This is a genomic window from Thiohalophilus sp., assembly GCF_034521165.1.
In the GTDB taxonomy this organism is placed as follows: domain Bacteria; phylum Pseudomonadota; class Gammaproteobacteria; order UBA6429; family Thiohalophilaceae; genus Thiohalophilus.
Genome location: NZ_JAXHMV010000011.1, coordinates 1 through 53073, shown reverse-complemented (window position 1 = coordinate 53073; position 53073 = coordinate 1). Strand labels below are relative to the sequence as shown.

Sequence of the window (53073 nt, the reverse complement as noted above, 5' to 3'; positions counted from 1 at the left end):
GGACTCCCCCTCTCCCGGCCCTCTCCCTGAGGGAGAGGGGAGTTTGGTGAGTAGTTCGATATTATATTCATGCCGGGCGTCTTCCGCATTGACCCAGGGATCATAGACATCGACGCAGGTATTGTAATCGGCCAGTTCACGAACGATGTCGATGACGCGGGTGTTGCGCAGATCGGGACAGTTTTCCTTGAATGTCAGGCCCATCACTAAAATGCGGCTGCCTTCCACCTGGATGCGTTTTTTGAGCATGGCCTTGACCAGTTGCGAGACGATATGGGCGCCCATGTTATCGTTGAGCCGGCGGCCGGCCAGGATCATCTCCGGGTGATAGCCGACGGTCTGGGCCTTGTGGGTCAGGTAGTAGGGATCGACGCCGATGCAGTGACCGCCGACCAGGCCGGGCCGAAATGGCAGGAAGTTCCATTTGGTGCCGGCGGCTTCGAGCACCTGCAGGGTGTCGATATTCAGCTTGTTGAACAGAATCGCCAGCTCGTTGATCAGGGCGATATTGACGTCGCGCTGGGTGTTTTCGATCACCTTGGCCGCTTCGGCGACTTTGATGCTGGCGGCCTTGTGGGTGCCGGCGGTGATGATGCTGGCGTAGAGCTGATCGACAAATTCCGCCACTTCCGGGGTGGAGCCGGAGGTGACTTTTTTAATAGAGGTGACGCGGTGTTGTTTGTCGCCGGGGTTGATGCGTTCGGGGCTATAACCTAGATAAAAGCCATCAGACTGCAGTTGGCAGTTGGCAGCATTTATATAAGTGAGGCCGGAGTGCTTTTCCAGGATCGGGGCGCAGTCTTCTTCGGTGGCGCCGGGGTAGACGGTGGATTCGTAGATGACGATGTCGCCCTCTTTCAGCACCTTGCCGATGGTCTCAGAGGCTTTGAGTAACGGTGTGAGATCGGGGCGTTTGTGGCTGTCAATCGGGGTCGGCACGGTGACGATGTAGACGTTGCAGTCGGCCAGGTCGTCCGGGTTGCTGGTAAAGCTGAGCCGGGTGCACTGTTTGAGTTCGTCGCTATCGACTTCGAGGGTGGCATCGTAACCGTTTCGCAGTTCGCCGATGCGTTTGGGGTTGATATCGAAACCGACGACCGGGCGGTGTTTGCCGAATTCGGCGGCGAGAGGGAGGCCGACGTAACCCAACCCGATGACGGCGAGTTTCGCCTTTTCAAGGTCGAAACTCGAGTTCTGAGTGCTGAGTTCTGAGTTCTGAGTCATTTTAAAAATAGTTCCGAGTGGTGAGTTCTAAGTACTTAGTACTTAGTACTTAGTACTTAGTTCAGAATATTGAGTTCTGAGTTAAAACCAGGCTCTCTTTCAGGTTAATTGCCGTGCAACTGCTCTGGCGTAGTCTTTAAAGTCGGTTATCTGTTGTTTGGCAATGCTGTGCACGATTGCCCAGTGCGATCGCGCGGTAGTTATGAACGGCGATATTACGAAAGCCGACTGCTTTTCTCATCTGCGCGGCGGTTTGCTTATCCAGGATTTCTGACTGTGCGAGTATTGTGAAAGTCTCGCCCATTGTGTCAGGCGGTGTTATTTCCGTATCGGCTATGATGTGCATCCCGATATCGACACAGAGTTGAACCGCACGGCTCAGATTGAGGGTGAGGATATCCTGGGCATCCGGATCCGACTGCAGCTCTTCTACGGTTTGTGGACATTTCTCCTCGACACGCTGAAGGCAACGCCGCAGTGATTCCAGTTTTTGTTCGATTAATGCCCTATCCATTTTTGCCTTCTTTCTGTCAGCAGCCTTGTCTGATAAGGGACAAAATCGGCCTGGTCGAACAGATGTCGAACCATGAGCCTGGCGTAGTCTGATTTGTCGCCCAGTAATAAGCGTCCATGGCGAATTATTTGCCCTAGTAACGGTTCGCCGACCCGGGTTAAATCAATCAGGTCGACAGGCCTGCCGATTCGCTCACCCAATTCAGAAATGAGTGTTCTTTTCTCATCACTGGTTATCGGACGGTTCAATGAGATAGCGAGATCCAGATCGCTGTCACGGCCGGCCCTGGCGATCGCGAGCGATCCAAACAGGATAGCCAGTTTTATTTCCGGATGCTGTGTCAGCACGTCCAGGATGCTGGTTTCTTCGGGACTGTGTTTGGTTTTCAGGGGCATTTATTTGAGTACCGGGTTCATAGTACTTAGTACTTAGTACTTAGTACTTAGTACTTAGTGCTTAGTGCTTAGTACTTAGTACTTAGTTCTGAGTTCCGAGTCGTAGGCCGGACATAGCACCCTTCGGACATAAATTCCGCGGTGTCCGGCACGATTTGCCCGATACCGCGTTGCTTTATCGGGCATTCATCTTTGAGGCATGCCTGTTTATTCCAGCCAGCCGCGTCCGTCGATGGTTTTTGCCATTTCGCAGGCGGTCTGAAGAAGTGTCGACACATAGTCATGCCCGCTTTGCAGTGCGCTCACCAGTATTTGTGGATCTTCGATATATTCGTGAACCATCTGATTTCGGAGCTTACGTATGGTAAGCCAATCGTTCGCCGAAGGTATCAGCCCCCAACGCTCGGCAAGATCAAGGTTATCCGCAGCGAGGCCCGGCATTTCGCCCAGCGCTATCAGCAAGGTGGGCAGCAGTTTATCGCCAAGGGTATCCTGAAGCCGTCCGAATCGGCCTACAAACGCATCAACCCGCTCGGCCTCTTCAGGGTTTTGATCCAGGCTTTACACGTATTGAACCGTGAATGGTTGCGCGAACAATCTTTGATCGGTGCCTTGCAAGTGGTCGCTTTCTCGCTCCACAACCCGGACCAGAAACCCCAGTCGTTCAAGGGTTTGCGAGTCCGGTTTCACAGTGGTATGCCTTCTTCCCTGGCAATTTTGTGGATTGTGTCGTGCCGTAGGTTCGGGGCTTCCAGGACGACATCCACCGAGCGTCCGTCCATGGCGCGGCTGATTAGCGCCTCAAGACGCGCGGCCAGCCAGGCCGGGTTGGAAACGCTGGTATCGACCGAGACCAGTAGATCCAGATCACCGCCGCGAAGCTCGTCATGGAGCCGTGATCCGAACAGGCGAATTTTGGCCTCGGCTCCCGCCTCTTCGGCAACTATCTTTCGGATGGCGGCGATCTGTTTATCTGATAAACGCATGGCGGTCAGACTCTTACCGATTTAATGTTCATGTGTAGTTCCGTCCCACTTATGTGAGTGTAACAGAAAATCCTTAGTTCTTAGTTGTAAAAAAAGTTGGCAGCCGGCAGTTTGCAGTTGGCAGAAAAAATAGTTCTAAGTGCTTAGTTCTTAGTTCTTAGTTCTTAGTTCTTAGTTCTTAGTTCTTAGTTCTTAGTTCTTAGTTCTTAGTTCTTAGTTCTTAGTTCCAAGTCTGGATTCCGGCATCCGCCGGAATGACGGTTGTTTGTGCCGGATATTAAAAAATAGTTCTGAGTTCTAAGTTCTAAGTTCTAAGTTCTGAGTTCTGAGTTCTGAGTTCTTAGTCCTAAGCCTGGATTGCGGCATCGGCTTGGCGCCTGCCGGTGCAGGCTGCTTACTGCTCACTGCTCACTGCTCACTGCTCACTGCTTACTGCCTACTGCTAACTGCCTACTGCTTACTGCCCACTGCCGACTTGATAGTATTCACGGTACCAGTCGACGAAGTTGCGGATGCCTTGCTCGACGCTGGTGTCGGGTTTGTAGCCGGTGTCGTTGACCAGGTCCTGGACGTCGGCGTAGGTGTCGGGGACGTCGCCGGGTTGCAGGGGCAGCAGGTTTTTTTCGGCTTTTTTGCCCAGGCATTCTTCCAGGACTTCGATGTAGTGCATCAGCTCGACGGGGTTGTTGTTGCCGATGTTGTAGACCCGCCAGGGTGCCATGCTGGTACCGGGATCGGGGGCGGCGCCGGACCAGTTTGGGTTCGGCTGCGCGGGGCGATCGAGTACGCGGATGACGCCTTCGACGATGTCGTCGATGTAGGTGAAATCGCGCCGGTGGTTGCCGTAGTTGAAGACGTCGATGGGCTCGCCGGCCAGGATCTTCTTTGTAAACAGGAACAGGGCCATGTCGGGCCGGCCCCAGGGGCCGTAGACGGTGAAAAACCGCAGGCCCGTGGTCGGCAGGTTGTACAGATGGCTGTAGGTATGGGCCATCAGTTCGTTGGCCTTCTTGCTGGCGGCGTACAGGCTTAGCGGATGATCGACATTGTCATGCACGGAGAACGGCATGGTGGTGTTGGCGCCGTAGACCGAGCTGGATGAGGCAAACACCAGGTGCTCCACACCGTTGTGGCGGCAGCCTTCGAGAATATGCCCGAATCCGACCAGGTTACTGTCGATGTAGGACATCGGGTTTTCGATGGAATAGCGCACCCCGGCCTGGGCCGCCAGGTTCACCACCCGGTTGGGTTTGTGGGTGGCGAAGGCGTCCTCGATAGCCGCTCTGTCCCCCAGATCAATGCGCAAATGGGTATAGGCCGGATGATCGGCATGGCGCGCCAGGCGCGCTTCCTTGATGGCGGGATCGTAGTAGTCGTTGTGATTGTCGATGCCGATGACTTCGTCGCCGCGTTCCAGCAAGCGGAGGCTGAGGGCAGATCCTATAAAACCTGCCGATCCTGTTACCAATACTTTCATGAAAGAGTCCTGAGTTCTGAGTTCTGAGTTCTGAGTTCTTAGTTGTAAAAAAAGTTGGCAGCCGGCAGTTTGCAGAAAAAATAGTTCTAAGTGCTTAGTTCTTAGTTCCAAGTCTGGATTCCGGCATACGCCGGAATGACGTTTGTTTGGATTCCGGCCCCGGCCTGGCGTCTGCCGGTACAGCTGCTGAAGATAAAGTTGGCAGCCGGCAGTTTGCAGTTGGCAGAAAAAATAGTTCTAAGTGCTTAGTTCTTAGTTCTTAGTTCTTAGTTCTTAGTTCTTAGTTCTTAGTTCTTAGTTCTTAGTCTTAGTTCTTAGTTCTTAGTTCTTAGTTCCAAGTCTGGATTCCGGCATACGCCGGAATGACGTTTGTTTGGATTCCGGCCCCGGCCTGGCATCTGCCGGTACAGGCTTTGCGCCGCAACGACGGTTTTTTGTGCCGGATACCGCTGCGCTTTATCCGGCCTACTTCTTAAAGATAAAGTTGGCGGACGAAAGATGGCAGATGGCAGATGGCAGCCCATTAAAGCTCAATCAGCATGCGCAGCATTCATGAATTCAAAATTCAACATTCAAAATTCAACATTTAGAATCACCTCTTCCATAAGCGTCGTCAAAGCGCACGATGTCGTCTTCGCCGAGGTAGCTGCCGGACTGGACTTCGATGATCTCCAGCGGGATGCTGCCGCGGTTTTCGAGGCGGTGTTTGACGCCCAGTGGAATAAATGTCGATTCGTTTTCGGTGACCAGAAACTGTTCCTCGCCGCGGGTGACGTAGGCGGTGCCGGTGACGATGACCCAGTGTTCGGCGCGGTGGTGATGCATTTGCAGCGACAGGGCCGCGCCCGGCTTTACCGTAATGCGTTTGACCTGGTAGCGGTTGCCTGTATCGATGGACTCGTAGCTGCCCCAGGGGCGGTAGACCTTGCGATGGGTCAGGTATTCCGCGCGGCTGGTGCTCTTGAGGTAATCGACGACCTGTTTCACATCCTGGGAGCGGTTTCTGTCCGCGACCAGTATCGCATCCGCGGTTTCCACGACGATGGTTTCTTTCAGGCCGACCGTTGCGATGTGGCGCTGATTGCTGAACAGCAGGCAATCCTCGTTATCCAGGGCGTAGACATCGCCTTTGATGACATTTCCCCCGGCGTCCTTGTCGGAGACTTCCCACAGGGTGGACCAGATACCGATATCCGACCAGCCGGCGGACATGGGCACCACCACGGGATAAAATGTCGCGCTGGCCGAATCCCCGCTGAGCTTTTCCATCACCGCGTAGTCTATGGAATCGCTGGGGGAAGCAAGAAAGGCCGTCTTGTCGACGCGAACAAAGTCCCGATCGTCCTCGCGGTTGGCGAAAGCCTGTTGCACTGCGTTGTAAATCGCCGGGGCGCAGATTTCGATCGCGCTGTTCCAGACGCCCGCCTGCATCATGAACATGCCGCTATTCCAGAGATAATCACCACTGGCGACGTAGGATTCGGCCGTAGTCTGATCCGGCTTTTCCACAAAGCGGTCAATCGCGCAAGCGACCGGATCGTTGTCAATCGGCTTGCCTTTGTGAATATACCCATAGCCGGTCTCGGCACGGGTCGGCTCGATCCCGAAAGTCACCAGCTTGCCCTGCCCGGCCTGGGCAATGCCGTGGCGCAGACTCGTCTGGAAGCTGGCCTGGTCCAGAATCACGTGGTCCGCGGGCATCACCAGCATAATGGTATCCGGATCCTGTGCGGCAATGGCCAGCGCGGCCAGGGTCAGGGCCGGGGCAGTGTTGCGGCCCTGGGGTTCGAGAATAATCGCCTCGGGCGGACAGTCGATCTGGCGCAGCTGCTCGGCAATAAAGAAGCGGTGTTCTTCATTGCAGACCACAATCGGCGGCCGCATGGTCAAATCGTCGGCATCACGGTCCAGTCCCTCCAGACGGCTGACCGTATCCTGAATCAGGGTCTGTTCGGAAAACAGGGCCAGCAACTGCTTGGGATAATGCTCCCGCGATACCGGCCACAGGCGCGAACCGGTTCCGCCGGAGAGGATGACGGGCTGCAAGTCCATCAGAATGCAGCCGGCAGATGACAGTTGGCAGTCATATGTTTACTCACTGATTCTTTATTGTTTTTGAAAGACCGACTAGCATAGCAGATATCTCCCGGGTCTCGTTTGCCCAATTTATGCCAATATCTTTCGAAATATAGCCAATTTTCATTCCGATTAAGATCTGTGTTCTCAGCTCGGCGCAAGAACCTTTTGCGTATGATAGGAAGTTCATAGTTTCTTTCGCTGAACTTCTGTCAACACCTTCCGCAATATTACTGGGAACTGAAAGGCCCGAACGCGTTATCTGATCCCGAAAACCATAATCCCTGATTTTTTGCATTTCTATATAAATATCAGCGCTTAAAGTTGAGGCACGTTTCCAGACATCCAAATCTTCAAAAGCCATATAACCTCCATGTTATTAAAGCGAAGTTGGCAGATGGCAGTTTTCAGTTTGCAGATATTTTGAGTCGCGCCGGAGGCGCTCTTACAACTGTTAACTGTTTACTGCCATCTGCCGACTTTGTTTTATGCCAACTTTCATTATTAGTCGCTATTGAACAAATCGCGCGTATAGACTTTTTCCACTACGTCCTTGAGGTTATCGGACAATCGATTGGCGACGATGACGTCGCAACATTGTTTAAATTCGGTCAGATCCTTGATGACGCGGGAGTTGTAGAAAGTTGTCTTCTTCCAGCACCGGTTCGTAGACGACGACTTCGATACCCTTGGCCTTGATGCGCTTCATGACGCCCTGGATGGCGGAGGTGCGGAAGTTGTCGGAGCCGCTTTTCATGACCAGGCGGTAGATGCCGACGGTTTTGCGTTTGTTGATCCCCTCACCCTCTGGCCCTTCGGGCAGGGACGAGTTACGAGTGGCGAGTGACGAGGGTCTATTACTCCCCTCTCCCTGGCCCTCTCCCTGAGGGAGAAGAGGGATGTATCTGTTTAAATTTTCGAATAATCGCCTCGGCGATGAAGTCCTTGCGGGTGGTGTTGGCGTCAACAATTGCCTGCATAATATTGCTGGGAATATCCTGATAATTGGCCAGCAGTTGCTTGGTGTCCTTGGGCAGGCAGTAGCCGCCGTAGCCGAAGGACGGGTTGTTGTAGTGGTTGCCGATACGCGGATCGAGGCCCACGCCGTCGATGATGTGGCGCGTGTCCAGGCCATGGGTTTCGGCGTAGGTATCCAGTTCGTTGAAGAACGCCACGCGCATGGCCAGATAGGTATTGGCGAAGAGTTTCACCGCCTCGGCTTCGGTGCTGTTCATGAACAGCATCGAAATGTCTTCTTTAATTGCCCCCTGTTTGAGCAGGTTAGCAAAAGTCTCGGCCCGTTCGGATTGCTCACCGACGATGATGCGCGAGGGGTAGAGGTTGTCGTAGAGGGCTTTGCCTTCTCTTAAAAACTCGGGAGAAAAAATGATAGTTCTGAGTTCTGAGTTCTTAGTTCTTAGTTTTTCGTTGAGGCTCCGTGTGTAGCCGACCGGGATGGTTGATTTTATGACCATGGTTGCATCGGGGTTGATGGCCAGGACATCTTCGATGACAGACTCGACGGTGCTGGTGTTGAAGTAGTTGGTTTGCGGGTCGTAGTCGGTCGGGGTGGCGATGATGATGAAGTCGGCATCGCGGTAGGCATCTTCCTTGTCCAGGGTCGCGCGCAGATTGAGGTTGTTATTGGCCAGATAGGCCTCGATCTCGGTGTCGATGATCGGGGATTTGCGGGCATTGATCAGCTCGACCTTTTCCGGATCGATATCCAGGGCGACAACTTCGTTGTGTTGCGCGAGCAGGATGGCGTTGGAGAGACCGACGTAGCCGGTGCCGGCGATGGCCACCTTATAGTGCTGAGTTCTGAGTTCTGAGTGCTGAGTCATATTAATAGTTCTTAGTTCCGAGTTCTTAGTACTTAGTTAAGAGATAGTTCTTAGTTCTTAGTTCTTAGTACTCGATCATTCACATTGTTTGGCGACTGAGGTTCGTAGTCCTGAGGTTATTTTTGATACTTCTACAGAAATATCGTACAAACGTTCAAACATACTATTGTTTATATATCCCACGTCGAGGGCGACATATAATTGGGAGCGGACTTCGGCGCAGGAGGCTTTGGCAATAACCAGGAACTGGTGAAATTCTTTTGATCCTTTTCGCTCGAACCCTTCTGCTATATTCGACATCACCGATACTGCCGCCCGTCGAATCTGGTCGCGAAGGGCAAAGTCTTTGGAAAAGTTGCCTTCGCCGGTGATTTTATAAATTGCGGCAGCCATTTCTCTGGACTTTTGCCAGGCTATCAGGTCTTCGAATCGTTCTATTCCAGCCATTTTTACTCCTCCTTGAGTTTAAAAAAATAGTTCTGAGTCCTGAGTACTAAGGACTTAGAACTAAGTACTGTATTCTACATTTCTTTACCTGAACCGGTATTCCTTGCCCTGGCGATGAATTCGGCGAAGAAGGCGGCGAAGACGCCGAGCATGAGGCCGAGGACGATGGACAGGGCCATGACCAGCTTCGGTTTTGGTTTGACAGGGCTCTCTTTTGTCAGCTGTTTGCCAACGATGTGAGTAGCGAAGGAGTCAGACAACATTGACTGCGCATCAACGAGATCCTTCTCCATGGCGACAATTGTATCTCTTACATTGCCCCTGTTTACCATCAACAGTGCAAGATGGCCCGCATCAGCGCCTTTGATATTTTTGATTACAAGGTCGAGTTCATCCAGTTGACTGCGATATCCGCGAATATCATTGAGCAGCGATTGTTCGCGCTTTTCCAAACGGGCAACGGCCTCTCTATATTGTTCATTATGACGGGTCTTCATTTTCTCAATAACTGCGGAAAAGAGACTCTTTGGCTTTGGAGAGTGATCCGGCATGCACGACAATCCTTACTGAATTCTTTGTGCCTTCAGGATTAGTATCCAGGGCGTCTATTTTGAATTCTGCAGTTCCTGAATATGCAGCGAGCAACCTTTGTTTTAAGACATTAACATCTTCGACAACTTTATTACCCGCCCTGCCGATCTCGACTATGGCTCGGCTTTCGTAGACAGGTTTGGCCAGTAAGAGATAGATGATCGCCACCACAATTACCGCTGCGAACGCCGTAATCAGTACTTTTTTGCGCCGCATCAGGGTGTTCCAGAGATCGATGAGACTAATCTCGTCGTCGGGATAGTAGTATTGCTGGGGCGCGGGTTGTTGTGGTGTTTGGTTATTGTTCATTATTATTCCAATTTTTAGTTCTTAGTTCTTAGTTCTTAGTTCTTAGTTAAGATCATACATGCTTTCAGTCTGGTTGCTGAGTAACTGCTCTGGCAAAGTCTTTAAAGTCATGTATCTGTTTCCTGGCAATATTGTGCACGATTGCCCAGTCGACAACCTGGTAGTTATGAACAGCGATATTACGAAAACCGACTGCTTTTCTCATCATTAATGCCCTATCCATTTCTGCCTTCTTTCAGCCAATAGCCTTTGCTGGTACGGCACAAAATCAGCCTGATCTAACAAATGACGAACCTTGAGTTTGGTGTAGTCTGCTTTTTCACCAACTAATAGGCGGCCATGGCGAATGATTTGGCCTAACAATGGTTCACCGACCCGGGTCAGATCAATCAGGTCGACAGGCCTGCCGATACGTTCTCCTAACTCCGAAATAAGCGCCATTTGCTCTTCGCTGGTCATCGGACGGCCCAATGAGATGGCAATATCCAGATCGCTATCCCGGCCCGCTCTGTCCGTTGCCAGGGATCCGAAGAGGATAGCCAGCCGGATATTCGGATGGTGGCCCAGGATTTCCCGGAGCTGGTTGGCGGTTTCTGTTTTTTTACTCATAAAATTTAGTAAAAACAGTTGGCACGAATAAGTTAGCAGCAGGTATTAATTTTGAGTTTTGAATGTTGAATTAATAACAAAGCACACAGTTGGCAGTTATCGCGGCGGAGCCGCTCCTACATGCTGCCGATTTTTATCTATCTCGGCGGAGCTGCTCTCTAGAAAATAGTGCTGAGTGCCGAGTCATTTATTTCGGTTTATTTTCTACTCCCACACCGCTTTGCTGTAGTGAGCGTGGATGGTTTCGTCTTTGGTGATGAGCGGTGCATCGAAGACCGCGGCCTGGGCCACTATCAACCGGTCGAAGGGATCGCGGGTCCAGGTTTGTGCTTCGGCTTCGCGGACGACCGCGGCGAAAGAGGCTTTGCAAACAGTAACGCCCAGTGCTGATTCTATTGCATCCAGTACCGGCAACGGTGGTTGAGTCACCCGTTCAATTTCATAAAGATACTGCAGCTCCAGGCGCACCATGGGCGATAGCCGAATATCATTGCTGGATTCCAGCAAGGTTCGGGCAGAGCCTGGAACGGCACTGGCTCCTTCACTATAGAGCCAGGCCACGACATGGGTATCAAGGTAAATCAGGGACGCCATTCGTCCGACCAATCCATGTGTACGAGATCCTCCTTGTTGCCTTTGAGGTATTGCGGATGCGGTTGAAGCATATCCAGTTTGCCTTTTTGCTCGGCGATAATCCGCAGCCGCCGTCCCTTGCGTTCGATTTCAACCGGTTCTCCTGATTCCAGGACCCGATCCAGGATGCGGTACAAATTGGCCCTTAACCGTGAGGGGGTCAGGTTTTCGATCATGGCGACGCCTCCGTAACGTACGTACTTTCATTGTAGCGTACGTTACCGGTTGGGTACAGGTCCGGGTGAAATAGTGCTGAGTCAAAACAAAGTTAGCAGTTGGCAGTCTTCAGTTTGCAGCAAATTCAGAAGCTAAAAAAGAATAGTGCTGAGTGCTGAGTTGGTGCGTAGGACGCACCCTACTTGGCTGAGTGCTGAGTGCTGAGTGCTGAGTCATTTATTTCGGTTCATTTTTTTCGTCAAGCAAACGAGAGACTGCTTGCATCAAGCCCGGTAGTTTGCCTTCAACAACACCCCAGACAAGTGCATCATCGACGTCGGCATATCCATGAATCAGGATATTTCGAAATGCTATAATCCTTTTGTATTCAGGAATGGAAGCCACCATGTCCGGCGAAACTCTGGCAAGTTGATTTAGTGCCTCACCCATGATTTCAAACTGCCGTTCCACGCCAGCTCGCAAGAGCTCATCCTTGAGATAGTCCGAATAATCTTTTTTATGAACAAATTGCTGCACCCGAGAGCCAGCCACCCAGATATCATGCAGGTATTTTTCCGGTTCACGCCGCATACAGAAGCGACTGATTTAGTTCAACTTCACGCCGTAACCAGGGGTTGCGCAAGCTGGATGCGCTAACCAGGTCTATCGGCCGCTTAAACAGCGATTGTAATTCCTCAAGCAATCCAAAATAGGCATCGGCATATTTTTCAGGCGACATCGATTCAAAATCAACCAGAAAATCCAGATCACTGTGTTCCGGGTCAAATGAATCACCCAGTGCCGAGCCAAAAATGGCTAGCCGTTGCACATGATATTCTTCGCACAATCGATTAATGTCAGCCTGTTTTTCTGTTATATCAGCGTACATATGAAATAGTTCTGAGTGCTAAGTACTAAGTACTGAGAGGTGTGGTGTTGAGTTGCCTGTTACGCAATTTGAGCGACAGTGCACCGGAAAATTCGGTAATCACCCAGTCGCTGATGGTCAGTTGTTCTGGCGGCTGCGCTGCCAGCCATTGTTGCATCTCGGTGGTGCGCGACTCGTTGGTCAGGGCCGAGACCAGCAGACTGGTGTCGAGATACAGCATTAATAGCGGGCGTTATCCCGCATTTGTCGCATGAACTCGCCGGCTTCTTCGCTTTGCGGCGGCATGCTGGCCGTTAATTGTTGCAGCTGCTCCAGGTCCACCGGTTTGCGGGGACTCTCGGGTCGGGTCATGCGAACCACCGGTTTACCGCGTTTGGTGATCACCACGGTCTCCCCCGCCGCCGCCAGCTCGGCCAGCTCGCTAAGCCGCGCCTTGGCATCCGCCAGGCTGACTGTTTTACTGTCCATGTTGGGCTCCGATATGACTCATTAACTGGTCAGATTATAGACCAGATTGGACAAAGTTGGCAGAACTGTCAGTTCTGAGTGCTGAGTGCTGAGTGCTGAGTTTCGTCAGGACTTTACAGACTCAGGTATTCACCCGCTTCCAGGGTTTGTTCGGGAAATCTCGCTCGCATGCGTTGGTCGAACGTGACGACCCGCATGTTGTGTTGTTCGGCGGCGGTGACAAAGAGTGTGTCGTAAACCGGGTGGTCTTGTTCTATCGAGAAGGTCAGGGCTTGTGGCCATAGCGCCTGACTACTGACGACCTGCGTAAAAAGGGCCTCGGCGTCTTCCATGATCTCATAGGCCGTTGCCGCATCGGTGCCGGCGCGTTGCACCCATTGCCAGAGCACATTGGCCAGCTCGGCACGGACGGTGTCGGGTACGACGATCGACTCGGCTTTTTTCAGGACTTCCAGCGCCGTCTCACGGTATTGCTCTACCCCCAGCAGGGCGTAGGCAAATACCATGGTATCGATCACCACTAACGTCGACCTTGATTCCGCCAGTCCGCGACATCCTCCGGGCTCAATGGCGGCATTTGTGTCCAACGCTCACGCACCCGGCTCAGAATCTCTTCCCGGGGGCCATAGTAGCGCTGGAGCAATGCCCTGACTTCCTGTTCCATGGAATGCTGATGCCCTTCGGCCGCCTGTTTGAGCCGTTCAACCACGTTGTCGGGCAAATTCCGCACTGTTACTGTGGCCATCTCACTTCTCCGGTGTAAAGTGACAGCATAATGCTAGCATAAAATAAAGTTGGCAGTTGGCAGCCGTCAGTTTGCAGCAAATACAGAAGTGCTGCCGGATCCGCTTTGCTTGATCCGGCCTACTCTCTTTTTGTTATCGCGGCGGAGCCGCTCCTACATACTGCCGACTGCTAACTGCCATCTGCCAACTTATATCACCGGGACGACGTCGTGGGTTTCGACGGTGACGCGGTTCTGGCGGCCGAGCATGTCGAGCAGGACGATGACGCGTTCGGTGCCGCAGGTTTTTTCGAAGATGCCGTTGAGGCCGGCGAAGGCGCCTTCGACGACCTGGACCTTGTCGCCCGGTTGCCAGGTCGGTTGATCGCCCGGTTCTCCCAGCAGGACCTGTTCCTGCCGGTGGATAGTGTCGATAACCTGCTGGGGAATGGTCGCCGGCTGGTTGCCGAAGCGGACCATGTTCAATACACCCAGAGTCGAACGAATGGGGCCGAAGTCGTCGATGCCCATGGCCAGCTGCACGAACAGGTAACGGGGAAACAGCGGCTCGATGATTTTTTGCCAGCGCTGGCGGCGGCGTTTGGCCTGGGCCATTTTGGGGCAGTAGGCGGTGTAACCCTGGCGTTCCAGGTTCTCGATGGCCTGGTTTTCCTTTTTGGGCTTGGTCTGGACCACGTACCAGTGATGCATCGGTTATCCCTCGCCTTCTTCGATGGCCTTGAGCGCGGCGGCTTCTTCGCGCAGTTCTTGTAGCTCGTCGACCAGTTGTTCGTATTCTTCCTGCTTGCGCTTTAAAAAGCGCAGGGTGACGCGGGCTTTTTCTTCCAGTCCCTTCGGCGTCAATAAATAAGCATAATGCATTTTACGCGGGTTCTGGCGGAAATTGCCCGCCTTGACCCAGCCTTTGTCGATCAGGGCCTTGAGGCAATAGTTGGTCTTGCCCAGGCTGATGCCAAGCTCGGTCGCCAGCTCACGCTGATTCATGCCGGGGTTTTGTTCCAGCAGCTTGAGGAGCTTGTAGCGGGTTTCGTCGGTTAGCATTAAATCGAAGTTGGCAGTCGGCAGATAGCAGTTGGCAGTAAAGGGCAATTTTGAATGATGAATTTTGAGTGTTGAATTCTATTTGGCCAGGGAGCGGCTGGCCTCCTATATCCCGTGGTTTCGATCAAAAACAGCGCCCCAAGGGGCACATCAATTCAAAATTCATCATTAAAAATTCAACATTACCGTAGGAGCCGAGCCCAATCGGCCAGTTGTAGGCCGGACAAAGCGTAGCGGTGTCCGGCATCTATCCGCCTGATATCGCTTCGCTCTATCAGCCTATCCGGGCATTTGGGCACGCTACCGCCCTGCCGTGCAGGGTACAGCATAATCAAAGAGCAAGTTATCAGTTTGCAGATGGCAGCCGGCAGTACAAACAGTACTGAGTTTCGGGTTCTGAGCCGTAGCTCTTCATCCCTACCGATGAAGCCGATACCGCTTTGCGCTATCAGCCTGCACCACCTTTCAAGTCTGCAGACGGCCGATTCCCCGCCAGCGTGTGCCGGGTATCGCTTTTTGCCAGCACCAGAAACAGGGGCATCCCTGTTTCTGAGTCTGTTATCGGCCGGGTTGTTCAAGACTTGAACGCAATACTAAGCAAATGTTGCAGAAGTGTAAAGCGTTGTTTTCATGGAAGATTAGGGTTTTCCCCTACCCCCTTCGGGGAGTAACGAGGGACCAGGAAAACCTGCACCGCCTCGGCCTGTCGGTAGGAGCGGGCTTCGACCGCGACCCCGGCATCGGCGGCAATCGCGCCCGTGGGGCGCTCCTACAGGTCCTTCAGGCGCTGAGGCGTCTGAATGAAGGACAGGGACGAGTGACGGGGAAGGAACAATCTAACCCACATGAGTTGTAGGAGCGGGCTTCGACCGCGACCCCGGCATCGGCGGCAATCGCGCCCGCAGGGCGCTCCTACAGGTCCTTCAGGCGCTGGCGCGTCTGAAGGACAGGGACGAGTGACGAGGAAGGAACAATCTAACCCACCCGATTTGTAGGAGCGGCTGCGCCGCGATGGGCCTTACAAGAGCGAAGTTGGTAGTTTGCAGTCGGCAGTTGGCAGCCGAGGCCTTCGGCCGGGACAGACGAGGACGAGGAAAATCTACACCGTGTTTGGCCTGCTCGGTAGGAGCGGGCTTTGACCGCGATGGGCCTGTCTGTTCCCGTGATCCCTCGCGCCGGAGGCGCTCCTACAAGCTCTGAATGTCGAGTTATAAGGTCTTTCCTCGTACCTCGTCACTCGTACCTCGACACTGCGTCCGGAGGACGCCGGGAGCGGGCTTTGACCGCGATGGGCCTGTCTGTTCCCGTATCTCGCGCCGGAGGCGCTCACAACTCTGAATATCGAGTTATAAGGTCTTTCCTCGTACCTCGACACTGCGTCCGGAGGACGCCGGGAGCGGGCTTTGACCGCGATCCCGGCACCGGCGGGCAATCGCGCCGGAGGCGCTCCTACAACAAATAATCCTAAGTACTCAGAACTCAGAACTCAGAACTTATTCTATCTGCCAGCTGCAAACTGCAAACTTTTTTATAACAACGGATTCTCGATACGCAGGCCTTCGACCACCTGTCCGTGGTTCATGTCCTCTGAGAGGAGGGTATCCGCATTCCCTTGCAGTGCGGCTGCAACGATCATCGCGTCCCAGAACGAGAGTTGGTTTCTTTCCTGTATCTCCGAGGCGGTCAGTACCGTCTGCGCATCGGGGCATTCAACCTGCCACGCGCTATAGGCGCCGATCAGTTCGCGTGCTTTTGCCAATGGCAAGGGGTGGGGGATCTTGCGGGTGATGTTGACATAGAACTCCTGCAAAACCTGAACGCTCAGTACGCCCTCCCCGCTTTCCCATAACCGGCGGATCAGGCCGGCGGCGCGATCATGTTTGTCGCCGGCATCAAGGTCGTGGGCATAGAGCAGGATGTTGGTGTCAACGAATTGCCTAACGCTCATGCAACTCATCCCGTGAGGCGGGCTGACCGCCAAGGTGAAATCCGGTCTCCAGCGCATGCAGCGCGCGGCGCCGGCCCTGCTCGTAGCGATCCGCCTTTTTCGCAATCTGAACCAGTTCGTCGGTCAACAAACGGGTCACAGAGGTGGAACGTCGAGCTGCAAGCACCTTGAGTCGGGTTAAAATTTCCTTGTCAATTGAAAGGGTAATATTCTGCTTCATGGCCGGATACCTCATGATTACACGATAATACGTGTAGCACGTGAATTACGTGTTTTCAAGAGACAGGTCCTTCAGGCGCTGGTGCGTCTGAAGGACAGGGACGAGGAAGGAACAATCCAACCCACCCGATTTGTAGGAGCGGCTGCGCCGCGATGGGCCTTGCAAGAGCGAAGTTGGTAGTTTGCAGTCGGCAGCCCTGGCCTTCGCCCAGGACGAGTGACGAGGAAAATCTACACCATGTTTGGCCTGGTCGGTAGGAGCGGGCTTTGACCGCGATGGGCGTGTCTGTTCCCGTGATCTCTCGCGCCAGAGGCGCTCCTACAAGCTCTGATTATCGAGTTATAAAGTGTTTTCCTCGTACCTCGTCACTCGTACCTCGACACTGCGTCCGGAGGACGCCGGGAGCGGGCTTTGACCGCGATGGGCCTGTCTGTTCCCGTGATCTCTCGCGCCGGAGGCGCTCCTACAAGCTCTGAATATCGAGTTATAAGGTCTTTCCTCGTACCTCGTCACTCGTACCTCGACACTGCGTCCGGAGGACGCCGGGAGCAGCTTTGAAAGCGACCCCGGCATCGGCGCGGCAATCGCGCCCGTGGGGCGCGCCTGCAGGTCCTTCAGGCGCTGGTGCGTCTGAAGGACAGGGACGACGAGGAAGGAGCAATCCAACCCACCCGATTTGTAGGAGCGGCTGCGCCGCGATGGGCCCTCTGTTCCCGTGATCCCTCGCGCCGGAGGCGCTCCTACAACAAACAGCCCTAAGAACTCAGAACTAAAAAATTCTGCCAACTTTTTAGCGATAAACTTCCTTCCGGTGGCCGATCCGGATAACAAGCACGACAAGCGTGTCGTCCTGTATTTCACAAATGATTCGATAATCGCCGACCCTGTAACGCCATAACTCGCGATGTTGCCCTTTGAGAGGTTTTCCGACATGGCGCGGATCATCCAGGTTGGCGATGCGCTTTTCGAGGTAGTCCCGGAGTCGTTGGCGGACCTGAGGGTTAAGCTTTGTGACTGATTTTTGAACTGACAGGGCGTACTTAATCCGCCAGGTCACGCCAGAATTCCTCGCCGTCTACGATCTGCTCTTCGCCACGACGCAGCCGTTCCAGCACCTGTTCGGCCTGATAGATATCTTCCAGATCTTCCAGATGTTCCTCGATCGCTTCGCGAATATAATAAGCGACCGGGCGCCCGGTTCGTTTCGCGAGGGCGACCAGACGCTCGTTCAGCTCATCAGGTAATCTGACCGCGGTTTGTTTGCTCATTGAGTAACCCTGAAAATCATGCGGTTGACATGTATACCATATTAGCAGGCAAATCAGGCATCGTAAATCGTAAGAAATAGTGCTGAGTGAACAAAAGGTTTGCCGTTGTCAGTCGTCAGTTTGCAACAAATTAAAAAGCTCGGTGCGGGTGAAAACAAAGTTAGCAGTTGGCAAAATTCTAAATCGAGCGCATGCCCCGTCAACTAGCGAATTAATGACTTACGATTAACGACTGCAAACTGCCCTCTGATGACTGCCAACTTTCTTCTCTGCAAAAAAATGCCCGCCGCGGCATCCTTGCCGGGCGGGGCTTTTGGGTGTGATATCCCTATCACGTGTAACGTCCTTGTTGAAAAACAGCTTAGTTAACCTGTTTCAAAATTGCTGTAGGACAAAGCTGAATGTGTTGTAGGGACTGGCTGAAAGTGGTGTAGGAGAATACTGACAACAAGTTGGCAGACTTCAGTTTGCAGTTGGCAGCTCTGGCCTTCGGCCGGGACGAGGGACGAGGAAGGAACAATCAACCCACCCGATTTGTAGGAGCGGCTGCGCCGCGATGAGTCGCCGGTAGCATGGGCCTATCGCGCCGGAGGCGCTCCTACAGGTCCTTCAGGCGCTGGCGCGCCTGATGGACAGGGCCAAGGGACGAGTTACGAGGGACGAGGAAAATCTACACCGTATTGGCCTGGTTGGTAGGAGCGGCTACGCCGCGATGGGCCTTGCCGGCTAGCAGGATCGGTCGCCGACGGAGTCGCCTCCTACAACAAACAGTCCTAAGAACTAAGAACTAAGAACTCAGCACTTGTTCCTACCCCACCGCCTTCTTGCGGCCTTTGCCCTTCCCGGCCTGGCGACGTTCTTTGCGCTGGCCGGAGTCGTCGGGCAGGCCCATCTGGGCGTTCTGGATGTGGTGGATCTGGTCGCGCAGGCGGGCGGCGTCTTCGAATTCGAGGTTCTGGGCGTGCTGGAACATCTGCTGTTCCAGGCGCTGGAGTTCTTTGGCCAGCTCTTTGGGTGACAGGCTGGCGTACTGGATCTCTTCCTCGGCGACCTGGGCGTATTTGCGCGCGGAGGCGGCGGCGGGGCCGTAGGCGCCTTCCATGATGTCGGCCACCGCTTTTTGAATGGTGGTCGGGGTGATGCCGTGTTCTTCGTTGAAGGCGATCTGTTTGGCGCGGCGGCGTTCGGTCTCGTCCATGGCGCGTTGCATGGAGCCGGTGATGTTATCGGCATACAGGATCGCCTTGCCGTGGCTGTTGCGCGCGGCGCGGCCGATGGTCTGGATCAGGGAGCGTTCGGAACGCAGGAAGCCTTCCTTGTCGGCATCGAGAATCGACACCAGCGAGACCTCGGGAATGTCCAGCCCCTCGCGCAGCAGGTTGATGCCGACCAGCACGTCGAAGTTGCCCAGGCGCAGATCGCGGATGATCTCGATGCGCTCGACGGTGTCGATGTCCGAGTGCATGTAGCGCACCCGTGTGCCGTGCTCCTGCAGGTAGTCGGTCAGGTCCTCGGCCATGCGCTTGGTCAACGTGGTAACCAGTACCCGCTCGCCCACGTCGGCGCGCAGTTTCACCTCGGAGAGCAGATCGTCCACCTGGGTGGTGGCCGGGCGGATTTCGATCTCGGGATCGACCAGGCCGGTGGGTCGCACCACCTGCTCCAGCACGGCGCCGGAGTGATCCAGCTCGTAGTTCGCCGGGGTGGCGGAGACGTAGATGGTCTGCGGCTGCAGGCGCTCGAACTCCTCGAACTTGAGCGGCCGGTTGTCCATCGCCGAGGGCAGGCGGAAGCCGTATTCGACCAGGTTCTCCTTGCGCGAGCGATCGCCCTTGTACATGGCGCCGATCTGGGGAATGGTCACGTGCGACTCGTCCACCACCAGCAGCGCCTCCTCGGGCAGGTAGTCGATGAAGGTCGGCGGCGGCTCGCCGGGGTTGCGGCCCGACAGGTAGCGCGAATAGTTCTCGATGCCGGAGCAGTAGCCCAGCTCCTGCATCATCTCGATGTCGAAGCGGGTGCGCTCTTCCAGGCGCTGGGCCTCGACCAGCTTGTCGTTGCTGCGCAGGTGCTCCAGGCGTTCCTTGAGCTCCTCGCGGATCAGTTCGATGGCCTTGACGATGGTCTTGCGCGGGGTGACGTAGTGGGTTTTCGGATAGACACTCGCGCGCGGCACCTTGCGCAGCACCTCGCCGGTGAGCGGATCGAAATAGCTCAGGTTCTCAATCTCATCATCGAACAGTTCCACCCGCAGTGCGTCGCGATCTGAGTCGGCCGGGAAGATGTCGATCACCTCACCGCGCACCCGGTAGGTACCGCGCTGCAGCTCGACGTCGTTGCGGCTGTATTGCAGCTCGGTCAGACGCTTGAGGAGATCGCGCTGGTCAATGCGATCGCCGCGCACCAGGTGCAGCAGCATTTTTAAATACGCATCGGGATCGCCCAGGCCGTAAATGGCCGAGACGGTGGCGACGATGACGACGTCCTTGCGCTCCAGCAGTGCCTTGGTGGCGGAGAGGCGCATCTGCTCGATGTGCTCGTTGATCGAGGCATCCTTCTCGATGAAGGTGTCCGAGGACGGCACATACGCCTCGGGCTGGTAGTAATCATAATAGGAGACGAAATACTCCACCGCGTTGTCGGGGAAAAAGTCCTTCATCTCGCCGTAGAGCTGGGCGGCCAGGGTCTTGTTATGGGCGAGGATCAGGGTCGGGCGCTGGATGTCCTGGATCACGTTCGCTATAGAAAAGGTTTTGCCGGAGCCAGTCACCCCGAGCAGGGTCATCCCCGCCTCGCCGGCGCGAATGCCGTCGATCAGGCCCCGGATCGCCGCGGGCTGGTCGCCGGCGGGGTCGAACTGGGATTTGAGTTGAAATTTTTTGCTCATGCGATTCAGTCAGGGGAGTGTTTCCAGTATATTACACGCCTTTGTCAAGCAACGCTGTCGATGAGGCCGCTACATTGGATATCAAGCTCTCCGCCCGGGTACAACGCATCAAGCCCTCCCCCACCCTCGCGGTCACCGCGCTGGCCAACGAACTCAAGGCCCAGGGCAAGGACATTATCGGCCTCGGCGCCGGCGAGCCCGATTTTGACACCCCCGATCACATCAAGGAAGCTGCGATCCAGGCGATCCGCGACGGCTTTACCAAGTACACCGCGGTGGACGGCACGCCCGGCCTCAAGCAGGCGATTATCACCAAGTTCATCCGCGACAACCGGCTCGATTATGTGCCGGACCAGGTGCTGGTCTCCTGCGGCGGCAAGCAGAGCTTCTACAACCTGGCCCAGGCGCTGCTCGATAGCGGCGACGAGGTGCTGATCCCGGCGCCCTACTGGGTCTCGTATCCCGATATGGTGCTGCTGGCCGACGGCAAGCCGGTGATTATGGACACCGGGATCGAGCAGCAGTTCAAGATCACCCCCGAGCAGCTGGAAGCGGCCATCAACCACAACACCCGCCTGCTGGTACTCAACAGCCCCTCCAACCCCACCGGCATGGCCTATACGAAGGCCGAGCTGGAGACGCTGGGCGCGGTGCTGCGCGCCCATCCGCAGGTGCTGATCGCCACCGACGACATGTACGAGCATATCCTCTGGCGCGACGAGCCGTTCTGCAACATCGTCAACGCCTGCCCGGACCTGTACGAGCGGACCATTGTGTTAAATGGCGTTTCCAAGGCCTATTCGATGACCGGCTGGCGCATCGGCTACGCGGCCGGGCCGGAGCCGATTATCAAGGCAATGAAGAAAATCCAGTCCCAGAGCACCTCCAACCCCACCTCCATCTCCCAGGTCGCCGCCCAGGCCGCGCTGGACGGGGACCAGAGCTGCATCGGGGAAATGTGCCAGGCCTTCAAGACCCGCCACGATTACCTGGTCGACGAACTCAACCAGATCGAGGGCATCAGCTGCCTGCCCGGCCAGGGCACCTTCTACGCCTTCCCCGACATGGCCGGCCTGATCGAGCGACTCGAGGGCATCAACGACGACATCGGCCTGGCCGAATTCCTGCTCGACAAAGCCGGCGTCGCCATGGTCCCCGGCTCCGCCTTCGGCAGCCCCGGCAACATGCGGCTCTCCTTTGCGACCAGCCTGGATAATCTTCAGGAAGCGGTGAAGAGGATAAAACAAGTTAGCAATTAACCGAAGTTGGCAGTTTGCAGCTGGCAGTTTTCAGTTGTAGGAGCGCCCCGCGGGCGCGATTGCCCGCCGAATACCGGGGTCTCGGCCAAACCCCGCTCCCGCCGTCCTCCGGACGCAGTGTCGAGGTACGAGTGACGAGGTACGAGGAAAGCATCTTATAACCCGGCATTCAGAGCTTGTAGGAGCGCCTCCGGCGCGACCGATCGTGCCACCCGGCAAGGCCCATCGCGGCGCAGCCGCTCCTACCGACCAGACCAACACGGTGTAGATTTTCCTCGCCCCTCGTAACTCGTCCCTGTCCTTCAGACACACCAGCGCCTGATGGACCTGTAGGAGCGCCCCGCGGGCGCGATTGCCCGCCGATACCGGGGGCTCGGCCAAACCCCGCTCCCGCCGTCCTCCGGACGCAGTGTCAGGGTACAAGTGACGAGGTACGAGGTACGAGGAAAGACCTTATAACTCGATATTCAAAGCTTGTAGGAGCGCCTCTGGCGCGAGAGATCACGGGAACAGACACGCCCATCGCGGTCAAAGCCCGCTCCTACCGACCAGGTAAACCCGGTGTAGATTTTCCTCGTCCCTCGTCCCGACCGAAGGCCAGGGGTGCCAACTGCCGACTGCAAACTGCCAACTTCGCTCTTGCAAGGCCCATCGCGGCGCAGCCGCTCCTACAAATCTGGCGGGCTGGATTGTTCCTTCCTCGTCGCTCGCCCCTGTCCTTCAGGCGCCCAGCGCCTGATGGACCTGTAGGAGCGCCCCGCGGGCGCGATTGCCGTGCCGATACCGGAGTGGCGGCCAAACCCCGCTCCCGCCGTCCTTCGGACGCAGTGTCGAGGTATGAGTCACGAGGTACGAGGAAAGACCTTATAACTCGATATTCAAAGCTTGTAGGAGCGCCTCTGGCGCGAGAGATCACGGGAACAGACACGCCCATCGCGGTCAAAGCCCGCTCCTACCGACCAGGTAAACCCGGTGTAGATTTTCCTCGTCCCTCGTCCCGGCCGAAGGCCAGGGGTGCCAACTGCCGACTGCAAACTGCCAACTTCGCTCTTGCAAGGCCCATCGCGGCGCAGCCGCTCCTACAAATCTGGTGGGCTGGATTGTTCCTTCCTCGGCCCTCGTCCCGGCCGAAGGCCATAGCTGCCAACTGCGACTGCAAACTGCCAACTTCTCTTTTGTAGTCTTTGTCCTACAAAAATTTCAGCCGATTCCTACACAAACTGACTGCGTTATCCTACAGGCTGGCGCTTCCTCTTTCCCGGTCGATGGCGTAAGTTAATTCCCAACAAGGACGTGGGGGGTTGACATGGATGTCATACACACCAAGCCCCGTTGCCGCATGGATCGCGGTGGCGGGCATTCAAATTCTTTTATCGCTTCTCGTGGCTTCACGCTGCTGGAGCTGATTGTCGTCATCGCGATAGCGTCAATTTTGCTCAGTCTCGGCGTGCCGTCCCTGGGGCCGTTTCTCTCCTCGGAACGCGGGGTCGCCCGGATGAACAACCTGGCCGCGAGCCTGGCGCTCTCGCGCTCGGAAGCGATCAAACGCAATCAGCATGTTGTACTCTGCAAAAGCCCGGGTGGAGAATACTGCCAGCGCAAGGGGGCCAGCTGGCACGATGGCTGGATTGTCTTCGTCGATCGGGATCACGACCGCCGACGCAGCGACGATGAACCGATTATCCAGCACAGCGGCCCCGGCAGCGCCGGCCAGACGCTCACCTACGCCGCCTTCGGCTCCCGGCATTACATCACCTACCGGCCCAGCGGCATGACCCGTACCAACGGCACCTTCACCCTCTGCGATCCACATTACCCCGATAATGCCCGTGCCCTGATCCTGATGAAAACCGGTCGCGTGCGCAGCAGCCGGGTCAAGGCCAATGGAGCACCGCTGGAATGTTGAACAAAGTTGGCAGTCGCAGTTTGCAGTCAGCAGCCGTAGGAGCGGCTGCGCCGCGATGATGTCCGATCAGGGATGAGTTCTGAGTGCTTAGTGCTTAGTTGGTAAAATCCTGATTCAGTATCTTTTACTGTCAACTGCCAGCTGATGACCGCCAACTTCGCTTTTCTGCCAACTGAAGGCTGCCTACTTCGCTCTCGTAGACCGGGAATCGTCACATAGGCTTCGCCAATGTGACCTACGGCGACTCTCTTAACGACTTTCGACTGCCAACTGTCATCTGATGACTGCCAACTTTTTTTCAGGACCTGGCAGCTAGCACCTGGAAACTGGACCCGGTCAGCGAAGCCGCAGTAGGTGGAAACAGCAGGAAATCAAAATAAGCGAAAACGGGAGGGGTTAGGAAATGGCTCCCCGGTAAAAATAGGGGCCAGGGGCTAGTTTCTAGATACTAGGACCTAGCAGCTAGAACCTGGAACCAGTCAGCGATGCCATTCCAGCTGGTTTACAGCAGGATATCAATGTCAGGAAAACTGGAGGGGCTAGGAAATGGCTCCCCGGGACGGGCTCGAACCGCCGACCCAGTGATTAACAGACGGCGCAATTAATGTTAATAATCAAATAATTGCGCTATTTTTTGTCTAACATGTGGTTTTATTGAATGTCTTGTAAATCAACCCGTTAGAGTTGTGTTGCCGTAAATATTAGACAGTTCCGCCAGTATCCCCTCCATCGTCACCCGCCCCTGGCAGTGTTTTGTGTAGCCGACGAAGCTGGCGGCGGAGGCGTGGAGTGTTTGCAGGTCGACGCGGCCTGCGGTGTAGCCGGCGGTGAGTTGTCGCAGGCGGCGGCGGGCGCGGCGGGTGTTGCGTTTTCTCGGTTTGATGTGGCTGGCCCAGGTGCGGTAGCCGGCGAAGTCGATGCCCTGGGCGGCCGGGTAGATCGGACCATTTGGATAGCCGCAGCCCCAGTTCGGCACGGAGCCAGTCTGTTCGTTGCCCAGCAACGCCTTGAGCTGTTGTTTGTCCGGGCCGAGGATGATCCAGTCGTCCATGTAGCGCACATAGCTGCCGTGGCCGAGGTGGTCGGTGACGTGGTGGTCTAGTTCGTCCAGGTACAGGTTGGCGCCCAGTTGCGAGGTGAGTGCGCCGATGGGCAGGCCGACGCCGTCGGCACCGTTGGCGGTGATGATTTGTGCCCACAGGTCGACCGCGCGCGGGTCGCTGATGGTCTGGCGAATCTGTTGCAGCAGCCGGTCGTGGCGGATGTGCGGGAAGTAGCGGCGGATATCCGCCTGCAGTACAAACACTTTGCCCCACCGGCGCTGGCCACGACGCAGCAGGCGCTGCACGGCGTGGCAGGCGGCGTGCGTGCCTTTGCCCTTGCGGCAGGCGTAGCTGTGGTGGATGAAGCGGCGCTCGAAGTGTGGCTCCACGATGCGATGCAGGGCGTGGTGCACCACGCGGTCGGCAAAGGCCGGCGCCTCGATGAGCCGCTCCTTGGGTTCGTACACCGGGAAGGCGCTGAACGGTTGCGGTTGCCAGCTGCCCCAGACCAGGTGGTTGTGGATGTTCAGCAGCCGCTCTTCCCAGTGACGATGGAACCGCAGCACGTCGGGCTTGTAGCGTTTGCCCCGGCGCGCGTCCTGGTAGGCCTGCACCAGGTTGTCCCAGCTGATCAGCTCATCCCACAGTCCGTTTGCAGTAACCGGCATTGCATCCCTTTATAATTAGAATAAGTGGCGGCGTCACGTTGGGCTTGCGCCTACTGGCCACGCCGCCGGTTTATCTTTCGCCGTCCCTGACGCGGAACGAAGCCCCGATTCCATTACATCGCATGCAGCGGCGACCTTGGTCGACCGCTGTCGGTTGCGACCGCTGGGGTCGCAGGCGGCGCGCAACCCATTGTTCGTGTTCACATTCCACGGATTGTTGTTCAGGTTAACGCTGCGGGACCCGGCCTCGGCCGCGTTATCCCAGTTGCCGCCTACGGCTTCGTCCCTTTGAATCGCTTGATCAGGCCGCCAATGATGCGGCCGACTTCGGCGATCTACTCGGTGGCCACTTTGAGCCGCCGGGCACTCAGGTAACGCCGGCTGAAGGCATGGCGGATGAAGTGCCGCAGCACCTCCAGCTCCACGTCTACCTCGAACAGCCAGCGCAATTTGTCGCGGGATTTTTGCGCGCGGATAGTATGGCGCACCATGCTGTGCACGCTGTTTTTAATCTGCGTGCACAGGGCGAACTTCTCCGTGCGCGGGAAGCGATCGACCACCGGAAACAACCAGGCCGACAGATCGTTCAGCTTCTCGTATAACGCAAAGTCCCGCATATTACTCATAAAACAGACCCTCAGATCACCGATTACAGAGCATCGCAGGCGGCGCGCAACCCATCGTACGCGCCCACACCCCACGGACCGTTGACCAGGGTAACGCTGCGGGACCCGGCCTCGGCCGCGGCATCCCAGGCGCCGCCAAACAGCGCGTGACGCATCTCGCCGCCGTACCATTGGCCGTGCTGCTCCGCGCTATCCTTGCCGGTGTTCAGGTCGTCTTTCCAGCCGGTGCCGGTGCTGCGATCGTAGATATCGATCAGTGACTGATAGACGTTACCTGACGGCTGGTCGATGTTGAGGCAGCTGACCGCTTCAAACCCGTAGCCGCTGTGGTCGCCGGTATTCTGGCGCGCGGTGTTGCCGGTGGCGCCTTCGGGAATGCCATACGCCGCCGCAATCATTTCCGGGTAATTCGGCAGCCGCTTGTCGACGTTGCGCGCCAGGCGGATGTAATCGTAATAGCGGTTATAGCCCTCGGTACCGGTTAGCGGCACGGCGTTGTGCACGCTACCGATGATGTTATTCGGCCACGTACCGCTGACCTCGCTGGCCAGGTAGATATCCATCCACAGCTTGCCGGCGATGATCTCGACCATGCCGGCCGGGTCACAGGTTGGGCGTTTTAGCAGGTCCCAGACGCTGTTGGGGATGATGCCGGTGCTCAGCACGGCGGCGGCGTTGTAGGCATCGGCAATCGGGCGGACCTTGCCGACATGGAAGCCGCCCACTTTGCGCGACTCGCTGGCGCTGGAGCCGGACGGGAACGTGCTGTTGGCGCTGGCCACAAAGGTGGCCTGGCCGCTGGCGTCGCGCACCAGGTAGATGTAGCCGTTGTCGCCAATATTAAGCGCAGCCAGCGTACCATCCTCATTGGCCGTCGGGTCCCAGTCGGTTTGTGCCGTGGCAATATATCCGTAGCCATTGCCGCCGATGTTGCTCATCGCTTCGGGCAGGTTCAGTGTGTCGCCGGCGCCTTTTTCGATATTGCCCAGCTGCGAATGAAAACCGGCGGCCATCGCCGGCACTGCAATTTTGTCACCTGATGACATTACATTGCCTCCTCAAGTTGTGTGATCCAGTCCTGCACCTCGGTGGCGGTCAGGCCCATGCGGTGCAGTGGTGCGCGCGGGTTCTCGGCCAGCACAAACTGATGCCGCTCGTTTTCATCCGGCCCCTGGTTGTCCATCACCTTGTAATCCGGTTCAGTGCCGTCCGCGCTCTCGCCGTCTGCCAGCACGCGATCGAACGCGTAATGCTGCGTGTTCAGCAGACCGGTTCAGTACGCATGGCCCTGCTGCAGATTCTGCGGCGTGGCCAGCGGCGTGCCCATGAACGAGATCAGGTGCTCGATATCCTGCCGGGTGTTGATGTGTTTGGGGTAGCCTTTCATGTTGTTATACCTCCTCCATATACATGACGCCGTCGACCACGACTTGCTTGTAGACCGTGCCGGTCGAAGTGTCTTTGTTCATGCGCACGGCGCGGTTGAGCTGGTCCAGGTCGTCGTCGGACGGTGTCATGCCAACGGCGACCAGGACTTTGCGCAGCGATTCGCCGACCTTGTAAAACCAGAACGGCCCGGGCGTGGTGGCCTCGTTGACGCCCGGCACTGCGCTTTGCGGGTAACCGTTACTCGGTGAGCTGGGTTTGCCCGGCGGGGTGTCGTTGGCATTGGCCAGATAATTACGCGGCTCCATGTCAGTCTCCTGTTAGGTGTATTCGTATAGCGCGAGGGTGTGCGCCGGTTTGCGTTTGTTGATCACGCACTCCAGGCGCGTGGTGGGTGATTGCTCGCCCAGGGATTCGTCGACCGTTGAGTCGGCATTGAACTGGTCAATTGCCGGCGTGGGCGCAGACAGCTGCCAGGCGAACTGCCAGTCGGCGCCATAGATGGGCGCGTCCACGCTCATGTCGACGGTGTGCGGGTCGTACTCGGTGATGGCTGCATCCGGAAAGCCGAGCGTGTCGGCCAGGCGGATAAAATAGGCGCGGGATTGATCGCCGGTGGAGGTCAGTTTTTGCAGCAGCATCTCGCGGCGCTGCGCCAGGCTGGGCGGTTGTCCGGTGCATTCGTCCGGCAGGCCGACAAACGATTCCCAGTTGACCAGTAGTTCGTTGACGGTGCGCGGATCCGTCTCGTCGAGCAGGCCTGCTGTGCGTGCATCGACACGCGCGAGCTCGTCGACCAGCGCCTGCAGCAGCGCCTCGAATTGCGTGCCCGGCTCGGTCAGCGACTCCCACAGCCGGCCGCGCGGCAGCAGGGCTTTGGCTTGTTCGAGGTATTGTTCGCTGCTATAGGGCATGGGTTACGCGATCGCCTGCCAGGTGATGGTATCGAGCGTGCCGATCTCGCCGGCGCTGAATGTCACATCCGCGTCGGGCGTGACCAGTACGTGATCCAGCTCGCCCGCGGCCTGGCTGATGGCCTCGCGGATATGGCTGAGCAGGATGGTGCCGCTGCCGTTGCCGTCTTCCACGTCGGCACGCAGGAACAGATCCTGCAGCTGGGCTTCGACGGCTGATTGCACGGTTGAGGTGTTCGGTGACAGCTGGATGGTCATATCCACGGCCACTGGCGTGGGCGCGTAAACCGTCACATCGGCGGTGACCGGCCGGCGCGCGTCGATGTAGTCCTGCACGGCGGTGATCTCGGCGGCGTCAGGGATAAAATCGTCGTCATCATCGCGCACAACGTACACCCCGACGGTACCGGCGCCGTCCCACTGCGGCATAACCCAGACGCGCGTGACGCCTTCGACCTCCCGAGACCAGGCCTTGTAGTCGGATATAGCGCCGCCTTCGGGCGGCTCCTGGACGCGCTGGCGTAACCGATCACGCAGCTGGTCGTCGGTCTCCTGGTCGGTGCCGTTGCTGAGGCCGTCGCCATCGACTGTCGCGCTGCTGTCGACACCGGCAATCGGTGAGACGATGGATAATGTGCTGCCGGCCGTCGTGTTACCGTCCGCGCCCGCCTCGCTGGCTGTCACCGCTGCAGTGGCGGTACCGGAGGCAATGGTCACCTCCTCGTCGGTGGAAAACTCAGCGCCGTCGGAGCGTTGCCATAACGTGCCGGCCGGGATAACACTGCCGTCGGTACCGGTGATAGCGATATTGCCAACCGCCGGCGTGGCGGATTTGCGCGTGATGCCCCACCAGGTAGCGAACCGCTCCAGGATCTCCGCCTCGGCGGTGTCGGGCACCACCTGTTTGGCCAGCCAGTCCAGGTTGCCGTACAGGCCGTGCGCCAGGCCGGACTGCACGCGAGCCAGTACATTGAGTGCGCTGCGACGCAGGCGCGCATCCGTGCCCGGCAGGCGTGACTCGATATCCGTCTGCAGGCGGTCGATGAGGGTTTGGAGTGTCGGGCGGTTAAAGGGCATTTATAGCTCCGTTTCAAAAACGTCGGTAAAGTCAGTGCCGTCTACCAGGTTGATGGTGGTGTAAATCCCCAGCACGCCCGCTCTGACACGTTCGGCCGACACGCTTATCGATTCGGCCACACCATCATCCAGCAACCATTGCAGCGCCTCTTCGGCGTATTGCCGGGCACGCTGTAAAACATCCGGCGTTTCTTTCTCGCGAGACAGCAGCCATAACCGTGATCCAATGCTGTCGTTGTCGAGAAACGAATCCATCCAGCAGCCACGCCGATCGCGTGCGCCATTGGGTAGCGGGTCATCTTCAGTGGCGCGCGCATCGGTAAACAGAGAAAGCATCACAGCCGTGCGCAGGCCATCGTCCGTTGCCAGTTCAGGGCCGGATAACCGCGCATCAAACTGCAAATCACCTGATTGGGTTAAAACGATATCCATGCCTGTCAACTCCATCGCGCCTGCAGATCATTATCCGCAGGCGTGTGACCAATGTATGTGGCATTAGCGGTTATCATTGCGGCTCGCCTGTTGTGCCGCCGCTGTCGCCCGGATGCACGTGTGTCTTGAGGCTGATGCCGTCGGCGTCTACATCGCCACCAGTGACCGACATGTTGCCCTCCACGCTCGCACCACTGCCGCCGCTGATCGCCAGGCCACCCAGGCCGGTGATCAGGCCGGTAACATTCAACATGCCGGTCAGATCGGTTTGCGGCGTATCGAGCGTGACTTTGGTCGAGGCGACGACGTTGACGAGCGGGCTGGTGATAGTGGCAGACGTGCCGGCATTGGCGGTGAGCTTGCCGGCGGTATCGATCAGGATCTCATTGTTGCGCTTGAAGTGGATCACATCGCCTTCGTCGGTGAACAGCGCCACCTCGCCGGCGGCCAGACCCTTGAGGCGGTAACGCCGATCGGCCACGTTAACCGCCACGGTGTGGTCGCGATCGCCGCCCAGCGATGCCAGCAGGGCCTCGGCACCCGGATGCGGTCGGCTGGTGTAGCCGTAAGGCTCCCAGTGTTCGATATTATCCAGCAGTTCCCCGCCAAGGGCCTTGAGCTGCAGTTGCTGCAGCAACGTGGCAGGCTCCACCAGCTGCACGACACCGCGCGTCAGCATCATCCGGATCTTGCGGTGTACGGGCTGCAGTGATCGCTGGATGGCGCGCATCAGTTCCATTTTTCCGAGGCCTCCGCATCCGGCTCGGGCGTCGGCACCAGGTCGAACGCCTCCGGCGGCATGAGCTGCAGTTCGGTCTGCTGGCCGTTTTCTTCGTCCAGGCTGTACTGCACCGAGGCGATCAACAGACGCTCGTTATCCATGCGCAACCATTCATCCGTTACGGGCACCAGCACGTTCGGCTGCCACAGCCAGTCATTATGTCGCCAGCCCACCACGGTATAGGTCAGGGCCTGGCCGCGCCCGTAGGCCGTGTTGCGCTGCCATTGTGCACGGCGCTTGCAGTCCGCCGAATCGGCCGCGTTTTCCGCCACAATGTAATGCTGGCGATTGGCGCGCACGGTTTTGTCCTGCGCTTTGCCCTGGTTGACGGCCGCCTGCTCGCCGTTCCAGGTGTCCGTGCCGGCGGTCTGGCCAACCACCACCACCTGGTTGTAACGATCGCGCTGGGTAAACTGGCCCGAGGCGGCCTTGATGTTCTCGCCCAGCACCAGGCTGGCCGGCGCCACGGTTTTGCCGGCACGGACAATCAGCAGCGTGCCGTCCGCGTCGCTCATAAAGCGCACGCCGCGCTGGCGGGCGAGTTTCTCAAGAAACTCGAACCCGGTCTGTCCGACCTCAATTTGCGGGCGATGCTTGAACGGTGCACCGACGTCAGTCTGGGCGCGCACGTCAATATCAAACGACCCGGCCACGGCGCGGGCCAGCTGCAGCAAGGTTCGCGGCTCGGTGAACTGCCGGGCCGGCAGGCCACAGTCGACCAGGTCGCCGGCTTTGCTGCGCCCGGCAATGGATATGCTGTGGGTCTCGGCGTCATACGCAGGCAGGGCATCGTCCACGTAACCGGTCAGCACCCGATCGTCGCCGCAATACACCTCGCACGCATCGCCGGCACGAATCTGCGGCGGCGCGCTGCTGTCGCCCCAGCGTTCGGACAGCGTGAGATTAAACGTGCCGCATACCTGCTCGATGGAACGGTTGATGCGCACCGAGGTCCAGCCGCTGTAATCAGTGCCGTTGATGCGCAGAGTGACGTTATCCACTCAGCACCTCGATGGGTTTGCCGCCCGGCGCAAAGCCCGGATGCCGTAGATTGTTCAGCTTGACCAGCTCGCCTTCGCGCGTCGCGTCACCGTATTGCTGATGCGCCAGCACCAGCGTCGGTAAGGTGGCCGTGGGTGTGATGCGTTTCACGGCAGGCAGGCGTTGGCCGCGCCCGGACAGATCAACCGCCACCGCCTTGCGTAGCTCCGCCAGGCTGACGTACACCGTATCGCTGATCGGCGCACCGCTTACCACATCCACGGCCAGCTGCTGATCATCGATGGCGAACAGTAGCTGTTCGCGCATGGTCGCCACAGCGTCACGGGTCAGGGTGATGTCGGTTTGCCGTTGCGGTGACAGCGCCAGATCCGCGGCGGCGCGACAAGCCTCGATTACCGCCGCGCGACGCACCAGCTGGTTAAGCGCCTGTGTGTTGCGCGCCGCTTCGGTTGCACGCGGCGTGGTGTTGTGTACGGATGGGCTATCGCCCGCGTCGAACAAATCGTCATAAATACCGATCGCCCGCTTCGGTTCGCCGGCAATGCTGGCCAGGTTGCTGACCGTGCCGGCCAGGGACGAACCCAGCTCCGCCGGCGCGCGCACCAAGTCGGCTACCGCGCCGGCGACGGAGCCTGTCAGGTGCTCTACCGAGGCAAACACGCGGTCCACCTCTAGCAGGAAGTCATCCACCGCGTCGGCCACGTCCGTGATCGGCGTGAACACATCGGCAAAGTCGTCAATCGCATCCGACAGCGAGCGATCCGCCGCATCGCGCACCACGTCCTGCGTGCTCGCCGTGCTGGTCGGGAAGGTCTGGCCGCCATCCTCCACCACCTGCAGTTCCAGTGACGCATAGCCGCCCTCTCGCGTGCTCTCGCGCACACGGTAGCTGGTCACCGTTACCTGCAGGTTGCCATAATACGGATGCTTGAGCGTGCCGGCGCCGGGCTTCTCAATCGCCGCGATCAGCGCGTCACGTTCCTGCAGATAATCCGCGCCCAGGCAATACGCCTCGATACGATAGACCCGCGCCTTGCGACCCAGGTCTTCCACGTAAGGCTTGTCACGTTGCGGATACTCGTGCACCTGGACGCGCCGGCCCGGCTCAAACTCGGAAGATCGGACCCAGAAACCGGCACCGCGAAAACTTCCCCTTGCAGAAAATTCGTCTTTCCAACTCATGACATCGGACTCATCTGATAACCGGCATCCACATCCACCTCAATGCCTTCGGATTTGAGCTCTTTAACGCGTGCCTTCTGGTCGCCCGTGATCTCGATTTTCATTGATGCCTGTTGCTTTTCGAGTCGCTCAAGCCTTTCATTTGCGGCAACCGCACGCTTGGCCTCTTCGTTACCGAAAAGGGCGAGTGTTTTTGCTATACCCTCGCCCAGGGCGTCACCGAATGAGGTATCTTTTACAAACTTATCGCTGATGACGTCGCCGATTGCCTGGCCGGCCTCCCATGCCCCAAAGGCCAAGCCTGCAGTGCCTAATGCTCTGCCGCCTTTCGAGGCCAGCCCTCGCGCGCCGCGAGCCATTCGACCACCGCGGCCACCTGCGCCGCGTCCGCCTGCGCGGCCTCTTGCGCCCATTCGCCCTTTGCGGCCCATGCCGTTATTTACAACAAAGACCGGGATCGGTTTTGCGCTGCCAAGCGCCCCGGCGCCACCTTTGCCAGTAGCGCTATCAACCAGCTTCCCGCTACGACCACGGACCATCCCTGATATGCCTCTATAAAGTTTAAATATTTTTCGCCCAGCTACCGCGACACCCAGTATTCCGGCCGTCCACTTGGCCGTGTTTAACGTAAGCTGCACGGTCTCTTTATCCAGTTTGCCCAGCCATGCGGACAGCTCTTTCACCGGCTCCGCAAGATTATCGTCAGCAAAGATCTGCCATTCAGTTCTAAGGCCTCTCATGGCGCTCTCGAACGTAGCCGCGTTCGCGGCTGAGTCTTTCAATACCTCACTGCCATCCGCTTGTATCTGAGCGAGCTGCTTCATCTTTTCCATGTTCCCTTCGAGCATAACGCCCTGAAAAACACGTATGGCGGACTGCCCGAATTTGGAACCGATTTTTGTTATATCGCCCCCGGCGTCATTCACAATTTCTTCTATGATTTTGGGCAGCGAACGGATCTTGCCTTCGTCAAAGACTTCTATGCCCCGGCCTTTGAGAAAATCCTGTATTTCTTTCTTTTGCAGCTCCGCTATCAGACTCTTGGTCGCTTCTGTCGCGGTGTCTGCGGATTTGGATGCGTCGATTGTGACCTGGGCCACCGCCCCCATGTCCTTAAAGGCCTGCGCTCCAGACTGTCCCGCTGCGAGATACGGAGCGAATAACGCGTTACCAACGGTCGCTACTTCACGAAAGGCGACAGACCCTTGCTTGGCTTGTTTTATCAACACACCCAAAACCGAAATCATGTCAGCAGAGTCTTTGACGTTGCCTTTATAGAAGTTAGACATGACCGCACCGGTAGCATCCGCCTCGGACCCTGTCGCTTGCAGCCCTAGCGCGATATTGCGGATGTTTTCCTGGGCGAACTTCGCATCGCCGGTCCTGGTGATAATCTCCTCGAAGCCGCCAAGAATCTCATTAGGGTCCACCCTGATAGAGGGATCCGTCGCTACATCAAAAAGCTGCTGCTTGAGGCTCGCAATCTGCTCCTCGGTCATCCGGCCATCAGTCCGAAGCCTTGTCAGCCTGGCCTCCAGCTTCGAGACATTGCGCACCGCAAGCGTCATCACGCCGCCTGTCAGCAAGGCCGCGTAACGATTCCCGATCCGGTCAAGCCCTTTTCCGGCCATCGCGGCGGTACGACTCAAGCCAGACAAATGGCGCTGACCACGCTTCGACATGCGCTTCATCGCCTTCTCAAAAGACCTTGATCGGTTCTGGCAGGTTACCTTCCAGGTCAACCGTGACAGACCGCTTCATATCACCTCTAGACATTGCGCAGCGCCTCTATTCGTGTGACGGTGAAAAACAAGTTGCCCGGGGTTTTCTTCAGTAATTCGCCCTCGCGCCAACTATTGAACACAACAAGCGGGACGATGGCGCGCTTAATCTCTCGCGCCATCGTCGTCAGGTCGCCCCCGCTCGTCTATCTCCTGGGCGGCCTCGTATGCAGCAACACTCAACTCTGTTGCTTTTTCCTGGATCAACAGAAAGTCCTCCTCGTGCAACTTTCTGAGCAACGCAGTTTCGAGCGGGCCGTTAATATCACCGATTTTTTCCACCTGCCGGCACAACATAGCAATGCCTGCAACAGCGGGACTGCTAACCAAGACAGGCTTGCCCTGGGAGTAAACCAGTCGCTCAGATTCGGCCTGACAATCGATGATGTCGCCTGCCGTTAATTCGCGCAGAACGACGTGCTTTAGCACGTCATCCCCAACCTGCAGGCCGTGTTTCAAATCAAACTCTGATGTTGCCATGATTACACCTCGTCGCAGCTGATGGCTTCCATGTTCAGGCCGACGGTGCCATCGCTGCTGTTGAGTGCCGCCGGTTCGGTGGTGAAGGCGTCACGCAGGATGAACTGCTTGCCGGTGTCGGTCTCGAACAGGACGGTGGCGCCGGTGATGTCGGACAGTTCGCGCAGCGAGGTATCCTTGTTGTGATACACACTGCACTCCAGGGAGGCGCGACGTCCTCTTCCTGGTAGCCGTGCACTTCGCCGCCGCCGGTCATGGATGAACGATTGGCGCCGCCCGGGTTGAGGGTGGCGCCGCTTTCCGGTTTTGAGCCGCTTGCCGTCAACGGTGATGATGGCGCGGCCGGTGATGTTCTTGCTCATCTGCTATGTCTCCTTAATGTTGACGGTTATTTGCGGAACTGGGTTTGCTGCGCGTGGACGCGATACTGACCGACGAGCTTGGGCGAGTCCTGCACGTTGAGGCGATTGGTATCGCTGCCGTCGATGCCGACGATCAGCGTTTCCTTGTAGCCTGCGTAGTCCTGCACCCAGCCGTTTTGCTCCATGGTTTCGTACAGCGCCAGCAGTTCGGCCTTGGCCAGCTTGGGCTGCATGACCGCCTGGCCGGCGGCGATGCGGGCGTCGTCTTCGGCCAGCTTGTGGCGCGGATACTTGCTGGAGAACAGCAGGCGCTGCTCGAAGCGGATCCGCTCCAGGGTTTCGGGCACGTTCACGTCCAGGTCAGGAGTTGTCCGGCAGGCCGGCGGCGTTCTCCTGGTACATGGTGACCTGACGCTCGATCATCACCGAGCCGTCAGCGCCCACCTTGTACGAGGCGATGCCGTCGAACAGCAGCAGGTTGCGTTCGCTGTCGGTCCAGCGCAGGTTCAGCGCCGGCGCCATGACGCCGGTCAGCTGCAGGGTTTGCAGCGGGCGTGCCGGGTCGATGCTGAGCGCGTAACCGGCGACCACGGCATTGATGGCCGCCCAGATGTACGGCGGTTGCGGCGCGATGTTGGTGCCCATGCAGGTGACATGCGGATTGTTGCGGCTGTCGCCGTGCGTGGTGGTGTCGGCATGGTTGCCGCGAAACGCGGTAAAGGCCCGGCAACCGATCTGGCGCATCGGCCCCCAGCGGCTGTCCAGCTCAGTTTCCAGCGCCGTGAGGTTGGCGGTGTCGCTGAACGGGCAGACCAGCCAGTTGTACCACTCCTCGCCCATGGCCGCGATGGCGGTGGAGACGTCCGGGTTCGTGGTGCCGCCGGTCATGTCGGTAATGGCCACGGTGATGCCCTTGGGCGTCTGCTCGCCGTAATAGTTGACGCGGATATCGATGTCGTTGCCGGTTTCGCCGGCCCAGCGTGCGGTGAATGTAACAACCCCCGCGACGTTGGCAGCCGTCACCGGCAACGAGGTATCCGCATTGACCGCAGCGGCGATCGCATCGCCGATGGCGGTGGCGTCATCGCCGACGGTCACGCCCACGTTGACCTGCTTGCCGGCGATATACAGCGCCAGCGTGCCGGTCTGGGTGGCGCTGCCGGTGATGGTGATATCGCCCGTTGCCGCCGCGCCGGCGCCGTCTTCATCCAGGCCAATGGCCCAGGTGTCCAGCCACTGGTTGGCGGCCTTGGCGGCGATGATCATCTCCGCCAACATGGAGCCACGGCCAAAGTAGTCTTCGGCCTGGCCGGCGGAGGTTACTCGTACCGGTTCGCCTTCGGCGACGCTGCCGCCGCTGAGGCGCTGGCCAATCAGCAGCAGCTTGAACGCCGGCTGCGCGCTGTTGGCCAGCGAGTTGTCGAACTCGATATATACGCCCGGGATCCGCAGCGCGGCCGGGATGTCGTTGAAACTGATTGCTTCAGGCATCGGTCATTACTCCTTGTTGCTGGTTTTGTCAGACTTCGGCGCGCTGTCAGTGCCGGACAGAGTCTGGCGGCTGGAGCGTGTGGGTTTGTACTCGACGACGCTGCCATCCTTGAGACGACGCACCCAGTAGATGGTCTGCTCAACTTCCTGGCCGTCGTCGGGCAAAAAGCCGGGTTTGTTTTCCAGGTGCACTTTGAGCCCTGGGCGTGACGGTTTAACAAATAGATGACTCATGGCTTACCCCTTCGGTTGTTCCGGTAATGAAATCGTGTCGGATGTTTTTGGTTCATCCTCGTTGTCGATCAGTTTGTCGATGTGAACGGTGTCCAGATCGCCGACGGTAATCTCGGTGACCGCGACGCCGTCAGCCGGGTTAATGGCCCAGGCGTCTTCGCCGAGCGACAGGCCGATCTGAAAATCCACGGCCCAGACCAGGTAGCCATCCAGATCCGGGCGCATGTTGTCTTCGCTGACGCGTGTCACTTCCGCCTCGCGTTCGACCTCGACGCCAAAATCCGCTTCTTGAGAAACACGCACCGCGACCTCTGTCGCCAGGTTGCGCACCACCAGATCCGCGTTGGCGGTGTTCGGGTCTACGATGCAGTAGGCGGTAAACAGCGCGTAGCAGTCGAACCGATCGGTGCCGAAGTCAGTCGGCTCCAGCTCGATCATGTCGATAAGCACGGCCGGGATGCCGATGCGCCGCTGCAGCGACGGATAAGCGTCACACGTCGCCAGGCCGCTGATGTCAGCGGTGAAGCGATCGACAATGGCGATGTGTAAGTTATCGAGCACTTTTTACAAAGACCTCGTATTTCAGCTCCTGACGGAGAATTTCAAAGTAACGTGACGGCGCCTGTTTGTAGGCGTCGTCCAAAATATCCAGAACCTGGGCGGTATCCCATTCCAGCTCGACAAACTCCACCGGCTCGCGCTTGATGCCGGTGCCGGCGTAGCGTCCGCGCCGCGTTTCGCGCTTGGGTTCACCGGTGCGCCGAAACACCTGGTACCGGCCGCCGCGCGTCTGTATGGCGAAGGCATCGTCAAATACGTGCCGCCCGGCGCGCACGCCGCCGCGCTTGAGTTGCTTGACCTTGCCCAAACGCGAGGCCTTCATCGGCTGCAGGCCGGACCAGACCTTGCCGCGCGGCATGCGGGCGCTGGCCCGGAATGCGGCGACACGTTGGCGGGCGATTTTTTGCGGAATCTCCAGCTCTTTGGCTACGGCCTTGACGGCTTTGCCGCGCACCCACTTCATGGTTTTGTTCAGCGCGCGGATCTGCGCCTTGCGCATCTGTTTGATGTTGGCGCCGAACGCATCGGCCAGCAGGGCGATTTTTTGCGTGTCGATGTCGAGTGACAGTGCCGGTCTCATACGCCTGCCGCCTTGGCGACGACGCCGCCGACCACCAGCCCAACAATCACAAAGCCGCCATAGCGCACCCAGTCATCAAACAGGCCGACGCTCTTGTCGTTGCCGGCCTGCCCGACCTCCAGCGACCGGAGACGCGCATCGAAGCTTCCGTGTTCCTTGCGCATCAATCTGGCGAGGCTATCCACCTCGGTGCCGATGCGTCCGGTCAGGTCCGCGACGCGGTTGAGTTCACCGTCGAGGCGGATCAGGTCGTGCAACGCGCTGGTCAGTTCTTTCAGATCCGAGCGCACGCCGGTAATGGAGGTACGCATTTCGTCACGTATCTCGGACGAATCCTGTTTGATGGCGTCAATTTCCACGGCTTGCACGTCCTCGCGCGGCATTATTAACTCCGCCCTTTTTTGCTAAACCCATCGAATGTCCTCATCGTCATATAAGTGCCGCAGGGACTGAACAGCACCAGCGCAATCGCCTCGGACGCGCCGGGCACCTGGGCTTCGGCAAAGGTGCCGATCAGCTTCGCGGCTTCGGCAACCAGGATGTAACCGACCGTGGCGTAACCGGAGAGCCGCGCGATCTTCGGGCGCGTTTCTTTGACGTAGTCGGTGCCATGTTCGGCTTGTGTCTGGATGGTTTGCTGGCTGGACTTGTGGCGGTCGGTTTCTGCCTCCAGCTCCGCGCGGTGGCGCTCCAGGGCCAGTTCCTCCAGCTTTTGTCGGTGGCGGGTTTCGATCTCCCGCAGCTTGATGGCGGCTTCCGGGTCCTGGTTGATGGCGCTCTGGATGGCCTCCGGGTCGTCGCCTTCCACGCCGAACACAGACGCCACCATCTTGCCCAGCGCGGCGCCGCCCGGGCCGCCAATGGCGCCACCCAGTAATGGCGCGGCCTTGGCAACGGTGTCTCCTAAATTGCTCCAGAAGCTCATGACTGCCTCCTTATGTCGCCGGCCGCAGCACCAGCACGGTGATGCCGTCGACCGAGGGCGGTATATCCACCACGTCGTAGGTCAGGCCGCTTTCGGTGAGCTGGCTGGTGCCTTTGATGGCGCTGCTCAGATCTGCCGTGCGGCCCTTGAATTCGGCCTCGATGACGTTGCGACGTATCGTGCCGATATGGGTTTGGTCCACAGGGAGCTGGAACAGGCCTTTGACCGCGACAACATTGATTGCCGTCGCCATCGATATCCAGTGAGGCGTCGTCGCCCACCGCATCGATGAGCGCGATGTCGTTATCCGCAAAGGCCTGTGCAAATGTCCCCATGGTGTCCGCCTTAGCTGTACTGCTTGAGACCGGCCAGTGATGATGCCGCGCGAGAACTCCGGCGAGGTACCGGCGACGGTATCCACGGGGCGGATGTACCGCTTGCGCTTGTCCAGGTCGAGCGTCAACGTCTCGAACGCGGCGGCGGCATTGGTTACCTGGGTAAACGCGGCACCGGCGATGTCTGCCCAGCCGGTGGAGCCGTCGTCTGACTCTTGCAGCTTGACGTCCAGTGTGTGGTCCGCACCGCCACCGGCCGAACTGTTGAGCGTGATCTGCGCGTGACTGTAAAAGTCACGGATATCGATCGCGTCACCGTTGCCGTTGGCGGTCACCTCGCGGCGGCAGCCATCGCAATAATTTGCACATCGAGCATGTTCATTTTTTGTCGCCCTCTTCCAGTTCGGCCCGACCCATCTTGAGCAGCGCCTTGGCGTCCGCTTCGTTGATGTCCTTACCGACAGTGAGTTTTGCGCCTTCTTTGATCGGCTTGCCGCCGACGGCGCAGTTTTTTGCCATCACCAGCACGACCGGCCGCTTTCTTTTGCCGGGCTGCGGCCCGGCGCTGGCTTCGGTGGGCGGCGTGCTCGTGTTGCCCATGTTGGGTTTTGTTTCGTTTGGCATGTCTTGTCTCCTTGGCCTTGCGCACTTCCTTGTGCTGTGCGTTCAACCGTGAACTGCGGGCTCTCTCGCTACGGGGTTATAGGGTTAGCTGTTGATGCAGAAGCTCTCCGCGTGGCGCACGGCTACATCCACGTCCTGGAACACGCGCAGCACCAGGCCGCCGGCAGCCGCCTTGGCAGCGGTGTCGGGCATGATGTCGAGGATGCCCCACATGCCGATCAGCACGTCGTTCCAGTTGCCGAAGATCATTCGGTTGGCGGTGATGCCGTTACGTGCGCGCAGCGGATAACCGTTAGCTTCTTTGCCTTCCATCAGGAACAGGCCGCTGCCGCTATCCTTCGGCGGTGGTCTTGAGCTTGCCGCGCACCCCGGAAGTGGTGACATAGGCCAGAGAGCCATCCAGCGCCTCGTCGTCTGCCACAGCGGTATCAAACCCGACAAGCTCATTCCAGGTCGGCTGACCGGGCGTGGCGACAGTCTGGGTATTGACACCGGTGACATTGGCGATGCCCTGCGGCTGATTGGATACGCCAGTACCTTCCAGTGCGGCCAGGTCGATGGCCAGGCCAGCACCGCGCTGCAGGTCGGCCTGTATCATGGCCTCAATGCTGGGTGAGCTCTGCTTGAGCAGGCGGCGAGACATCGGCACGGAGCCCGCGACGGTTTTCGGTGACAGCGCAACACGTAGCCGGGCTGAGTATCGGAATCGGATCACGTCGTCGTCATCGCCGAGCCGGTAGAACTGTGGCGTTGCCGGTTTTCTTCGGCATCGGCTGACGTTGCCGACCAGGCCGTCGAGCACGGTGGCGCCCAGGGACATCACCGACGGAGTTCGGGCGCAGGGTGTCGATGAACTGATCGGCCATGTGCTCGGTGCCGACCAGGTCAGTGCCGGAGGTGGTGTCCATGACGCGCGGTTTGCACCTGCATGGGCACAAAGAAGCCGCGCGCGTCGCGCCCGACACGCTCTTCGATTGAGCTGTGAAGCACTCGGCGTTCGAACTCGGCATCTTCTCCAGTTGCCGGAGATGGCCGCGTTGATGGCGCGCATCAGGCTGTACTTTCTGCAGCGTCACGCTGGGACAGATCCAGGTCGGAGGCCGGCGTGTCGGTGCCGGTACCGCGTGTTTCTTCGGTGGGCAGTTTCTCCAGGATGGCCTGCCGCAATGCTTCGACGGACTTGCCTTCCTTGACGTACTGCTGCGCCAGCTCACGCGCGCCGTAGTTGGCGTAACGTTCGCCCATGGCGATCAGGTTGGAGGTGCGCTGCTGTTCGGCTTCGCGCACTTCGTTTTCAACTGCCGTGCGATCGAACGCCGGCGGCTGCTGCTGTTGACCCTGCTGGGTAGCAGGTGAGTTATGGGTGGTTTCGGCGCCGCGGGTCTGTTCCGGTGCGCCGCCTTCGTTTTGCTTGGGCATTGTGTGGTCCTCCACTTCGATTTCAAACGATTCACCGGCCGCGCGGCCGACGCCTACTGAAATATCAGCCGCTACGGGTAGCAGGCTGATCTCATATGGTTCCCAGTCGATCGCGCGATAGACGTCCGATGAGCCGTCATCGCCACGCTCTTCCAGTACCATCTTGTGCACCCGGTAGCCGACGGAGACGTTGACCAGGACTTTGTCTTTGACGTCCTGGAACTCTCTCTTCGGCCAGCGAGCTGTGACCGAAGCGCATCGAGGGCTTTGCCTTTGCGCTTTTCGATCGAGATGTCTTCACACACGCCCAGGTGCTGGCGCATGTCGTGAATGAATAACAACGGGCCACCGGCCTGCATGCGCTTGAGGCGCACGGCATTGGTTGAGTGGTCCAGGATTTCGAGGCCAAACCAGCGTTCAACCTCGCGTGTTTCTGAAGAAAACGTCAGTTCGACCGTGCGGGCCTCTTCGTCGATGCTGCGCTGGTCGATCACGTAGCTGCGATGCAGCAGCCCTTTCGACTCGATGGGGTCGAGTTTGCGTTGCTGTTCATGCGGCATTGCTTGTCTCCTCTTCTTGCGGGTCGGCTGCCTTACTGCTGACAACCGGCAGCGTGATGTTTTTGTCTGCCAGCATCTTTTGCCAGGCGGCGATCTGTTCCAGCATCTCTTCGAGGTCCACGCCCATTTCTGACGCGACGCGCTGCGGGGATGCTCAGGCCGGCGTTCAGTGCCTCGACAATGGCTTTGACATCTTTGAGCGGATCCACCCAGGACCAGCGGCGGCCCTGGAAGTGATGTTCGCTATAGCGGTCCAGCAGCATGTCCTGCGGGCCCGGACCCACGCGGCCGTGAAACGCCGCGTTATTCAGCCAGCGCAGATAGGTGCGCTCGCAAACGGCAGCGGCAAAGTCGTCTTGCTTGACCTTCCAGCGTTCGCGCTCTTCGAGCGTGCCGGAGCGGATGGAAGAGAAGTTGACGTCACTCAGGTCACCGGTCAGCGCGTGCATAGGACACGCCCAGCCCCATGGCCAGGTCGCGCTTAGTGGACTTGGTAAACGGGTCGAACGCTTCGTGCGGATACTTGGGATCGAAGGCCTCGAAGCCGTAACCCTTTGGCAGTACGCTGAAGTGGCCTGGCTCGAATCTCTTCGTAGAGCTGGTCATCATCGCCTTCGTCCGTAGCCATGGCCTGCGCGCCCATGCCGGTTTCTTGCTGGGTGTAAAAACCCATCTTGGACGCACCGGCGCGCGCGGCGGTGATGGCGGCCTCCTGGTAGGCCTCCAGCTGGTGGATTGTTAGCAGGCCGCTGGCCATCCAGGTGCCGGCCCGCAGCTGCTCGGGGCGCTCCGGGTCGAACCAGTGGATGATGTCTTCGGCCGGCACGCGCTCGTGCGTGTCACGCAGGGAGACCCAGCCTTTGCGCTCGCCTTTCAGCAACCAGTACGCGACAGGCCGGCCGGCATGGTTCAGTTCGATACCCAGGCGGATGCGGTTGCCGTTTCTCAAATCCTTGTTGAGCAGATGATCCAGCCGCGCCGGATCCAGCAGCTCGATGACAAAGCCCCAGGGATTGCGGCGCGTCGGTTGCACGTCGTGCATGCGCACCAGGCATTCACCATCGCGCGCGGTAGTGCGCACCGGAACACGCTGCGCAGAGGAAAAGAAAAACGCCGGAGATCTCGCACACGCCACGTTTGCACCAGCGCTTGAATTCGGACTCGACTTTCTTGTTGCCGTTGGTGTCGAGCTCGCCGCGATTGTTGCGGCCCTGCACCTGCAGGGTAAAGCCGACAGGCCCGACGATGTGTGTCTCGCACAGCGACAGGAAGCTGCGCGCCAGATTGCTGTTTTGCTCGACCTCGCGAGCGCGAACTCGCAGAACGGGGAGTTGGCTTTTCAGTTCCAGGTTGAGATCGCCGCCGCCGCTGATCCAGTCAGCAGCGAGGCGATCTTGCTTGGCGGCTTTGTAGGAACGAACCAGACGATGGAACGGCCGCCGAGCGTGTCGCCACGCTGCGGTCCGTGGTTTGTTGCACCTGAGCGGAGCCGCCGAGGGATTTGATGATGCGATTTCGCCAACTCATGGCGATGAGTATGGGAAGGCGGTGTGACCAATGTATGTGGCAAAGTCTATTTTTTTACATTGATGCGGGATTATTTCTCTGACAGCCAGCTCCACGTCGTCGGCATCCAGCGAAGAGAATAAAAACTGCTGGTCCCTTCGGGGCAGTGTAGATGCAGGGCGATGAAACTTCCTGCCAGGCCGCCCACCGCAGCCAGCGCCATTCGCCGTTGATGCACCTGGGCCATAACAAAAACGCGTGGCGATAACGAACATCGCCTTTTCGGCAGGGCCGGGAGTCTTTCGCAGCGGCTGGCTCTCGCAGAACGAAACAACAACCTGCGTCAACGCTACCGACCACGATAAAAGCCAGGGCGACCAGCAGCGTCCAGATCAATACAACCGGCCAGTACCACAGGGCGATGAAGTCTATACATCTCAATCATCGCTACCGGCTCTCGGCGATCGCTTTGCGCATATCTTCCGCCGCCCGCATCTCATACATGGCGATGGCGGCATGATCCGCAGCTTGTGGATCTTCGTGGAACGTGTGGGTTTGCACTGCACGTGGCGCCGCAGCCACTCGAACGCAGCCGCCTTATCTTTCTTGCTGGCATGCGCGGCCGGGTCAGTCGAGGCGTACTCATGGACACGCTGCGCAGCCGACGCAACATTCTTGTCGAGATTCCCGCCCAGCACGGCGGCGGCAATGCGCGCCCGCTCACCATGGAACAGTTGAACCGCCAGGCCATCTTCAAAGACCTGCGCGCCGAGCGCGCATTTCTCGCCTGCATCGTTCGCCTTGCGGACCTCGTCAAATAGACCGATCAGCCATTTCTGTTGCTCATTCGATAACGGGATCTTTTTCATTTAAGCCTCCGTGATTATTTAGTGATGTCAGCCACTGCATTATTGGGATGACCTTGTGAGTTTCTGCGTGCCGCTCACGCACCTCTGTCGCGGTCTTTGCATCGAAATTCTCAAAGACGGCCTTGCCTGTGCGCTTGTCGACTATTACCCAGCTACTCATCACTGCCGCCCGTTTTATTTAACCCATCGCCAGAGACCGTAACTGGCGTATCTCTCTTCCACGGTGCGGCGTGACAGGTCTTTCATCCGCGCCACTTCGCGCTGTGAATGTTTCTCAAGAAGCGCGCGGATACTCCTGGATGTCGATCGGCCGCAGTTTGGCGCAGTAGCGTGGCGCCTCGATGCGGTTGCGCTTCATGGCCCGGCAGAAGGTGCTGAGCGATACGCCGGCGAGGTCGGCTGCCTGGCGCCGATCGCAGATCGGCCAGGGCGAGGTACATCATCACCTCGTCACGACTCAGGGTGTATTCGCCCGCCGCCGGCATGCTGGCTTACCGGCTGAACCGGATCTTGATGTGGCGCGGCCGCTTTTCGCCGCGCTCCAGGGCGGCGGCGGCCTCTTCGTTTTCGACCTCCGCGCGGTATTTGTCGCGCCAGGTGATGAGCTTGCCGGGGTCGCGCTCGACCGCTCGCTCGCCAAACTGGCCGCGAACCAGATCGCATATCCTTGGCGGTGGCGCGGCCCTCGATGGTGGCCTCGATGGCGTCCAGCATTTTGCGGGCATGGCTGCGCCCGTCATAGGCCTCGTCTGATGTCAGGTCCGGCTCGATCAGTAGGCCGCCACTGAACAGTGACTGGCGCCGGCCGTCGGTGTGCGTGACATAAGCCGACCAGTTATAACGCCCGGGCGTCCAGCCGGCTGTTGTGGTGCTAGGGACATCGATGGCGTGGTCGTCACCGTCGGCAGTGCTGTCGATGGTGTAGGCGCCGGCGGCATTGAATAGCGCGTAATGTAATGTCCAGCCGGCGGAGGCCGGGTAGGCAGCCAGGCTGCGCTTCCACTGCAGGGTATCGCCGGCGGCGAACTTGGTTGGTTCGGTCATTTCCATCCTCCTACGAAGCCGCCTTTGCTGCTGCGTTTTTTACGCTTTGGCTTGGCGGGTTGTTGGTTGTTGTCGGGGTGATCGGTTTGCTCGTCGCCTTTGGTGGCGGCTTGCTCGGTATCCGGGCGCGGTGCCGGTGCGGGTTCGTTTTGCTGTGAGAACATATCCTGGATGACCGGCTGCACTTTGGTTTCGATTTTTTCCCAGTCTTTATCGCGCAGCTTGTCGATGCGGATCTCTGGGTGGCAGGCGGCGGCAACGGCATAGACTGTTGTATCCAGGAACTCATTGCGCTTGTGGCGCGGCTTGACCCAGCGCTGTTTGGTGGTGTCGTACCGTTCGGCGGTCAGCTGTTGATAGAACTCGTCGGGCAGATCACTGGGGAAGCGGAAGCGTTGGTCTTCGTCGTCCACGCCGGCATCGGCCATCAGCTTGGCGAAGATAGCGCCCTTGGCGGTATCGGTGCCGACATGCCACAAGTCGACGCCGGCGCGCACCACCTGGCCACGCACGTTGACATCCTGCGGCGACGGTCGACTGGGCAGGATGGGTCGGCCCTGAAAGCGCGAACCTTTCGAATGCCAGCACGCGGCGATGCTTGCGCGTGCGGCAATATTGATACGCCATATGCGTGTTGTGGCCACCGGTATCGATGCCCATCGCCAGCAGCCGCATCTCTACGCCGTAGCGGTTGACAAAGGTCGTGTCGAGCACGGTATCCAGCTTGACCCAGTCTTCCTCGATGCCTGGCTGGCCGGGTATTTCCCAGGCGTCGATCGTGAACCAGACACCGCGGCGGCCAAAGCCCATGATCTCGATGGCCCAGCGATCATCCTGTGTATCCACGCCGGCGGTCAGCATCAGGCAGCCGTCCGGGATGGTGCGCGAGGAATAGCCGCCGGCGCGCTCGGCAACATCTTTCCATTCGACCTTGCCGGTCTCATCCTCATACGTCTCCGCCATGATGGTGTTGACGTAGGTCTTCCATTTGTCCGGGTTGGCTTTGGCTTTGGCGCGTTCGTCGGCGATCTCTTGCCAGGTGTAGCCCAGGCCGATCGGCGCGTAGTAACTCGGCAGATGAAAGCCAGGCACAGCGCTGCCAGGGTTATGTGCAACCCAGTGGCCGCGCCGCAGCATTTCGGTTTTGTGATGCTCAGAGATAAAGTGCCCGCCCTGCTCACACAGGAACTGACCATCATCAGTCAGGTTTTCATCGCGCAGGATCTGCTCGTGCCCACAATGTGGGCACGGCACATAATAGTAACGCTGATCGGAGGCCTCGAACTCCTCCTCGATAACCGACTCACCTTTGACGGTGGGCGATGATGTGAGCAAGACCTTGCGGCGAGGGAATGACGACGTCCGTCGCCCGGCAACATCGACTGGATGGCCTTCGTTGTCGACGTCCGAGGGATAACGATCAATTTCATCCAGGAACAGGCGGCGCACCGGCATCGATGACAACGAAGACGAGCTGTTGGAGCCGGCGATTACCATAAAACCGCCGGGATATTCTTTCATCGTCGAAGTGTTCCCGCTGTCGCGGCTGCGGGCAGGTTTCGATCAGTGCCTGCAGCTCTGGCGTCAACGCCACCATCGGATTAAGACGCTGGCGCGCCCAGCGTTTACCCATCTCGACAGTTGGCTGCACAATCATCATTGAGCTGGGCGACTGATGCACGGAGGCGCCGACCCAGTTATTCCCGGTTTCAGTCTTCCCGGTCTGCGTACCAAACACCATCACCGCGCGCTTACAGGAATGATTGCCACTCAGCACCTGCATCGGTTCGCGCAGGTAGGGTGTGCGTGACGTGCGCCATGGCCCATGCTCGGATGAGCTCTCGCGCGGTAACACGCGATAGTTGTCCGCCCACTCATCAACCGGCAACGGCTCTGGCATGTCCCAGCCGTCCGCCCAGGCTTGCGCAAACGCCTGGCCACCACTTTCGACGTGATAAAGTTTCTCAAGCATCACGTCAGCTGCCGCGCTCATTCCAGTCGCTCCCGTGCAGCCTTCGCCAGGTCCTGACATACCTGCCGCAATTCAGCGCTCAACATCTCATGCACTTTTGCGCTATCCGTCTCAGCCGCCAACAAGGGAGACAGTCGATCAGCAACGGCCATCACAGCCTCTTGTGCATTACGCGCTAGCGTGAACGCGGTCACCTGCACATCCTCGCGAGCGACCAACTCCCCTGCCCGCTGGCGCGTCTCCATCTCCTGCCGTGCTGCCTTCGCCTCCATCTCCCGCGTCTTCGCGGCCATGTAGGAGGCGTCTGTAGCCGCAGGCTGTTCGTCGCTGCCACGGTTACGATTGCCACCACGAGTATCCAGGGAAGCAGCCAGGACACGCTCAGTCTTCTCGACATCGATGCGCCCGTCATCGGTCAGCACCAGAAAGCCCTTGCGTTTGTACTCGGTCACTGTGGCCTTGGCCACGCCACGGTGTCGCGCGAACTCCGCCTGGCTCATGGTGGTCGGCTCCTGGTCCGTCATCACCGTGCACCTCCAGACTGAGCCACCACCACATCACCAGGGCGATCGGAGTTAGGCAAAGATTCCCGCCATGTCACTAGCCAAATATCGCGGGTTCGGCGGCTCGCATGGCGTTTCACTAGGGAGGACCCGCAACTGTTCGGCGTCGCTGGTTGATTGCTGTTCGGCCAGGTGCTGCAGCACTTTCTGCTGGTGCTGAACGCATGCGGCCTCGGCTTGCGCCTTCGCGGCATCGATGCCGCCGCACTGGTCTTCGCGGTAGCAGCCGAGCAGCTCGCGGCGCGCGGGTATCTCATATCACCGATGTCATAGCTTTCACGGAACGGAATCAGTCCGCGCAATGGATCTTTGAGCGCGTTGATGGTGTTGCCATTACGAATCGATGGCCGCTTGGGTCCTGATGCGCTGAACACCCAACCACCATTCACCCTGGACGCGGCGATCACGTAACCCTCACTGGATTCCTTGTGGTATTTACTCATGCGCTCAAACTGCATGGCACTCTCCTGTGACGCCTGTGACACCCTCTTTTTTTTGGGTGTCACAGCTTAACTGGCTGATCTCTTTAATATTTCTATATGTGTGACACGTGACGCCCGTATATCCGCGCGCGCGTGCGCGCGCGCGCGCGCCTGCGCCCGCGTATACAGGGCGTCACAGGCGTCACAGCGTCACACGCCTTATCTGGCGCGGGTTTCAGGCGTGACGCCCACTTTTTAGCCGGTGTCACAGGTGTCACAACGGGACCTCCTCCAGCTCTTTTTGTTTGTCCATGGATACCCAGGCGCGAACCTGCCTGCGGCCTCCTCCGCGCTTTTCGACACTGACCCGCTTATTCTCCCAGCCAAGCGCGTGCATGATTGGCCCGAGCCGGTTCATGTGAGCCTGCTGCATGTGCGCACCATCCAGGCCGATGCAATCCTGCAGTATCTCTGCCGTCGTCAGGTGCGGCTTGGTCTGCCGGTCCAGCCATTCGCGCAAGATGTCTTCCCATGGGTCACGCTGCAGGCGGGCGTCCTGTGCCTCGGTGACGATAACGAACTCCTCCTCATCTTCTGGCGTGTCCTGCGATATCCACCACTTCTCGCCCTGCTGATACGCGATCTAACGCCTCAGCCCATAGCTGCTCACGATTCTTGCGTGCCCAGTCCTTATGCACCTTGGGGCAATACACCGGCCAAAACCTGCGGTTACCCGAGTAATCTCGCAGGTACGCGTCCTGGTTGAGTTGAGCCCCAGAACTGAGTCTGTCGCGGGTGGTCTTTCGCGTGCCGGCCATAGGACGGCCGGAAACGGTCGCTGGGTCGATGAAAAGAACTGCTTGATGGCTGTCATCTCGGCCTTGTGAAAGCTGTCCAGTTCGGCCAGTTCCCAGCCCCACTTGCCGTGTATCAGTTGGTAAGCCTCTTTATCGCCAATCGGTATTGGCGAATCGCTGAACCATTCACCGAACAGGATAGCGATGATGGTCGACTTACCGCGCCCCTGCGCGCCCTCCAGGATCATCACGTTGTCAGCTTTGCAGCCGGGGTCCATAACACGAGCCACCGCCGCGATTAACACCTTCGGCCCGACCAGCCTCAAATACCGATCATCATCGATAGATCGCAAAGGCCTTGTGCAGCCAGGTCTCCAGGCGCGGCTCATTGTCCCAGGATAAAGTGCGCAACCAGTCCCGCACTGGATGGAATCGATTGGCGCGCGCCACCACCGATCACCGCGTCGGCAATATCACTATGTGACGGCGTGAAGCCGTAATGAGCGAGCAAACCACACCTTGAGTGCCGCCGCGTCCTCGTCGCTCCACTCGCCCGACTCCGAATCCGGCATCGGTGGCAGCTTCCGCTTGATAACGCGGTAACTGAGCTGGCAATAACCCAGCACACCAATCCCACTGCTTGTCATAGCGCAGCACCAGCTCCGTGTTGCGCACCGACGCCTTGTAAGAGCCGTCCTTATTCACCTCCATGAGGTGCCGCCAGTCTTCATCCCGACGCGGAGCGTTATCAGGCGGGGAATCCGTCACCGGTGGCTCGTCAGCGCCGCCGTTATTCTGGTATCACCCTGTAAAGGCTGCGCCTGCTGATGATTTGTTTCTGTTTGCCTTTCGGCATCGATGGCAGCCAGGTCACCGCGAACACCATCAGCGACGGCATCACGACCGCGAGCGCTGGCCTGGTCATTAAAGTCGGTCGGCTTATCGCTCACGCCACGGCCTCCTGCGGGTCATCAAAACGTGGAATCACCACATCACCGTCGACAACAGCTGCCGCCAGCAACGCATCAGTGACGCCAGTGTTGTAATGTTTCTGAGTATCACGCAGTCGCGGATCCTCGTCGTCGACGACCTCAACCTGCACATCAGGCCGCAGCTTGCGTAATCGCGCAATCTGCTGCTCGACCGCCGCGGTCAGCTGGCTCTTGCGGATAAAGGCCTGCGGGTAACCCTTGAACGCATCGTGATCGGCGAAGATGACATGCCTGGCATTGGACCAGCGCGCTTTTAAAGCTTGCGCTACCGGCAGGATATTGCCTGCATCGAAGGTCACGGCCACCGGCAAACCTAACGCCTCATGCAGCGTCGCGGCCGTGGCATACCCTTCGGCGTAACCCACCACAGAAGGAGGCCCTTCGGGCCGCCCTATCATATGCAACCGGCCGCGCTTCGCGCCGCCGGTTAAAAATCGCTTGTTACCCTCGGCATCGATGAATTGCAGCGTCCAAATCACGCCATGTTCATCCCGCGCCGGCACCACAATCGTGCCGCGCGAAAACCGTATCCCCCACGCCTTGACGCGCTTTTTATCCAGGCATCGGCGATGGCCCGGAGTCCGGCAACTTCTCCCAGATCTCTTTTGCTCGCGCTGCCGTCTCTTTTTGCAGTTTGGCTTTTTCGCGTTTTGATGCCTCCGCCGCCTCCTGGGTTCGACGCCTCGCCTCGGCGATATCCTCGTCGGTTGCGCCCTCAACACCGTCGAGTGTTAAGCGCTCCTCAGTTCGCGTGGTCCAGTTGTACAGCATGCCAACCACACGCCGAACGGCCTGAGCGTAACGTCAACTCACTCAAGCAATAGGCGCCAGACAAATTCGACTTCTTTTTCCCCGTCACCGGCACGCGATGCCAGGTGCCGTCCAGTTCCAGGTGCTCGACTACCAGACCCAACTGTTCCGCCAGGCGGTAAACATCATCAATCGCGGAATGACTATCCGTCATTGTTGTTATTCCCCCGTTATTTTTTTAATGAGCCGTTTGCTGCTCGGTGTTTTTCTCCAGTTCACGAATCACCTGCAGGCTCTTCTCGATCACGTCCAGCACCTCCTTGTACGTCATCGGCGAATCCAGGCGGCCGTTGCCGTTCACATCCGCCACCATTGCCGTGTTCGCCTCACTGAACTCCTGCAGCCACTCCGCATACACCGACGGCGCGTGCTCGCTCATCTCGATCGGCAAGTGATAAAGCCCGGCGTTATGCAGCAGCAGCTTTTGCAGTTCAGTGCCCAGCCCGGGCTTGATAGAGTCCAGCGCCACAATCAATGGCGCCTTGAACGTCAGCGGAAAAAACGTCGTGCCATCGATGGCGCGCCACAGCTTTTTCAAATTCGCCTAGTCCTTACGCCTGGCCTGCTCCACCGAATCATGCCGGTGGACACGCTCAAAACGCGGCACATCGTCATCCGGCGGAATCATCTCCAGATAAACCGGCACGAACGCATCGCGCAGGCCCTCAAGCGTGATCGCCTTCTGGCCACGCAAACCAGTCACATAATCCCGAATCACCCGATGCTCGGGCTTTTGTACAGTCATGGACATAGTGCAACTCCTGTCATCTGCCTATGCTGGCTAAAGAAAAGGAGGCCTCTCCGTGTAGACTGCTGCGACCAAACACACAAACCATCACCAAAGGAGCCTCCTGTGAACGAAGAATTTATGCGTCAGATCATCGCCGAGCACGCCAATCGAGCAGGGGCAAGCGCTTTCAGTCCCGATCGCAGCGATAGCCAGGCAACTCGACGCAACACAATTAACCGAAAACAGATATACGCCGCAAATCCAGTCCGCGGATGCGCGCTGGCGCGCATCGTCGCGATCAAGACTCACCACCTGAAGCTTAGTGCCGCAGAAGCGGATAGGCGTTTTGCAAAACCCAGCAAAACATTAAGCTCTGGCACCTATCCAACGGTCTGGCACTACCTCAAGAGTATGCCGCCGCGTTCGGTCGTCGCCACAAAAAGCCGCCTTGCGGTTCATCGGCAAACAACGGTCGATCCCCTCCAGCTTCCGCCTTTAGCTTTGATTTCCGAAGCGCTTTTGATATTCATCGCCACCCTCCTGTCAAAAAGAACCCGCACGGCCGGGGAAAGCCGCGCGGGTTATCAAAGGCCGTTGCCGGCCACTCTCACCACCACGGGAAAATGAAGCCCACCGCGTGATACGATCGTGTTGTCACACGCCAATCACATCATCACAGCGCCCCCACGACCCAACCGCCAACCCGCGCCGTCGGCATTGCCGGTTCGGCGCGAGGACTACGCAAAGGCCAGGAAACTGATTCTTTAAAGACGGCCACAAGCCGCCCGCCACGTTCGACAAATGGTCTCAAGCGAAGCACAGCGCGCGGTAAAGGAAGCCGAAGCTCGGGACAGCATCACCAAAAAGCGTACATCGACCCCGCGACATGTCTCCCCGCCTGCGCCGGGCTCGCGGTCTGGACATCGACGCCGGCGCACGCATACGGGGTTCGCGCAACGAGTTCGTCGCCGGAAAAGACGGGCAGGCTCACTCAATAGCTCATGCCGCGCCCG

75 protein-coding genes and 6 pseudogenes (1 of these 81 only partly in view) are annotated in these 53073 nt (G+C 58.2%); 3 read left to right on the top strand and 78 right to left on the bottom strand.

Features of this window, described 5'->3' with window-relative positions; translation table 11 throughout:
* The 29 genes and pseudogenes from tviB to uvrB all read right to left on the bottom strand — a co-directional run.
* Window positions 1-1224: the 5' portion of a Vi polysaccharide biosynthesis UDP-N-acetylglucosamine C-6 dehydrogenase TviB gene (gene tviB, locus U5K34_RS10425; protein WP_322568328.1), read on the bottom strand. Its footprint begins 150 nt before the window's first position; only the first 1224 of its 1374 coding nucleotides appear in the window; the start codon lies at window positions 1222-1224; its stop codon lies beyond the left edge, outside the window.
* Between the two features lie 99 nt (window positions 1225-1323).
* Window positions 1324-1738: pseudogene (gene hepT / locus U5K34_RS10420) on the bottom strand (type VII toxin-antitoxin system HepT family RNase toxin).
* On the bottom strand, window positions 1723-2133 hold the full coding sequence (gene mntA, locus U5K34_RS10415; protein WP_322568326.1) for a type VII toxin-antitoxin system MntA family adenylyltransferase antitoxin: 411 nt from the start codon (window positions 2131-2133) through the stop codon (window positions 1723-1725). Before mntA (U5K34_RS10415) ends, hepT begins: the two are co-directional and overlap by 16 nt.
* A 207-nt stretch (window positions 2134-2340) precedes the next feature.
* Window positions 2341-2595, bottom strand: coding sequence for a hypothetical protein (locus U5K34_RS10410; RefSeq protein WP_322568325.1), 255 nt, complete (start codon window positions 2593-2595; stop codon window positions 2341-2343).
* A gap of 224 nt (window positions 2596-2819) precedes the next feature.
* Window positions 2820-3119 (bottom strand): nucleotidyltransferase domain-containing protein, encoded by a 300-nt coding sequence (locus tag U5K34_RS10405; RefSeq protein ID WP_322568324.1) that lies wholly within the window; start codon window positions 3117-3119, stop codon window positions 2820-2822.
* Window positions 3120-3576: 457 nt separating this feature from the next.
* Entirely contained in the window at window positions 3577-4596 is a 1020-nt protein-coding gene (locus U5K34_RS10400) for an NAD-dependent epimerase (RefSeq protein ID WP_322568323.1), read from the bottom strand.
* 579 nt (window positions 4597-5175) lie between these two features.
* The gene (locus tag U5K34_RS10395) at window positions 5176-6648 is read right to left on the bottom strand and encodes a mannose-1-phosphate guanylyltransferase/mannose-6-phosphate isomerase (RefSeq protein ID WP_322568322.1); all 1473 of its coding nucleotides are present in this window, start codon (window positions 6646-6648) and stop codon (window positions 5176-5178) included.
* Between the two features lie 43 nt (window positions 6649-6691).
* On the bottom strand, window positions 6692-7036 hold the full coding sequence (locus U5K34_RS10390) for a four helix bundle protein (protein WP_322568321.1): 345 nt from the start codon (window positions 7034-7036) through the stop codon (window positions 6692-6694).
* A gap of 140 nt (window positions 7037-7176) precedes the next feature.
* Window positions 7177-8516: pseudogene (locus tag U5K34_RS10380) on the bottom strand (nucleotide sugar dehydrogenase).
* 75 nt (window positions 8517-8591) lie between these two features.
* On the bottom strand, window positions 8592-8963 hold the full coding sequence (locus tag U5K34_RS10375) for a four helix bundle protein (protein WP_322568319.1): 372 nt from the start codon (window positions 8961-8963) through the stop codon (window positions 8592-8594).
* Window positions 8964-9037: 74 nt separating this feature from the next.
* On the bottom strand, window positions 9038-9514 hold the full coding sequence (locus U5K34_RS10370) for a GNVR domain-containing protein (RefSeq protein ID WP_322568318.1): 477 nt from the start codon (window positions 9512-9514) through the stop codon (window positions 9038-9040).
* Window positions 9465-9863 carry a Wzz/FepE/Etk N-terminal domain-containing protein gene (locus U5K34_RS10365; protein WP_322568317.1) on the bottom strand — a complete coding sequence of 133 codons (399 nt, stop codon included), beginning with the start codon at window positions 9861-9863 and terminating at the stop codon, window positions 9465-9467. Before U5K34_RS10365 ends, U5K34_RS10370 begins: the two co-directional genes overlap by 50 nt.
* A 64-nt stretch (window positions 9864-9927) precedes the next feature.
* Window positions 9928-10068 carry a DUF86 domain-containing protein gene (locus U5K34_RS16150; RefSeq protein WP_416224083.1) on the bottom strand — a complete coding sequence of 47 codons (141 nt, stop codon included), beginning with the start codon at window positions 10066-10068 and terminating at the stop codon, window positions 9928-9930.
* Between the two features lie 2 nt (window positions 10069-10070).
* Complete coding sequence (gene mntA / locus U5K34_RS10360; protein ID WP_322568316.1) at window positions 10071-10472, bottom strand: type VII toxin-antitoxin system MntA family adenylyltransferase antitoxin; 402 nt, start codon at window positions 10470-10472, stop codon at window positions 10071-10073.
* A 204-nt stretch (window positions 10473-10676) separates the two neighbouring features.
* Window positions 10677-11066, bottom strand: a complete 390-nt coding sequence (locus tag U5K34_RS10355) for a type II toxin-antitoxin system VapC family toxin (RefSeq protein WP_322568315.1) — start codon at window positions 11064-11066, stop codon at window positions 10677-10679.
* Window positions 11054-11281: a hypothetical protein gene (locus U5K34_RS10350; RefSeq protein WP_322568314.1), complete on the bottom strand. Its 228-nt coding sequence runs from the start codon at window positions 11279-11281 to the stop codon at window positions 11054-11056. Before U5K34_RS10350 ends, U5K34_RS10355 begins: the two co-directional genes overlap by 13 nt.
* 217 nt (window positions 11282-11498) lie before the next feature.
* Window positions 11499-11852 carry a DUF86 domain-containing protein gene (locus U5K34_RS10345; RefSeq protein ID WP_322568313.1) on the bottom strand — a complete coding sequence of 118 codons (354 nt, stop codon included), beginning with the start codon at window positions 11850-11852 and terminating at the stop codon, window positions 11499-11501.
* Window positions 11842-12150, bottom strand: coding sequence for a nucleotidyltransferase family protein (locus U5K34_RS10340; protein ID WP_322568312.1), 309 nt, complete (start codon window positions 12148-12150; stop codon window positions 11842-11844). The genes U5K34_RS10345 and U5K34_RS10340 overlap by 11 nt, the downstream gene beginning before the upstream one ends.
* A gap of 40 nt (window positions 12151-12190) precedes the next feature.
* Window positions 12191-12370: pseudogene (locus U5K34_RS10335) on the bottom strand (type II toxin-antitoxin system VapC family toxin); the annotation flags it as partial.
* Complete coding sequence (locus U5K34_RS10330) at window positions 12370-12618, bottom strand: type II toxin-antitoxin system prevent-host-death family antitoxin (RefSeq protein ID WP_322568310.1); 249 nt, start codon at window positions 12616-12618, stop codon at window positions 12370-12372. The pseudogene U5K34_RS10335 and the gene U5K34_RS10330, both read right to left, overlap by 1 nt.
* Window positions 12619-12731: 113 nt before the next feature.
* Window positions 12732-13139, bottom strand: a complete 408-nt coding sequence (locus U5K34_RS10325; protein WP_322568309.1) for a type II toxin-antitoxin system VapC family toxin — start codon at window positions 13137-13139, stop codon at window positions 12732-12734.
* On the bottom strand, window positions 13139-13363 hold the full coding sequence (locus tag U5K34_RS10320) for a FitA-like ribbon-helix-helix domain-containing protein (protein ID WP_322568308.1): 225 nt from the start codon (window positions 13361-13363) through the stop codon (window positions 13139-13141). Before U5K34_RS10320 ends, U5K34_RS10325 begins: the two co-directional genes overlap by 1 nt.
* Before the next feature lie 189 nt (window positions 13364-13552).
* Entirely contained in the window at window positions 13553-14053 is a 501-nt protein-coding gene (gene rfaH, locus U5K34_RS10315; RefSeq protein ID WP_322568307.1) for a transcription/translation regulatory transformer protein RfaH, read from the bottom strand.
* A 3-nt stretch (window positions 14054-14056) separates the two neighbouring features.
* Window positions 14057-14404 carry a MarR family EPS-associated transcriptional regulator gene (locus U5K34_RS10310; RefSeq protein ID WP_322568306.1) on the bottom strand — a complete coding sequence of 116 codons (348 nt, stop codon included), beginning with the start codon at window positions 14402-14404 and terminating at the stop codon, window positions 14057-14059.
* 1528 nt (window positions 14405-15932) lie between these two features.
* Complete coding sequence (locus tag U5K34_RS10305; protein ID WP_322568305.1) at window positions 15933-16352, bottom strand: PIN domain-containing protein; 420 nt, start codon at window positions 16350-16352, stop codon at window positions 15933-15935.
* Complete coding sequence (locus U5K34_RS10300; RefSeq protein ID WP_322568304.1) at window positions 16342-16572, bottom strand: hypothetical protein; 231 nt, start codon at window positions 16570-16572, stop codon at window positions 16342-16344. The genes U5K34_RS10305 and U5K34_RS10300 overlap by 11 nt, the downstream gene beginning before the upstream one ends.
* A 790-nt stretch (window positions 16573-17362) precedes the next feature.
* The gene (locus U5K34_RS10295) at window positions 17363-17629 is read right to left on the bottom strand and encodes a type II toxin-antitoxin system RelE/ParE family toxin (RefSeq protein WP_322568303.1); all 267 of its coding nucleotides are present in this window, start codon (window positions 17627-17629) and stop codon (window positions 17363-17365) included.
* A complete protein-coding gene (locus U5K34_RS10290; RefSeq protein WP_310694622.1) occupies window positions 17613-17840 on the bottom strand; it encodes a DUF6290 family protein in 228 nt (75 codons plus the stop codon). Before U5K34_RS10290 ends, U5K34_RS10295 begins: the two co-directional genes overlap by 17 nt.
* A gap of 808 nt (window positions 17841-18648) precedes the next feature.
* A complete protein-coding gene (uvrB, locus tag U5K34_RS10285; protein ID WP_416224077.1) occupies window positions 18649-20727 on the bottom strand; it encodes an excinuclease ABC subunit UvrB in 2079 nt (692 codons plus the stop codon).
* A 74-nt stretch (window positions 20728-20801) separates the two neighbouring features.
* Between uvrB and U5K34_RS10280 the strand changes: the two genes are divergently transcribed.
* Together U5K34_RS10280 and U5K34_RS10275 are read left to right on the top strand one after the other, a co-directional pair.
* Window positions 20802-21986, top strand: a complete 1185-nt coding sequence (locus U5K34_RS10280; protein ID WP_416224082.1) for a pyridoxal phosphate-dependent aminotransferase — start codon at window positions 20802-20804, stop codon at window positions 21984-21986.
* A gap of 1306 nt (window positions 21987-23292) precedes the next feature.
* Window positions 23293-23892 (top strand): GspH/FimT family pseudopilin, encoded by a 600-nt coding sequence (locus U5K34_RS10275; protein ID WP_322568301.1) that lies wholly within the window; start codon window positions 23293-23295, stop codon window positions 23890-23892.
* A 670-nt stretch (window positions 23893-24562) separates the two neighbouring features.
* Here U5K34_RS10275 and U5K34_RS10270 read toward each other — a convergent pair.
* The 49 genes and pseudogenes from U5K34_RS10270 to U5K34_RS10050 all read right to left on the bottom strand — a co-directional run bounded on the left by U5K34_RS10270 (window position 24563) and on the right by U5K34_RS10050 (window position 52081).
* Window positions 24563-25603 (bottom strand): reverse transcriptase/maturase family protein, encoded by a 1041-nt coding sequence (locus U5K34_RS10270; RefSeq protein WP_322568300.1) that lies wholly within the window; start codon window positions 25601-25603, stop codon window positions 24563-24565.
* 335 nt (window positions 25604-25938) lie between these two features.
* Complete coding sequence (gene avd, locus U5K34_RS10265; protein ID WP_322568299.1) at window positions 25939-26229, bottom strand: diversity-generating retroelement protein Avd; 291 nt, start codon at window positions 26227-26229, stop codon at window positions 25939-25941.
* 23 nt (window positions 26230-26252) lie between these two features.
* Window positions 26253-27275, bottom strand: coding sequence for a hypothetical protein (locus tag U5K34_RS10260; RefSeq protein WP_322568298.1), 1023 nt, complete (start codon window positions 27273-27275; stop codon window positions 26253-26255).
* Complete coding sequence (locus U5K34_RS10255) at window positions 27275-27463, bottom strand: hypothetical protein (protein ID WP_322568297.1); 189 nt, start codon at window positions 27461-27463, stop codon at window positions 27275-27277. Before U5K34_RS10255 ends, U5K34_RS10260 begins: the two co-directional genes overlap by 1 nt.
* Before the next feature lie 157 nt (window positions 27464-27620).
* Window positions 27621-27923 carry a hypothetical protein gene (locus U5K34_RS10250; RefSeq protein WP_322568296.1) on the bottom strand — a complete coding sequence of 101 codons (303 nt, stop codon included), beginning with the start codon at window positions 27921-27923 and terminating at the stop codon, window positions 27621-27623.
* A 12-nt stretch (window positions 27924-27935) separates the two neighbouring features.
* On the bottom strand, window positions 27936-28529 hold the full coding sequence (locus tag U5K34_RS10245) for a YmfQ family protein (protein WP_322568295.1): 594 nt from the start codon (window positions 28527-28529) through the stop codon (window positions 27936-27938).
* Window positions 28530-28532: 3 nt separating this feature from the next.
* Window positions 28533-29606: a baseplate J/gp47 family protein gene (locus tag U5K34_RS10240; RefSeq protein ID WP_322568294.1), complete on the bottom strand. Its 1074-nt coding sequence runs from the start codon at window positions 29604-29606 to the stop codon at window positions 28533-28535.
* On the bottom strand, window positions 29607-30038 hold the full coding sequence (locus U5K34_RS10235) for a phage GP46 family protein (protein WP_322568293.1): 432 nt from the start codon (window positions 30036-30038) through the stop codon (window positions 29607-29609). It abuts the gene before it with no gap.
* Between the two features lie 73 nt (window positions 30039-30111).
* Window positions 30112-30777, bottom strand: coding sequence for a phage baseplate assembly protein V (locus tag U5K34_RS10230; RefSeq protein ID WP_322568292.1), 666 nt, complete (start codon window positions 30775-30777; stop codon window positions 30112-30114).
* The gene (locus U5K34_RS10225) at window positions 30768-31820 is read right to left on the bottom strand and encodes a phage baseplate assembly protein (RefSeq protein ID WP_322568291.1); all 1053 of its coding nucleotides are present in this window, start codon (window positions 31818-31820) and stop codon (window positions 30768-30770) included. Before U5K34_RS10225 ends, U5K34_RS10230 begins: the two co-directional genes overlap by 10 nt.
* Window positions 31813-33003 (bottom strand): DNA circularization protein, encoded by a 1191-nt coding sequence (locus tag U5K34_RS10220; RefSeq protein ID WP_322568290.1) that lies wholly within the window; start codon window positions 33001-33003, stop codon window positions 31813-31815. Before U5K34_RS10220 ends, U5K34_RS10225 begins: the two co-directional genes overlap by 8 nt.
* The gene (locus U5K34_RS10215) at window positions 33000-34745 is read right to left on the bottom strand and encodes a phage tail tape measure protein (protein WP_322568289.1); all 1746 of its coding nucleotides are present in this window, start codon (window positions 34743-34745) and stop codon (window positions 33000-33002) included. Before U5K34_RS10215 ends, U5K34_RS10220 begins: the two co-directional genes overlap by 4 nt.
* A 144-nt stretch (window positions 34746-34889) precedes the next feature.
* On the bottom strand, window positions 34890-35264 hold the full coding sequence (locus U5K34_RS10210) for a phage tail assembly protein (protein ID WP_322568288.1): 375 nt from the start codon (window positions 35262-35264) through the stop codon (window positions 34890-34892).
* 2 nt (window positions 35265-35266) lie between these two features.
* Window positions 35267-35626 carry a phage tail tube protein gene (locus U5K34_RS10205; protein WP_322568287.1) on the bottom strand — a complete coding sequence of 120 codons (360 nt, stop codon included), beginning with the start codon at window positions 35624-35626 and terminating at the stop codon, window positions 35267-35269.
* Between the two features lie 26 nt (window positions 35627-35652).
* On the bottom strand, window positions 35653-35973 hold the full coding sequence (locus U5K34_RS10200) for a phage tail sheath C-terminal domain-containing protein (protein WP_322568286.1): 321 nt from the start codon (window positions 35971-35973) through the stop codon (window positions 35653-35655).
* A 13-nt stretch (window positions 35974-35986) separates the two neighbouring features.
* A complete protein-coding gene (locus U5K34_RS10195) occupies window positions 35987-37117 on the bottom strand; it encodes a phage tail sheath subtilisin-like domain-containing protein (RefSeq protein ID WP_322568285.1) in 1131 nt (376 codons plus the stop codon).
* A 6-nt stretch (window positions 37118-37123) separates the two neighbouring features.
* Window positions 37124-37351 (bottom strand): DUF2635 domain-containing protein, encoded by a 228-nt coding sequence (locus U5K34_RS10190; protein WP_322568284.1) that lies wholly within the window; start codon window positions 37349-37351, stop codon window positions 37124-37126.
* Between the two features lie 3 nt (window positions 37352-37354).
* Entirely contained in the window at window positions 37355-37912 is a 558-nt protein-coding gene (locus U5K34_RS10185; protein ID WP_322568283.1) for a hypothetical protein, read from the bottom strand.
* Window positions 37902-38492, bottom strand: coding sequence for a phage tail protein (locus tag U5K34_RS10180; RefSeq protein ID WP_322568282.1), 591 nt, complete (start codon window positions 38490-38492; stop codon window positions 37902-37904). The genes U5K34_RS10185 and U5K34_RS10180 overlap by 11 nt, the downstream gene beginning before the upstream one ends.
* On the bottom strand, window positions 38489-38875 hold the full coding sequence (locus U5K34_RS10175) for a hypothetical protein (RefSeq protein WP_322568281.1): 387 nt from the start codon (window positions 38873-38875) through the stop codon (window positions 38489-38491). Before U5K34_RS10175 ends, U5K34_RS10180 begins: the two co-directional genes overlap by 4 nt.
* 2 nt (window positions 38876-38877) lie before the next feature.
* Window positions 38878-39417, bottom strand: a complete 540-nt coding sequence (locus tag U5K34_RS10170) for a hypothetical protein (protein WP_322568280.1) — start codon at window positions 39415-39417, stop codon at window positions 38878-38880.
* A 10-nt stretch (window positions 39418-39427) separates the two neighbouring features.
* The gene (locus U5K34_RS10165; RefSeq protein WP_322568279.1) at window positions 39428-40087 is read right to left on the bottom strand and encodes a hypothetical protein; all 660 of its coding nucleotides are present in this window, start codon (window positions 40085-40087) and stop codon (window positions 39428-39430) included.
* A 43-nt stretch (window positions 40088-40130) separates the two neighbouring features.
* Entirely contained in the window at window positions 40131-40376 is a 246-nt protein-coding gene (locus U5K34_RS10160; protein WP_322568278.1) for a hypothetical protein, read from the bottom strand.
* A gap of 84 nt (window positions 40377-40460) precedes the next feature.
* Complete coding sequence (locus U5K34_RS10155; protein WP_322568277.1) at window positions 40461-40688, bottom strand: phage major capsid protein; 228 nt, start codon at window positions 40686-40688, stop codon at window positions 40461-40463.
* Window positions 40689-40707: 19 nt separating this feature from the next.
* Complete coding sequence (locus tag U5K34_RS10150) at window positions 40708-41196, bottom strand: phage major capsid protein (protein WP_322568460.1); 489 nt, start codon at window positions 41194-41196, stop codon at window positions 40708-40710.
* Between the two features lie 230 nt (window positions 41197-41426).
* Entirely contained in the window at window positions 41427-41795 is a 369-nt protein-coding gene (locus U5K34_RS10145; protein ID WP_322568276.1) for a hypothetical protein, read from the bottom strand.
* Between the two features lie 71 nt (window positions 41796-41866).
* Window positions 41867-42355, bottom strand: a complete 489-nt coding sequence (locus U5K34_RS10140) for a hypothetical protein (protein ID WP_322568275.1) — start codon at window positions 42353-42355, stop codon at window positions 41867-41869.
* Between the two features lie 32 nt (window positions 42356-42387).
* A complete protein-coding gene (locus U5K34_RS10135; protein ID WP_322568274.1) occupies window positions 42388-42804 on the bottom strand; it encodes a hypothetical protein in 417 nt (138 codons plus the stop codon).
* Entirely contained in the window at window positions 42785-42961 is a 177-nt protein-coding gene (locus tag U5K34_RS16145) for a phage portal protein (protein ID WP_416224081.1), read from the bottom strand. Before U5K34_RS16145 ends, U5K34_RS10135 begins: the two co-directional genes overlap by 20 nt.
* 61 nt (window positions 42962-43022) lie before the next feature.
* Window positions 43023-43403: pseudogene (locus tag U5K34_RS10130) on the bottom strand (phage portal protein); the annotation flags it as partial.
* Window positions 43404-43410: 7 nt separating this feature from the next.
* Window positions 43411-43698 (bottom strand): phage portal protein, encoded by a 288-nt coding sequence (locus U5K34_RS16140; RefSeq protein WP_416224080.1) that lies wholly within the window; start codon window positions 43696-43698, stop codon window positions 43411-43413.
* A gap of 600 nt (window positions 43699-44298) precedes the next feature.
* Window positions 44299-44730 carry a hypothetical protein gene (locus tag U5K34_RS10120; RefSeq protein ID WP_322568271.1) on the bottom strand — a complete coding sequence of 144 codons (432 nt, stop codon included), beginning with the start codon at window positions 44728-44730 and terminating at the stop codon, window positions 44299-44301.
* Window positions 44705-44890 (bottom strand): hypothetical protein, encoded by a 186-nt coding sequence (locus tag U5K34_RS10115; protein ID WP_322568270.1) that lies wholly within the window; start codon window positions 44888-44890, stop codon window positions 44705-44707. Before U5K34_RS10115 ends, U5K34_RS10120 begins: the two co-directional genes overlap by 26 nt.
* A 290-nt stretch (window positions 44891-45180) precedes the next feature.
* A complete protein-coding gene (locus U5K34_RS10110) occupies window positions 45181-45774 on the bottom strand; it encodes a hypothetical protein (RefSeq protein WP_322568269.1) in 594 nt (197 codons plus the stop codon).
* Entirely contained in the window at window positions 45771-46418 is a 648-nt protein-coding gene (locus U5K34_RS10105; protein ID WP_322568268.1) for a terminase gpA endonuclease subunit, read from the bottom strand. The genes U5K34_RS10110 and U5K34_RS10105 overlap by 4 nt, the downstream gene beginning before the upstream one ends.
* Window positions 46387-47271: pseudogene (locus U5K34_RS10100) on the bottom strand (terminase gpA endonuclease subunit); the annotation flags it as partial. The pseudogene U5K34_RS10100 and the gene U5K34_RS10105, both read right to left, overlap by 32 nt.
* Window positions 47201-47767 (bottom strand): phage terminase large subunit family protein, encoded by a 567-nt coding sequence (locus tag U5K34_RS16135; protein WP_416224076.1) that lies wholly within the window; start codon window positions 47765-47767, stop codon window positions 47201-47203. The pseudogene U5K34_RS10100 and the gene U5K34_RS16135, both read right to left, overlap by 71 nt.
* Window positions 47764-48246, bottom strand: a complete 483-nt coding sequence (locus tag U5K34_RS10095) for a hypothetical protein (protein ID WP_322568267.1) — start codon at window positions 48244-48246, stop codon at window positions 47764-47766. The genes U5K34_RS16135 and U5K34_RS10095 overlap by 4 nt, the downstream gene beginning before the upstream one ends.
* A gap of 23 nt (window positions 48247-48269) precedes the next feature.
* Window positions 48270-48767 carry a hypothetical protein gene (locus U5K34_RS10090; protein ID WP_322568266.1) on the bottom strand — a complete coding sequence of 166 codons (498 nt, stop codon included), beginning with the start codon at window positions 48765-48767 and terminating at the stop codon, window positions 48270-48272.
* Between the two features lie 238 nt (window positions 48768-49005).
* Entirely contained in the window at window positions 49006-49251 is a 246-nt protein-coding gene (locus U5K34_RS10085) for a hypothetical protein (RefSeq protein WP_322568265.1), read from the bottom strand.
* A gap of 67 nt (window positions 49252-49318) precedes the next feature.
* Window positions 49319-49549 carry a VapE domain-containing protein gene (locus U5K34_RS16130; protein ID WP_416224075.1) on the bottom strand — a complete coding sequence of 77 codons (231 nt, stop codon included), beginning with the start codon at window positions 49547-49549 and terminating at the stop codon, window positions 49319-49321.
* 29 nt (window positions 49550-49578) lie between these two features.
* A pseudogene (locus U5K34_RS16125) lies at window positions 49579-49917 on the bottom strand (VapE domain-containing protein); the annotation flags it as partial.
* 87 nt (window positions 49918-50004) lie between these two features.
* Window positions 50005-50175, bottom strand: coding sequence for a hypothetical protein (locus U5K34_RS10080; protein WP_322568264.1), 171 nt, complete (start codon window positions 50173-50175; stop codon window positions 50005-50007).
* A 117-nt stretch (window positions 50176-50292) separates the two neighbouring features.
* Window positions 50293-50478, bottom strand: coding sequence for a hypothetical protein (locus U5K34_RS10075; RefSeq protein WP_322568263.1), 186 nt, complete (start codon window positions 50476-50478; stop codon window positions 50293-50295).
* Complete coding sequence (locus U5K34_RS10070; RefSeq protein WP_322568262.1) at window positions 50475-50999, bottom strand: hypothetical protein; 525 nt, start codon at window positions 50997-50999, stop codon at window positions 50475-50477. The genes U5K34_RS10075 and U5K34_RS10070 overlap by 4 nt, the downstream gene beginning before the upstream one ends.
* A gap of 73 nt (window positions 51000-51072) precedes the next feature.
* On the bottom strand, window positions 51073-51291 hold the full coding sequence (locus U5K34_RS10065) for a hypothetical protein (RefSeq protein WP_322568261.1): 219 nt from the start codon (window positions 51289-51291) through the stop codon (window positions 51073-51075).
* Window positions 51263-51484 (bottom strand): hypothetical protein, encoded by a 222-nt coding sequence (locus tag U5K34_RS10060; protein WP_322568260.1) that lies wholly within the window; start codon window positions 51482-51484, stop codon window positions 51263-51265. Before U5K34_RS10060 ends, U5K34_RS10065 begins: the two co-directional genes overlap by 29 nt.
* 24 nt (window positions 51485-51508) lie before the next feature.
* Window positions 51509-51868: a hypothetical protein gene (locus U5K34_RS10055; RefSeq protein WP_322568259.1), complete on the bottom strand. Its 360-nt coding sequence runs from the start codon at window positions 51866-51868 to the stop codon at window positions 51509-51511.
* 6 nt (window positions 51869-51874) lie between these two features.
* Entirely contained in the window at window positions 51875-52081 is a 207-nt protein-coding gene (locus tag U5K34_RS10050; protein WP_322568258.1) for a hypothetical protein, read from the bottom strand.
* 102 nt (window positions 52082-52183) lie between these two features.
* On the opposite strand from U5K34_RS10050, the gene U5K34_RS10045 reads away from it, so the two are divergent.
* Window positions 52184-52687, top strand: coding sequence for a hypothetical protein (locus tag U5K34_RS10045; RefSeq protein ID WP_322568257.1), 504 nt, complete (start codon window positions 52184-52186; stop codon window positions 52685-52687).
* The last annotated feature ends 386 nt before the right edge of the window (window positions 52688-53073 follow it).

Coding starts and splice junctions, on each gene's coding strand:
- mntA (WP_322568326.1), bottom strand. CDS start 2,133: ATGCCCCTGAAAACCAAACACAGTCCCGAAGAAACCAGCATCCTGGAC.
- U5K34_RS10405 (WP_322568324.1), bottom strand. CDS start 3,119: ATGCGTTTATCAGATAAACAGATCGCCGCCATCCGAAAGATAGTTGCC.
- U5K34_RS10400 (WP_322568323.1), bottom strand. CDS start 4,596: ATGAAAGTATTGGTAACAGGATCGGCAGGTTTTATAGGATCTGCCCTC.
- U5K34_RS10395 (WP_322568322.1), bottom strand. CDS start 6,648: ATGGACTTGCAGCCCGTCATCCTCTCCGGCGGAACCGGTTCGCGCCTG.
- U5K34_RS10390 (WP_322568321.1), bottom strand. CDS start 7,036: ATGGCTTTTGAAGATTTGGATGTCTGGAAACGTGCCTCAACTTTAAGC.
- U5K34_RS10375 (WP_322568319.1), bottom strand. CDS start 8,963: ATGGCTGGAATAGAACGATTCGAAGACCTGATAGCCTGGCAAAAGTCC.
- U5K34_RS10370 (WP_322568318.1), bottom strand. CDS start 9,514: ATGCCGGATCACTCTCCAAAGCCAAAGAGTCTCTTTTCCGCAGTTATT.
- U5K34_RS10365 (WP_322568317.1), bottom strand. CDS start 9,863: ATGAACAATAACCAAACACCACAACAACCCGCGCCCCAGCAATACTAC.
- U5K34_RS16150 (WP_416224083.1), bottom strand. CDS start 10,068: ATGAGAAAAGCAGTCGGTTTTCGTAATATCGCTGTTCATAACTACCAG.
- mntA (WP_322568316.1), bottom strand. CDS start 10,472: ATGAGTAAAAAAACAGAAACCGCCAACCAGCTCCGGGAAATCCTGGGC.
- U5K34_RS10355 (WP_322568315.1), bottom strand. CDS start 11,066: ATGGCGTCCCTGATTTACCTTGATACCCATGTCGTGGCCTGGCTCTAT.
- U5K34_RS10350 (WP_322568314.1), bottom strand. CDS start 11,281: ATGATCGAAAACCTGACCCCCTCACGGTTAAGGGCCAATTTGTACCGC.
- U5K34_RS10345 (WP_322568313.1), bottom strand. CDS start 11,852: ATGCGGCGTGAACCGGAAAAATACCTGCATGATATCTGGGTGGCTGGC.
- U5K34_RS10340 (WP_322568312.1), bottom strand. CDS start 12,150: ATGTACGCTGATATAACAGAAAAACAGGCTGACATTAATCGATTGTGC.
- U5K34_RS10330 (WP_322568310.1), bottom strand. CDS start 12,618: ATGGACAGTAAAACAGTCAGCCTGGCGGATGCCAAGGCGCGGCTTAGC.
- U5K34_RS10320 (WP_322568308.1), bottom strand. CDS start 13,363: ATGGCCACAGTAACAGTGCGGAATTTGCCCGACAACGTGGTTGAACGG.
- rfaH (WP_322568307.1), bottom strand. CDS start 14,053: ATGCATCACTGGTACGTGGTCCAGACCAAGCCCAAAAAGGAAAACCAG.
- U5K34_RS10310 (WP_322568306.1), bottom strand. CDS start 14,404: ATGCTAACCGACGAAACCCGCTACAAGCTCCTCAAGCTGCTGGAACAA.
- U5K34_RS10305 (WP_322568305.1), bottom strand. CDS start 16,352: ATGAGCGTTAGGCAATTCGTTGACACCAACATCCTGCTCTATGCCCAC.
- U5K34_RS10300 (WP_322568304.1), bottom strand. CDS start 16,572: ATGAAGCAGAATATTACCCTTTCAATTGACAAGGAAATTTTAACCCGA.
- U5K34_RS10290 (WP_310694622.1), bottom strand. CDS start 17,840: ATGAGCAAACAAACCGCGGTCAGATTACCTGATGAGCTGAACGAGCGT.
- uvrB (WP_416224077.1), bottom strand. CDS start 20,727: ATGAGCAAAAAATTTCAACTCAAATCCCAGTTCGACCCCGCCGGCGAC.
- U5K34_RS10275 (WP_322568301.1), top strand. CDS start 23,293: ATGGATGTCATACACACCAAGCCCCGTTGCCGCATGGATCGCGGTGGC.
- U5K34_RS10270 (WP_322568300.1), bottom strand. CDS start 25,603: ATGCCGGTTACTGCAAACGGACTGTGGGATGAGCTGATCAGCTGGGAC.
- avd (WP_322568299.1), bottom strand. CDS start 26,229: ATGAGTAATATGCGGGACTTTGCGTTATACGAGAAGCTGAACGATCTG.
- U5K34_RS10260 (WP_322568298.1), bottom strand. CDS start 27,275: ATGTCATCAGGTGACAAAATTGCAGTGCCGGCGATGGCCGCCGGTTTT.
- U5K34_RS10250 (WP_322568296.1), bottom strand. CDS start 27,923: ATGGAGCCGCGTAATTATCTGGCCAATGCCAACGACACCCCGCCGGGC.
- U5K34_RS10245 (WP_322568295.1), bottom strand. CDS start 28,529: ATGCCCTATAGCAGCGAACAATACCTCGAACAAGCCAAAGCCCTGCTG.
- U5K34_RS10240 (WP_322568294.1), bottom strand. CDS start 29,606: ATGCCCTTTAACCGCCCGACACTCCAAACCCTCATCGACCGCCTGCAG.
- U5K34_RS10235 (WP_322568293.1), bottom strand. CDS start 30,038: ATGGATATCGTTTTAACCCAATCAGGTGATTTGCAGTTTGATGCGCGG.
- U5K34_RS10230 (WP_322568292.1), bottom strand. CDS start 30,777: ATGGAACTGATGCGCGCCATCCAGCGATCACTGCAGCCCGTACACCGC.
- U5K34_RS10220 (WP_322568290.1), bottom strand. CDS start 33,003: ATGAGTTGGAAAGACGAATTTTCTGCAAGGGGAAGTTTTCGCGGTGCC.
- U5K34_RS10210 (WP_322568288.1), bottom strand. CDS start 35,264: ATGGCAACATCAGAGTTTGATTTGAAACACGGCCTGCAGGTTGGGGAT.
- U5K34_RS10205 (WP_322568287.1), bottom strand. CDS start 35,626: ATGAGCAAGAACATCACCGGCCGCGCCATCATCACCGTTGACGGCAAG.
- U5K34_RS10195 (WP_322568285.1), bottom strand. CDS start 37,117: ATGCCTGAAGCAATCAGTTTCAACGACATCCCGGCCGCGCTGCGGATC.
- U5K34_RS10190 (WP_322568284.1), bottom strand. CDS start 37,351: ATGAGTCATCTATTTGTTAAACCGTCACGCCCAGGGCTCAAAGTGCAC.
- U5K34_RS10180 (WP_322568282.1), bottom strand. CDS start 38,492: ATGAGACCGGCACTGTCACTCGACATCGACACGCAAAAAATCGCCCTG.
- U5K34_RS10175 (WP_322568281.1), bottom strand. CDS start 38,875: ATGCCGCGCGAGGACGTGCAAGCCGTGGAAATTGACGCCATCAAACAG.
- U5K34_RS10170 (WP_322568280.1), bottom strand. CDS start 39,417: ATGAGCTTCTGGAGCAATTTAGGAGACACCGTTGCCAAGGCCGCGCCA.
- U5K34_RS10160 (WP_322568278.1), bottom strand. CDS start 40,376: ATGCCAAACGAAACAAAACCCAACATGGGCAACACGAGCACGCCGCCC.
- U5K34_RS10155 (WP_322568277.1), bottom strand. CDS start 40,688: ATGGAAGGCAAAGAAGCTAACGGTTATCCGCTGCGCGCACGTAACGGC.
- U5K34_RS10150 (WP_322568460.1), bottom strand. CDS start 41,196: ATGTCCCTGGGCGCCACCGTGCTCGACGGCCTGGTCGGCAACGTCAGC.
- U5K34_RS10145 (WP_322568276.1), bottom strand. CDS start 41,795: ATGCCCAAGCAAAACGAAGGCGGCGCACCGGAACAGACCCGCGGCGCC.
- U5K34_RS10140 (WP_322568275.1), bottom strand. CDS start 42,355: ATGCCGCATGAACAGCAACGCAAACTCGACCCCATCGAGTCGAAAGGG.
- U5K34_RS10135 (WP_322568274.1), bottom strand. CDS start 42,804: ATGCACGCGCTGACCGGTGACCTGAGTGACGTCAACTTCTCTTCCATC.
- U5K34_RS16145 (WP_416224081.1), bottom strand. CDS start 42,961: ATGACCAGCTCTACGAAGAGATTCGAGCCAGGCCACTTCAGCGTACTG.
- U5K34_RS10120 (WP_322568271.1), bottom strand. CDS start 44,730: ATGAAAAAGATCCCGTTATCGAATGAGCAACAGAAATGGCTGATCGGT.
- U5K34_RS10115 (WP_322568270.1), bottom strand. CDS start 44,890: ATGAGTAGCTGGGTAATAGTCGACAAGCGCACAGGCAAGGCCGTCTTT.
- U5K34_RS10110 (WP_322568269.1), bottom strand. CDS start 45,774: ATGACCGAACCAACCAAGTTCGCCGCCGGCGATACCCTGCAGTGGAAG.
- U5K34_RS16135 (WP_416224076.1), bottom strand. CDS start 47,767: ATGAGCGCGGCAGCTGACGTGATGCTTGAGAAACTTTATCACGTCGAA.
- U5K34_RS10095 (WP_322568267.1), bottom strand. CDS start 48,246: ATGAGCCAGGCGGAGTTCGCGCGACACCGTGGCGTGGCCAAGGCCACA.
- U5K34_RS10090 (WP_322568266.1), bottom strand. CDS start 48,767: ATGCAGTTTGAGCGCATGAGTAAATACCACAAGGAATCCAGTGAGGGT.
- U5K34_RS16130 (WP_416224075.1), bottom strand. CDS start 49,549: ATGGCCGGCACGCGAAAGACCACCCGCGACAGACTCAGTTCTGGGGCT.
- U5K34_RS10080 (WP_322568264.1), bottom strand. CDS start 50,175: ATGACAAGCAGTGGGATTGGTGTGCTGGGTTATTGCCAGCTCAGTTAC.
- U5K34_RS10065 (WP_322568261.1), bottom strand. CDS start 51,291: ATGCTGTACAACTGGACCACGCGAACTGAGGAGCGCTTAACACTCGAC.
- U5K34_RS10060 (WP_322568260.1), bottom strand. CDS start 51,484: ATGACGGATAGTCATTCCGCGATTGATGATGTTTACCGCCTGGCGGAA.
- U5K34_RS10050 (WP_322568258.1), bottom strand. CDS start 52,081: ATGTCCATGACTGTACAAAAGCCCGAGCATCGGGTGATTCGGGATTAT.